49 protein-coding genes and 2 pseudogenes (1 of these 51 only partly in view) are annotated in these 57,377 nt (G+C 62.2%); 21 read left to right on the forward strand and 30 right to left on the reverse strand.

What is annotated here, in order from left to right; genetic code table 11:
* From BMI01S_RS12750 to BMI01S_RS12795, 10 genes are all read left to right on the forward strand, one after another.
* Positions 1-632, forward strand: partial view of a TonB-dependent receptor plug domain-containing protein gene (locus tag BMI01S_RS12750; RefSeq protein WP_028230836.1) — the end only. The gene continues 2,125 nt to the left of window position 1, outside the view; only the last 632 of its 2,757 coding nucleotides appear in the window; its start codon lies off the left edge, out of view; the stop codon is at positions 630-632.
* A 232-nt stretch (positions 633-864) separates the two neighbouring features.
* Positions 865-2,694, forward strand: coding sequence for an extracellular solute-binding protein (locus BMI01S_RS12755; RefSeq protein ID WP_244145328.1), 1,830 nt, complete (start codon positions 865-867; stop codon positions 2,692-2,694).
* An 8-nt stretch (positions 2,695-2,702) separates the two neighbouring features.
* On the forward strand, positions 2,703-3,758 hold the full coding sequence (locus BMI01S_RS12760; protein WP_028214235.1) for a microcin C ABC transporter permease YejB: 1,056 nt from the start codon (positions 2,703-2,705) through the stop codon (positions 3,756-3,758).
* Positions 3,712-4,824: an ABC transporter permease gene (locus tag BMI01S_RS12765; RefSeq protein WP_028230838.1), complete on the forward strand. Its 1,113-nt coding sequence runs from the start codon at positions 3,712-3,714 to the stop codon at positions 4,822-4,824. Before BMI01S_RS12760 ends, BMI01S_RS12765 begins: the two co-directional genes overlap by 47 nt.
* Positions 4,824-6,455, forward strand: a complete 1,632-nt coding sequence (locus tag BMI01S_RS12770; protein WP_028230839.1) for an ABC transporter ATP-binding protein — start codon at positions 4,824-4,826, stop codon at positions 6,453-6,455. Before BMI01S_RS12765 ends, BMI01S_RS12770 begins: the two co-directional genes overlap by 1 nt.
* Entirely contained in the window at positions 6,452-7,888 is a 1,437-nt protein-coding gene (locus BMI01S_RS12775) for a TldD/PmbA family protein (RefSeq protein ID WP_028230840.1), read from the forward strand. Before BMI01S_RS12770 ends, BMI01S_RS12775 begins: the two co-directional genes overlap by 4 nt.
* Entirely contained in the window at positions 7,888-9,249 is a 1,362-nt protein-coding gene (locus BMI01S_RS12780; RefSeq protein ID WP_028230841.1) for a TldD/PmbA family protein, read from the forward strand. Before BMI01S_RS12775 ends, BMI01S_RS12780 begins: the two co-directional genes overlap by 1 nt.
* 44 nt (positions 9,250-9,293) lie before the next feature.
* Complete coding sequence (locus BMI01S_RS12785) at positions 9,294-9,821, forward strand: GNAT family N-acetyltransferase (RefSeq protein ID WP_028230842.1); 528 nt, start codon at positions 9,294-9,296, stop codon at positions 9,819-9,821.
* Between the two features lie 5 nt (positions 9,822-9,826).
* Positions 9,827-10,384, forward strand: coding sequence for a GNAT family N-acetyltransferase (locus BMI01S_RS12790; RefSeq protein WP_042289382.1), 558 nt, complete (start codon positions 9,827-9,829; stop codon positions 10,382-10,384).
* 16 nt (positions 10,385-10,400) lie between these two features.
* Positions 10,401-13,556: a multidrug efflux RND transporter permease subunit gene (locus BMI01S_RS12795; protein WP_028230843.1), complete on the forward strand. Its 3,156-nt coding sequence runs from the start codon at positions 10,401-10,403 to the stop codon at positions 13,554-13,556.
* Between the two features lie 72 nt (positions 13,557-13,628).
* Here BMI01S_RS12795 and BMI01S_RS12800 read toward each other — a convergent pair whose 3' ends face one another.
* The 7 genes from BMI01S_RS12800 to BMI01S_RS12830 all read right to left on the reverse strand — a co-directional run bounded on the left by BMI01S_RS12800 (position 13,629) and on the right by BMI01S_RS12830 (position 20,892).
* Positions 13,629-14,201, reverse strand: coding sequence for a cupin domain-containing protein (locus tag BMI01S_RS12800; protein WP_028230844.1), 573 nt, complete (start codon positions 14,199-14,201; stop codon positions 13,629-13,631).
* Positions 14,202-14,674: 473 nt separating this feature from the next.
* Complete coding sequence (locus tag BMI01S_RS12805; RefSeq protein WP_028230845.1) at positions 14,675-15,316, reverse strand: PqiC family protein; 642 nt, start codon at positions 15,314-15,316, stop codon at positions 14,675-14,677.
* Positions 15,313-16,611: an MlaD family protein gene (locus tag BMI01S_RS12810; RefSeq protein WP_028230846.1), complete on the reverse strand. Its 1,299-nt coding sequence runs from the start codon at positions 16,609-16,611 to the stop codon at positions 15,313-15,315. Before BMI01S_RS12810 ends, BMI01S_RS12805 begins: the two co-directional genes overlap by 4 nt.
* Positions 16,608-17,804, reverse strand: coding sequence for a paraquat-inducible protein A (locus BMI01S_RS12815; protein WP_028230847.1), 1,197 nt, complete (start codon positions 17,802-17,804; stop codon positions 16,608-16,610). Before BMI01S_RS12815 ends, BMI01S_RS12810 begins: the two co-directional genes overlap by 4 nt.
* 224 nt (positions 17,805-18,028) lie before the next feature.
* Positions 18,029-18,670: a response regulator gene (locus tag BMI01S_RS38090; RefSeq protein WP_051381404.1), complete on the reverse strand. Its 642-nt coding sequence runs from the start codon at positions 18,668-18,670 to the stop codon at positions 18,029-18,031.
* Positions 18,671-18,795: 125 nt separating this feature from the next.
* Positions 18,796-20,436 (reverse strand): Na/Pi cotransporter family protein, encoded by a 1,641-nt coding sequence (locus tag BMI01S_RS12825; protein ID WP_028230848.1) that lies wholly within the window; start codon positions 20,434-20,436, stop codon positions 18,796-18,798.
* Positions 20,437-20,493: 57 nt separating this feature from the next.
* Positions 20,494-20,892, reverse strand: a complete 399-nt coding sequence (locus BMI01S_RS12830) for an NUDIX hydrolase (protein ID WP_042289385.1) — start codon at positions 20,890-20,892, stop codon at positions 20,494-20,496.
* Between the two features lie 336 nt (positions 20,893-21,228).
* Here BMI01S_RS12830 and BMI01S_RS12835 point away from each other — a divergent pair, with 336 nt between their 5' ends.
* On the forward strand, positions 21,229-21,492 hold the full coding sequence (locus tag BMI01S_RS12835) for a hypothetical protein (RefSeq protein ID WP_028230849.1): 264 nt from the start codon (positions 21,229-21,231) through the stop codon (positions 21,490-21,492).
* An 87-nt stretch (positions 21,493-21,579) separates the two neighbouring features.
* Here the strand turns inward: BMI01S_RS12835 and BMI01S_RS12840 are convergent, their stop codons facing one another.
* Both BMI01S_RS12840 and BMI01S_RS38925 read right to left on the reverse strand, forming a co-directional pair.
* Positions 21,580-22,359 (reverse strand): phosphoribosyltransferase, encoded by a 780-nt coding sequence (locus tag BMI01S_RS12840; RefSeq protein WP_028230850.1) that lies wholly within the window; start codon positions 22,357-22,359, stop codon positions 21,580-21,582.
* A 262-nt stretch (positions 22,360-22,621) separates the two neighbouring features.
* A pseudogene (locus BMI01S_RS38925) lies at positions 22,622-22,816 on the reverse strand (hypothetical protein); the annotation flags it as partial.
* 540 nt (positions 22,817-23,356) lie between these two features.
* On the opposite strand from BMI01S_RS38925, the gene BMI01S_RS42935 reads away from it, so the two are divergent.
* A complete protein-coding gene (locus BMI01S_RS42935; protein WP_081723400.1) occupies positions 23,357-23,617 on the forward strand; it encodes a hypothetical protein in 261 nt (86 codons plus the stop codon).
* A 16-nt stretch (positions 23,618-23,633) separates the two neighbouring features.
* Here the strand turns inward: BMI01S_RS42935 and BMI01S_RS12855 are convergent, their stop codons facing one another.
* Positions 23,634-25,532, reverse strand: a complete 1,899-nt coding sequence (locus BMI01S_RS12855) for an AAA family ATPase (RefSeq protein ID WP_028230852.1) — start codon at positions 25,530-25,532, stop codon at positions 23,634-23,636.
* A 1,634-nt stretch (positions 25,533-27,166) separates the two neighbouring features.
* Here BMI01S_RS12855 and BMI01S_RS12860 point away from each other — a divergent pair.
* Entirely contained in the window at positions 27,167-28,732 is a 1,566-nt protein-coding gene (locus BMI01S_RS12860) for a methyl-accepting chemotaxis protein (RefSeq protein WP_028230853.1), read from the forward strand.
* Positions 28,733-28,850: 118 nt separating this feature from the next.
* On the opposite strand, the gene BMI01S_RS12865 is transcribed toward BMI01S_RS12860, so the two are convergent.
* The 5 genes from BMI01S_RS12865 to BMI01S_RS38095 all read right to left on the reverse strand — a co-directional run bounded on the left by BMI01S_RS12865 (position 28,851) and on the right by BMI01S_RS38095 (position 33,162).
* Entirely contained in the window at positions 28,851-29,117 is a 267-nt protein-coding gene (locus BMI01S_RS12865) for a hypothetical protein (protein WP_036044865.1), read from the reverse strand.
* Between the two features lie 174 nt (positions 29,118-29,291).
* Positions 29,292-29,840, reverse strand: a complete 549-nt coding sequence (gene phaP, locus BMI01S_RS12870; RefSeq protein WP_028230854.1) for a TIGR01841 family phasin — start codon at positions 29,838-29,840, stop codon at positions 29,292-29,294.
* A gap of 160 nt (positions 29,841-30,000) precedes the next feature.
* Positions 30,001-30,198 carry a hypothetical protein gene (locus BMI01S_RS42940; protein WP_081716238.1) on the reverse strand — a complete coding sequence of 66 codons (198 nt, stop codon included), beginning with the start codon at positions 30,196-30,198 and terminating at the stop codon, positions 30,001-30,003.
* Positions 30,199-30,782: 584 nt separating this feature from the next.
* A complete protein-coding gene (locus tag BMI01S_RS12880; RefSeq protein ID WP_028230856.1) occupies positions 30,783-32,582 on the reverse strand; it encodes a PHA/PHB synthase family protein in 1,800 nt (599 codons plus the stop codon).
* A 13-nt stretch (positions 32,583-32,595) separates the two neighbouring features.
* Positions 32,596-33,162 carry a phasin family protein gene (locus tag BMI01S_RS38095; RefSeq protein WP_051381405.1) on the reverse strand — a complete coding sequence of 189 codons (567 nt, stop codon included), beginning with the start codon at positions 33,160-33,162 and terminating at the stop codon, positions 32,596-32,598.
* A 277-nt stretch (positions 33,163-33,439) separates the two neighbouring features.
* Between BMI01S_RS38095 and BMI01S_RS12890 the strand changes: the two genes are divergently transcribed.
* Together BMI01S_RS12890 and BMI01S_RS12895 are read left to right on the forward strand one after the other, a co-directional pair.
* Positions 33,440-33,703, forward strand: coding sequence for a type II toxin-antitoxin system Phd/YefM family antitoxin (locus tag BMI01S_RS12890; RefSeq protein WP_028214893.1), 264 nt, complete (start codon positions 33,440-33,442; stop codon positions 33,701-33,703).
* The gene (locus BMI01S_RS12895) at positions 33,700-33,969 is read left to right on the forward strand and encodes a Txe/YoeB family addiction module toxin (protein ID WP_028230857.1); all 270 of its coding nucleotides are present in this window, start codon (positions 33,700-33,702) and stop codon (positions 33,967-33,969) included. The genes BMI01S_RS12890 and BMI01S_RS12895 overlap by 4 nt, the downstream gene beginning before the upstream one ends.
* Before the next feature lie 904 nt (positions 33,970-34,873).
* On the opposite strand, the gene BMI01S_RS38940 is transcribed toward BMI01S_RS12895, so the two are convergent.
* Positions 34,874-35,212: a type II toxin-antitoxin system RelE/ParE family toxin gene (locus BMI01S_RS38940; RefSeq protein ID WP_028214895.1), complete on the reverse strand. Its 339-nt coding sequence runs from the start codon at positions 35,210-35,212 to the stop codon at positions 34,874-34,876.
* On the reverse strand, positions 35,212-35,496 hold the full coding sequence (locus tag BMI01S_RS12905) for a type II toxin-antitoxin system Phd/YefM family antitoxin (RefSeq protein WP_028214896.1): 285 nt from the start codon (positions 35,494-35,496) through the stop codon (positions 35,212-35,214). The genes BMI01S_RS38940 and BMI01S_RS12905 overlap by 1 nt, the downstream gene beginning before the upstream one ends.
* A 135-nt stretch (positions 35,497-35,631) precedes the next feature.
* Here BMI01S_RS12905 and BMI01S_RS42945 point away from each other — a divergent pair.
* Positions 35,632-35,967: pseudogene (locus BMI01S_RS42945) on the forward strand (DUF1016 N-terminal domain-containing protein); the annotation flags it as partial.
* Positions 35,877-36,392: a PDDEXK nuclease domain-containing protein gene (locus tag BMI01S_RS42950; protein ID WP_238328123.1), complete on the forward strand. Its 516-nt coding sequence runs from the start codon at positions 35,877-35,879 to the stop codon at positions 36,390-36,392. The pseudogene BMI01S_RS42945 and the gene BMI01S_RS42950, both read left to right, overlap by 91 nt.
* Before the next feature lie 477 nt (positions 36,393-36,869).
* Here BMI01S_RS42950 and BMI01S_RS42955 read toward each other — a convergent pair whose 3' ends face one another.
* The 11 genes from BMI01S_RS42955 to BMI01S_RS12960 form a co-directional block, all read right to left on the reverse strand.
* Positions 36,870-37,574, reverse strand: a complete 705-nt coding sequence (locus tag BMI01S_RS42955; RefSeq protein WP_244145327.1) for an ATP-binding domain-containing protein — start codon at positions 37,572-37,574, stop codon at positions 36,870-36,872.
* On the reverse strand, positions 37,474-38,112 hold the full coding sequence (locus tag BMI01S_RS42960; protein ID WP_244884650.1) for a hypothetical protein: 639 nt from the start codon (positions 38,110-38,112) through the stop codon (positions 37,474-37,476). Before BMI01S_RS42960 ends, BMI01S_RS42955 begins: the two co-directional genes overlap by 101 nt.
* 1,817 nt (positions 38,113-39,929) lie before the next feature.
* Positions 39,930-40,397, reverse strand: coding sequence for a hypothetical protein (locus tag BMI01S_RS12920; protein ID WP_154671230.1), 468 nt, complete (start codon positions 40,395-40,397; stop codon positions 39,930-39,932).
* A 199-nt stretch (positions 40,398-40,596) separates the two neighbouring features.
* Positions 40,597-41,577 (reverse strand): endonuclease NucS domain-containing protein, encoded by a 981-nt coding sequence (locus tag BMI01S_RS42965; RefSeq protein ID WP_081901408.1) that lies wholly within the window; start codon positions 41,575-41,577, stop codon positions 40,597-40,599.
* Positions 41,578-41,849: 272 nt separating this feature from the next.
* On the reverse strand, positions 41,850-42,374 hold the full coding sequence (locus BMI01S_RS12930) for a hypothetical protein (RefSeq protein ID WP_028230859.1): 525 nt from the start codon (positions 42,372-42,374) through the stop codon (positions 41,850-41,852).
* A 56-nt stretch (positions 42,375-42,430) separates the two neighbouring features.
* Positions 42,431-43,282, reverse strand: coding sequence for an SPFH domain-containing protein (locus BMI01S_RS12935; RefSeq protein ID WP_028230860.1), 852 nt, complete (start codon positions 43,280-43,282; stop codon positions 42,431-42,433).
* Between the two features lie 487 nt (positions 43,283-43,769).
* The gene (locus BMI01S_RS12940) at positions 43,770-44,804 is read right to left on the reverse strand and encodes a methyl-accepting chemotaxis protein (RefSeq protein ID WP_028230861.1); all 1,035 of its coding nucleotides are present in this window, start codon (positions 44,802-44,804) and stop codon (positions 43,770-43,772) included.
* Between the two features lie 429 nt (positions 44,805-45,233).
* On the reverse strand, positions 45,234-45,503 hold the full coding sequence (locus BMI01S_RS40760) for a hypothetical protein (RefSeq protein WP_028230862.1): 270 nt from the start codon (positions 45,501-45,503) through the stop codon (positions 45,234-45,236).
* A 249-nt stretch (positions 45,504-45,752) separates the two neighbouring features.
* Positions 45,753-46,811 (reverse strand): LLM class flavin-dependent oxidoreductase, encoded by a 1,059-nt coding sequence (locus BMI01S_RS12950; protein WP_028230863.1) that lies wholly within the window; start codon positions 46,809-46,811, stop codon positions 45,753-45,755.
* Between the two features lie 31 nt (positions 46,812-46,842).
* A complete protein-coding gene (locus tag BMI01S_RS12955; RefSeq protein ID WP_028230864.1) occupies positions 46,843-47,247 on the reverse strand; it encodes a DoxX family protein in 405 nt (134 codons plus the stop codon).
* Between the two features lie 17 nt (positions 47,248-47,264).
* Entirely contained in the window at positions 47,265-47,936 is a 672-nt protein-coding gene (locus tag BMI01S_RS12960; RefSeq protein WP_028230865.1) for an alpha/beta hydrolase, read from the reverse strand.
* 173 nt (positions 47,937-48,109) lie between these two features.
* Here BMI01S_RS12960 and BMI01S_RS12965 point away from each other — a divergent pair, with 173 nt between their 5' ends.
* The gene (locus BMI01S_RS12965) at positions 48,110-49,021 is read left to right on the forward strand and encodes a LysR family transcriptional regulator (RefSeq protein WP_028230866.1); all 912 of its coding nucleotides are present in this window, start codon (positions 48,110-48,112) and stop codon (positions 49,019-49,021) included.
* A gap of 598 nt (positions 49,022-49,619) precedes the next feature.
* Here BMI01S_RS12965 and BMI01S_RS12975 read toward each other — a convergent pair.
* Entirely contained in the window at positions 49,620-50,624 is a 1,005-nt protein-coding gene (locus BMI01S_RS12975; RefSeq protein ID WP_042289391.1) for a LysR substrate-binding domain-containing protein, read from the reverse strand.
* Positions 50,625-50,762: 138 nt separating this feature from the next.
* On the opposite strand from BMI01S_RS12975, the gene BMI01S_RS12980 reads away from it, so the two are divergent.
* Positions 50,763-52,622: a sulfatase-like hydrolase/transferase gene (locus BMI01S_RS12980; protein ID WP_042289394.1), complete on the forward strand. Its 1,860-nt coding sequence runs from the start codon at positions 50,763-50,765 to the stop codon at positions 52,620-52,622.
* A 588-nt stretch (positions 52,623-53,210) separates the two neighbouring features.
* On the opposite strand, the gene BMI01S_RS12985 is transcribed toward BMI01S_RS12980, so the two are convergent.
* The gene (locus BMI01S_RS12985; RefSeq protein WP_028230868.1) at positions 53,211-54,557 is read right to left on the reverse strand and encodes an MFS transporter; all 1,347 of its coding nucleotides are present in this window, start codon (positions 54,555-54,557) and stop codon (positions 53,211-53,213) included.
* A gap of 353 nt (positions 54,558-54,910) precedes the next feature.
* Here BMI01S_RS12985 and BMI01S_RS12990 point away from each other — a divergent pair, with 353 nt between their 5' ends.
* Entirely contained in the window at positions 54,911-56,116 is a 1,206-nt protein-coding gene (locus tag BMI01S_RS12990; RefSeq protein ID WP_154671231.1) for a methyl-accepting chemotaxis protein, read from the forward strand.
* Between the two features lie 286 nt (positions 56,117-56,402).
* Complete coding sequence (locus BMI01S_RS12995) at positions 56,403-57,368, forward strand: GlxA family transcriptional regulator (RefSeq protein WP_244145325.1); 966 nt, start codon at positions 56,403-56,405, stop codon at positions 57,366-57,368.
* Positions 57,369-57,377 lie beyond the last annotated feature (9 nt).

Below are 57,377 nucleotides of genomic sequence, written 5' to 3' on the forward strand. Positions count from 1 at the left end.
GGTACAAGATCCGTGTCGATCACGTCATCGGCGAGGCGGCTTCGCCGTCGCAGGTCGTGACGAATGCGCAAGGTCAGGTGGTTTATGAAGTGTTCCCGTACGAGAACCTCGGCTACCTCGACACGAACGGCTTCGAAGGCACCTTCCGCCAGGCGTTACCGACGAAGGCGGGCACGTTCACGCTGACGGCCGACTGGGCGTACGTGAAGGACTTCACGCTCGGACAGTCGACGGGTCCCATCAACGGTGCGGGCAACAACTTCACGATCACGCAGCCGTTCGGCGGCAGCTTCCCGCGCTGGAAGGGCAATACGACGCTCGACTGGGCATACCACGGCTGGAATGCGGCGCTCACGTGGATGTTCACGGGCCCGTACGCGCAAACGCTTTCGGTGGCGGCGCCCACGCCGGTTGCCGACAAGGTAGGTTCGTATAGCCAGTTCAACCTGATGGTCACCTACACGGGCATCAAGCACTGGACGATCTACGGCGGCATCAACAACATCTTCAACCGCACGCCTCCGTTCGATCCGATCTTTGCCAGCAGCGCGCTCGACCAGACGGGCTACGACACGTCGCTGTACAACTATATCGGCCGTTTCGCGCAGATCGGAGCGACGTACAAGTTCTGAGCGATCGGTGCAACGTAGTGAGTAGTTGATGAGGCAGGCGGCCAAGGCCGCCTGCCTCGAATGTTTCCTGTAGTGGCGAGCGACGGCGGCAAACCCCTGCCACGTCGGACAAACGAACCGTGCATCGGCCATACGCCGGTGTACGTCCTCATGCAGACAGACGATGAGATTGAAGAAGTTGAGCTTGTCACGATTGTCGCCGCATTGGTCGGGTGCGGCTTGCGCACTGGTCATGGCAGTGGGTATGGGTGCGCTTGCTGGGGTGCCGGCACGAGCGGCTACGGCGCTCGCGCAGTACGACCAGCCGAAGTATCCCGCCGGCTTCACCCATTTCGACTACGCGGAGCCCGATGCGCCCTCGAACGGTGTCTTGAGTTTCGAAAACTACAATGAGTTCCAAAGTTACGATTCGCTGAATCCTTTCCTCGTGCGAGGCGCACCCGCGCCGGACATCCAGAATCTGATGTTCGACACGCTGATGCAGCGCAGCTGGGACGAACTGGCGTCCGAATATCCGCTGATCGCCGATAGCGTTGACGTCGCCCCCGACCTGGCTTCCGCGACGTTCCATATCAACCCGGCTGCGCGCTTCTCGAACGGCGATCCGATAACGGCCGCCGACGTCAAATATTCGTTCGACACGCTCACGAGCCCTCAGGCTTCGCCGCTCTTCAATGCGCAGTTTTCGGTGATCAAGAACGCGGTCGTGGTGAACGCCTCGACAATCCGGTTCGAGTTCCGTCGCGCGGAGCGTGACGCGCCGCTCATTGCAGGCGACTTGCCCATCTTCTCGCCGAAGTGGGGGATGAAACCCGACGGCACGCGCGTTCCGTTCGACCAGCTTTCGAACGAGCCGCCCATTGCGAGCGGCGCGTATCTGATCGCCGAACGCAAGAACGACAAGCAGATTGCGTATCGCCGCAATCCCGCGTACTGGGCGGTCAATCTGCCCACGCGCCGCGGCATGTACCACTTCGAGCGCATCACGTTCAAGCTCTACCTCGACCTCTACACGCAACTCGAGGCGTTCAAGGCCGGCGATGCCGACGTGCACGTGGAAGACAGCGCGACCCAATGGGCGCGCAAGTACGTCGGCAAGAACTTCCGTAACGGCATGCTCAAGCAGACCAATTTCCCGGACGGTCCGGCACAGATGCAGGGCATGCTCTTCAATCTGCGCAAGCCGATGTTCCAGGACGTGCGCGTGCGCCACGCGCTTTCTCTCGCGTTCGATTACGACTGGATGAACCGCATGATGTTCTACGGTCAGTACCTGCGCCTGCACAGCTATTTCGAGGCGAGCCCGTTCGGCGCGACCGGCATGCCGGGCGAGAAAGAGTTGAAGCTGCTCGAACCGTGGCGCGCGAGCCTGCCGCCGGAAGTGTTCGGGCCGATGATCAAGCAGCCTACGACGCTGCCGCCCGATTCGCTGCGCGGCAATCTGCGGGAGGCGCGTGATCTGCTTGCGCAGGCCGGCTGGCATTACCGTGACGGCGCGCTGCGCAATGCCGCGGGCGAGCCCATGAACATCGAGATCCTCGACGACCAGCCGGGCATGGACCGCGTGATCCTCCCTTATACGCAGGCCCTCGCGACGCTCGGCATCAGCGCGCATCTGCGTGAAATCGACAGCGCGCTGTACCAGAAGCGCCTGGACAACTTCGATTACGACATGACTACCTGGCTCTACAGCCCCGTGACGATCCCCGGCGCGGAGCTTGCACGCCGCTTTGGCAGCGCGGCCGCCTCGGAGGTCGGCTCGGAAAACTATCCGGGCGTGCGCTCGCCGGCCGTCGACGCGCTTGTGAAAGCGGTGCAGGCCGCGAACACGCTCGACGATCTCGAGGCGGCCACACGCGCTCTGGATCGTGTGCTGATGAACGAGTACTACCTCGTGACGGAGTACTACGCGCCCAACGCACGCATCGCATACAAGACGTCGCTCGGCTATCCGTCCGTCGTGCCCGTATCGTTCGGAGCCCAGGACTGGATCGTCGACTACTGGTATCGCAAGCCGAAAAATGCGCAAGTCGCCCAGACCGCGCAAGCGGCTGCCCACTGAGGATCACCATGTTCGCCTACATTTTTCGACGTTTATTGCTGATGGTGCCGACACTGATCGGCGTCGTCACGCTCACGTTCGTCGTCACGCAGTTCGTGCCCGGCGGCCCGGTCGAACAGATCATGGCGCAACTGCGCCATGGCAATGCGACGCGCGGCGGCGAGACCGGCGCAGGCGGTGGCGGCTATCACGGCAGCCAGGGCGTGGATCCGCAACAGATCGAGCAGATCAAGAAGGAATTCGGCTTCGACAAGCCTCCGCTCACGCGCTATTTCCTCATGCTCAAGAACTACGCAACGTTCGATCTTGGTCAGTCGTATTACCAGCACGACAGCGTCTGGAACGTGATCCGCTCGAAGCTGCCGGTTTCCATCACGCTCGGCTTGTGGACAGTGCTGCTAACTTATGTGATATCCGTGCCGCTCGGCATCGCCAAGGCGGTGCGCAACGGGTCGCGATTCGACACGGTGACGAGCGTGCTCGTGCTCACTGGCTATGCGGTGCCGGGCTTCGTGCTCGGCGTGCTCCTGCTGATGCTGTTCGGTGGCGGCTCGTTCTGGCAGGTGTTCCCCATGCGGGGCCTCACGTCCGATGATTTCGCGGACCTGAGCCTCGCGGGTAAGGTGCTCGACTACCTGTGGCACATCGTCCTGCCGGTGACGGCCTCGGTGGTCGGGAACTTCGCGATCGTCACGATCCTCACGAAGAACACCTTCCTCGAAGAGATCGGCCGCCAGTACGTGCTAACCGCGCGGGCAAAAGGCGCGCCCGAGCGCGACGTGCTGTGGAAACACGTCTTGCGCAACGCGGCCATTCCGCTCGTCACGGGCCTTCCCGCCGCGTTCATTGGCGCTTTCCTGAACGGCAACCTCCTGATCGAAACGCTGTTCTCACTGGACGGCATGGGCCAGCTCTCATACGACTCGGTTATCCGCCGCGATTACCCCGTCGTGCTGGGCTCGCTGTTTCTTTTCACGCTGATTGGCCTCGTAACCAAACTCATTGCTGACGTCTGCTATGTCCTCGTCGACCCCCGCATCCAGTTCCACCGCCTGGACCGCTGAAACCGCCGCCGTTGCGCACGCGCCGTCGGTCTCGCCCTGGCGCCGTACGTGGCAGCGCTTTCGCGCACAGCCGCTCGGCTATTGGAGCCTTGTCATCTTCGTCACGCTGTTTGCGATCAGCATGCTCGGCGAGGTGCTCGCCAATGACCGGCCGCTCGTCGTGCGTTACGACGGTCAATACTACTTCCCGATCGTGAAGGATTATCCGGAGACGATCTTCGGTGGCGACTTTCCGGCGAGGACCAACTACCTCGACCCGTATATCCGGCAGCGCCTCGAATCGAACGGCAATTTCGCGATCTATCCGCCCAATCATTTTCATTACGACACAATCGACTACTTCGCGGCGCGACCGTATCCGTCCGCACCCTCGGCCACGAACTGGCTCGGCACCGATCAGTTCGGCCGCGACGTGCTTTCGCGGTTGCTCTACGGTTTCCGGCTTTCGGTGCTGATGGCCCTGGCGCTGACGGTGTCCGGCGTCGCATTGGGCGTGTTGACGGGCGCGGTGCAGGGTTTCTATGGAGGACGCACCGATCTCATCGGGCAGCGGCTCATCGAGATCTGGAGTTCGATGCCCGACCTCTACCTGCTCATCATCTTCGCCTCGATCTTCGAGCCTACGCTTTGGCTGCTGTTTATCCTGCTTTCGATGTTTGGATGGCTGGTGCTTTCCGATTACGTGCGCGCTGAGTTCCTGCGCAACCGGTCGCTCGACTACGTGAAGGCGGCGCGAACGATGGGTCTCTCGAACTGGCAGATCATGTGGCGCCACGTGTTGCCCAACAGCCTGACGCCGGTCATCACGTTCCTGCCTTTTCGGATGAGTGCGGCCATTCTCTCGCTCACCAGTCTGGACTTCCTCGGGCTCGGTGTGCCGCCGCCTACCCCAAGCCTTGGAGAACTGCTGCAAGAGGGCAAGAACAATCTCGAGGCATGGTGGATCTCGCTCTCGGCTTTCGCGGCGCTCGTCATTACGCTGCTGCTGCTCACGTTCATGGGCGATGCACTGCGTAACGCACTCGATACGCGCAGGCGTGGATCGGCATTCGGCGGAGGTAAATAATGAATCGTCCTTTGCTGGAAATCGAGCGTTTCAGCGTGCGCTTCGGCGAGAAACAGGCAGTGCGCGAGCTGAATCTCTCTATTGCACGCGGTGAACGCGTGGCGCTAGTCGGCGAATCAGGCTCGGGCAAGAGCGTGACGGCGCTGTCGATCCTCGGCCTTGTCGAGCACGCAAGGTTCACTGGGCGGATGCTGTTCGACGGCGAGGATCTGCTGCAGAAAACCGAGCAGGAGATGCGCGGCATTCGCGGAGCCGATATCGCCATGGTCTTTCAGGAGCCGATGACCGCCCTGAATCCGCTGTATACGATCGGCAAGCAAATTGCCGAAAGCCTGCGCCTGCACGAGGGGCTGAGCGCCGACGCGGCGCGTGAGCGTGGTATCGAGTTGCTGCGGCGGACCGGCATTCCCGAACCGGAGCGCCGCATCGACAGCTTTCCCCACCAGTTGTCCGGCGGACAGCGTCAGCGTGCGATGATCGCGATGGCGCTCGCGTGCCGCCCGCGCCTGTTGCTCGCCGACGAGCCCACGACTGCGCTGGACGTGACCGTGCGCCAGCAGATCGTCGATTTGCTGATCGACCTGCAGGAGCAGGAGGCCGCGACGCGTGGCATGGCCATATTGCTCATCACGCATGACCTGAACCTCGTGCGGCGCTTTGCGCAGCGCGTCGCGGTAATGGAAAAGGGCGTCCTCGTCGAGACGAACACGACCGCAGAGCTCTTTTCGAGCCCGCAGCATCCCTACACGCAGCGCCTGCTCGGTAGCGAACCGCGTCGGGAGGTGGCGCCGGTCGCGGTGGATGCACCGCCCATTCTCGAAGTGAAGGGCCTTGCCGTGGACTACCGCACGGCGGCGAAGGGCTGGCGCTCGCTGTTCGGCAGCTCGACGTTCCGTGCCTTGCACGAAGCGGATCTGTGTCTGCGGCGCGGCGAAACGCTCGGCATCGTCGGTGAGTCGGGCTCCGGAAAATCGACGCTTGCGGCCACCGTGCTCGGGCTGAAGGGCGCGGCGGCGGGCGAGATCCGCATCGACGGCATCGCGCTTTCGGAGCAACGCAAGGCGGGCGCGCGCCGCGCGCTGTACTCGCGTATGCAGGTGGTGTTTCAGGATCCGTTCGGCTCGCTTTCTCCGCGCATGACGATCGAGCAGATCGTTGGGGAGGGGCTGGCCGTGCACAGGCCGGAGATCGACGGCGCGGCTCGGCGCATGCGTATTGCATCACTTCTCGAGGAAGTGGGCCTGCCCGCCGATTCGATGCAGCGCTACCCCCACGAGTTTTCGGGCGGCCAGCGCCAGCGTATCGCCATTGCGCGCGCACTGGCGGTCGAGCCGGAGCTGATCGTGCTCGACGAGCCGACCAGCGCGCTCGACGTCTCGATTCAAAAACAGGTGCTTGCGCTGCTGACGAACTTGCAGAAGAAGTACAAGCTGAGTTATTTGTTCATCACGCATGATCTGGCCGTCATGCGCGCAATGGCGCATCGCGTGATCGTGATGAAAGCGGGCCGTATCGTCGAGCAGGGTGACACACACGACGTGCTGCACGCCCCGTTTCATCCTTACACGCAATCGCTGCTGGCTTCGTCGATGCTGGACGAGCCGGCGGCGCTACAGGAGAAGTTCGCATGATCGAAGAGCGTTGGGTGCAGGGCGCGCGCACGCTGAAGAGCAGCGCCGATTTCTGGTCGCTGCGCATGGTGGACGAAGTCATCGAGGACCACGTGGTGCGCAACGACATCGCGCAGCCGCTGCGTGTGGTGCGCGAGCGCGGCGCCATGCTGACGGCCTGGGCCGGTGCGGGCGCCGGCTATGCGGCTACCGCCGACCTCAGTGCCGAGGGGCTCCAGCGTGCGCTCGACATCGCCACGGCGCGGGCGTTCGCCTGTGCGCAAGTTTCGTTGATCGATCATCGCCGCCTTGCGCGCCCCGTGGCGAGCGGCAGCTATGCTTCGCCGAACGTCGACGCGCCGCTTCCCACCCGCCGCGAGTGGCTCGGCCAGCTCGCGCACGAATGCGCGTCGGCGAACCTCGACGCGCGCATCGTCGAGCGCGTGGCGAGCATGCATGTTGCGCACACCGATCAGCTCTATCTCACGAGCGACGGCGTGCGTATCGAGCAGCGCTTTCGCTACCTCATGCCAGGACTGAGCGTGGCCGCGCATGCCAACGGCGACACCCAGGTGCGAACGCTGGCCGGCGACCACGGCGCGCTCGGGCAGGGAGGCATCGAGATACTCGCACGGCACGGCTTCGATGGCGCCGGCGCCCGTGTGGCCGACGAGGCGCTGCAACTGCTCGCGGCGCCGAATTGCCCCTCGGGCAGGCGCGACCTGCTGCTGATGCCGGACCAGATGATGCTGCAGATTCACGAGTCGATCGGTCACCCACTCGAACTGGACCGGATTCTCGGCGATGAGCGCAACTTCGCTGGCTGGAGCTTTGTGAAGCCGGAGATGTTCGGCAGCTATCAGTACGGTTCCCCGTTGCTGAACGTGACGTTCGACCCGGAACTGCAGGAAGAAGCCGCTAGCTATGCCTTCGACGACGAAGGCAGTTCGGCCAGCAAACAATACCTGATCCGTAACGGCGTGCTGGAGCGGCCGCTCGGCGGCGCGCTCTCGCAGCAGCGCGCCGGGCTGCCAGGGGTCGCGAACTCGCGTGCGGCCAACTGGAATCGCCCGCCTATCGACCGCATGGCGAACCTGAACATCGAGCCCGGCACAGAGACATTCGCCGAGATGATCGCAAACATCGAAAACGGCATTCTGATGACTTCGAATACGTCATGGTCCATCGACGACCATCGCAACAAGTTCCAGTTTGGTTGCGAATACGGCCGGCTCATCGAGAACGGCAAGCTCACGCAGGTCGTCAAGCGTCCTAATTATCGCGGCATCTCGGCGAGCTTCTGGCGCAGTCTCGTTGCCGTAGGCGACGCGAGCACCCGCGAGGTTTACGGCACGCCGTATTGCGGCAAGGGGGAACCCGCGCAGGTGATTCGTGTGGGGCACGCGTCACCCGCGTGCGTCTTCAGCAACGTAGACGTATTCGGAGGCGCCTGATGAGCGGCACACTCATTGCAAGCGAGCGTGTGGCGGTGGATTGGCACTCGCATTTCATGATGCTCGCCGATGCGATCGACGGGTTGTTGCTGGCTGGTGAAACGGCGCTCACTTCCTTTGCGGCAGAGCAATCGGACTTCATTCGTTTCAACGGCGGCAAAGTCCGGCAGATGGGTCTCGTCTCGCAGGGCAAGCTCACGCTCCGGCTGATCGACGGCGCGCGCCAGGCGTATTCCACGCTCGACATCTGCGGCAATGCCGATCAGGATCTGCGTGACGTTGGCGCTGCATTGCAGACGCTTCGCTCGGGCCTGCGCGATGCCCCTGATGATCCGCATCTGCTCTACGACACGACAGCGTGGCAGCGTTCGACGCGGCGCACGGGAAGGCTGCGCGATCCGCATGCGCTCATCCATGTGGTGGCCGAATGCGCGCGAGGGCTCGATTTCGTGGGCTTCTACGCGGGCGGCATGCTCGCGCGCGGTTTCGCCTCCAGTTGCGGCAGCCGTGGCTGGCACGAAGTCGAGAACTTCTGCTTCAGCTGGTCGCTCTATCATCCTGGCGGCCGCGCCATCAAGACGACTTATGCGGGCGAGAACTGGGACGACGCGAAGTTCGCCAGCAAGGTGCAGGAAGCGGCGGCACGCCTGCCCGTGCTGGCGCTCGCACCGCGAGCGCTGGGGCCGGGCCGGTACCGTGCCTGGCTCGCGCCGGCGGCGCTCGAAGAGCTGCTGGGCGTTGCTGCGTGGGGCGGCTTTTCGTCGCGCGCGCAGGCGACGTCGCAGAGCCCGCTTTACCGGCTGCATGGCGGCGAGCTTTCACTCGACGCGCGCGTTTCGCTCACTGAAGACCTCGGCCTCGGTATTACCCCTGCCTTCAACGACGACGGCTATTTGCGCGAAAGCGTGCCGCTCGTGCGTGAGGGAAGGAGCGTCGCGCAAATGACGAACGCACGGACGGCGCGAGAGTACGGCCTCGTACCCAACGGTGCGCTGGCGAGCGAGGCGCCGTCGTCGCTTTCGATGCCGGGCGGCGACCTCGCCGATGCGGACGTACTCGCCGCGCTCGGCACGGGGCTCTACGTGGGCAACCTGTGGTATGTGAACTTCTCGGACCGCATGAGCTGCCGCCTGACCGGCATGACGCGTTTTGCGACGTTCTGGGTGGAGGAGGGGCGTGTCGTTGCACCGGTAGACGCCATGCGCTTCGACGACAATCTGTACGGCCTGCTGGGCGAGCGCCTCGAACGTCTCGGCGCGCAGCCCGAGCTGCGCTTGTCCGAAGACACATGGGGCCAACGTGCGACGGGCGGCATGCAACTGCCGGGGGTGCTGGTGAAGTCGTTTGAACTGACACTGTAGCGTGCCTGGCCGTACCTGACGACTCGAACACGAAGGAAACAACAATGCAGTCGAGCTTACCCGAGGGGATCGTCGTGCGCGCGTTACGCCCCGGCGATGCAGAAGCGCTGCATGCGCTGCGGCACTGCCCTTCAATCGTGCGGGGCAATGCGGACGCACCGTATGATTCCGTCGCACAGACGCGCGAGTGGATCGCGAGCGTGGTATCGCCCGCTGTCATCATTGGCGCGTGGGTGGGCGACACCATCGTGGGCGAGGCTGGACTGCATCCGCAGAAGCTGCGCCGCGCGCACGTCGGCGAGATCGGCATCAGCGTCCACGACGAATGGCAGCGCCGTGGCGTCGGGACGTTCCTCATGGGGCAGATCCTGGACTTCGCCGATAACTGGCTCGGCCTGCGGCGGCTCGAACTTCACGCTTACACCAACAATGCGGCCGCGTTAGCGCTCTACCGAAAATGCGGCTTCGAAATCGAGGCACGTTTGCGCGGCGCCGTATTGCGAGACGGAGTGCTCGCCGACTTCTTCTTGATGGCGCGCCTGCACGATCCGCTGCCTCTCGCCCCGGAGTAATGCCCATGCATGTCCCGACGCCATCGCCCGCGTTCACATCACCCGGTACGATTCGCGTGCGTACCTGCGAGCCCGCAGACTTCGACGCGATCGCCGACTTGATGAATCAGCCAGGTGTGCGCCACGGCACGCTATTGAGCGGCTGGCGCACTCCGGAAGCTTTGCGTGCGTGGTATGAGAGCCGGCCAGCCGGCTGCATCACGATTTGCGCCGAAATCGACGGACGCGTGGTCGGGCAATCGCATCTCGAAGTTGCGAAGCCGCGCCGCTCACACTGCGCTTCGGTGGGTTTCGGCGTGCACGATGCCTGGCAGGGCCGCGGCGTAGGCAGCGCGCTGATGGCGGCGATCATCGCCTGCGCCGACCAGTCGCTGGGCCTGCGCAGGCTCGAACTCCAGGTATTCGCCGACAACGAGGCCGCCATCGCGCTCTATCGCAAGTTCGGCTTCGTCGTAGAGGGCCGCTCGCGCGGCGCCGCGATGCGCGACGGCGTGCTTGCCGATACGCTTCACATGGCGCGCTACGCCGAAGCACCATCGTTCGCTTCCCCCTTGACCTCGTAACCGGATCTACGCGCGCGTGCCCTTTTTCTTCATCGACAGGCCGGTCTTCGCATGGGTCATCGCGCTCGCGATCCTGGTGGCGGGCGTGCTCGCGATTCCCATGCTGCCGGTCGCGCAGTATCCGCAGCTCTCGCCGCCGCGCATCGTCATCAGCGCCGAGTATCCGGGCGCATCGGCGGAGGAGGGGGCAAACAACGTCGCGAGCGTGATCGAGGAGAGCCTCGATGGCGCCGAGGGACTGCAGTACTACGAAACAACCAGCGACGCACTGGGCGACCTGGAGATCGACGTGACCTTCACGCCGGACACCAATCCCGACATCGCCCTCGTGGACGTACAGAACCGGCTGAAGCAGGTCGAGGCGCGCCTGCCTCAGCAGGTGGTGCAGCAGGGCATCGACGTGGAGAAGTCGTCGAATACGTTCCTGATGCTCGTCGCGCTCACGTCCACCGACGGCACGCGCGATTCCGCGCAGTTGAGCGACTACCTGAACCGCTTCATCCTGCGCGACCTCAAGCGCGCGCCGGGCGTTGGCGCGGCGGAGCTCTGGGACGCCGACGAGGCCATGCGCATCTGGCTCGATCCAGTCAAGCTGCGCGAATACGGACTCACGGCGGCCGAGGTCAACGCGGCCATTGCCGCTCAGAACTCGCCGGTGACGGCGGGCACGCTCGGCAACGCGCCGTTCGTGAATGGGCAGCAAGTCACCGAGTCGGTGAGCGTGAAGGGACAACTCGCAACGCCCGACGAGTTCGGCCAGATCGTGCTGAAGGCGAAGACGGATGGCTCGCTCGTGCGCCTGCGCGATATCGCGCGCGTGGAACTCGGCCGCGCCGACTACTCGTTCTACTCGCGGCTGAACGGTAAACCCGCGGCGACCGTGGGTATCCATCTCGGGCCCCGCGGCAACGCGCTTGCGACCTCGCATGCGATCCGTGCGCGCCTGGCCGGTTTGTCCACGCGTCTGCCGCCGGGCATGGCGATCCAGATTCCATTCGATACCGCCTACTTCGTGCGCGTGGCGATCCACGAAGTAGTGATGACGCTCATCGAAGCCGTGGTGCTGGTATTTGCGGTGATGTGGCTGTTCCTGCGCGACCTGCGCTCCACGCTCGTGCCCACGGTGGTGATCCCCGTTACGCTCATGGGCGCATTCGTGGCGCTGTATTGGGCCGGGATGTCGATCAACGTGTTCACCCTGTTCGGGCTCGTGCTCGCAATCGGCATACTGGTGGACGATGCCATCGTCGTGGTGGAGAGCGTGCACCGCGTGATGCACGAACGTGGGCTCGCACCGCGCGAGGCCACGTTCGCCGCGATGAGGCACATCGGCGGCGCGATTGTCGGCGTGACGGCGGTACTCACTGCCGTGTTCGTGCCGATGCTGTTCTTTAGCGGCAACGTGGGCGGCATCTACCGGCAGTTCGCAGTGGCAATGATCGCGTCGATGCTGTGTTCGTCGTTCATGGCGCTCACGCTCACGCCGGCGCTTTGCGCGAGTTTGTTAAGGATGCCAAGGCGAGTGCCGCATCCCCAACGCGGTTTGGCGGCGCAAGCGGAACGGGCCTCCCGCGGCTATCGGGCGCTCGTCGCCGCGCTGCTGCGGCGCGGCCCGCGTGTGCTCGCGATTTACGCCGTGCTCTGTGCGCTGGGGGCGCTGCTGTACTGGAAGCTGCCGCAGGGTTTCCTGCCGAGCGAGGACGAAGGGCAGTTGCAGGTGATGATTCAGTTACCCGCGGGCGCCACGCAGGCCCGCACGCTCGACGTGGTAAAGCGCGTGGAATCGATCCTCGGCAAGCAGCCGGCCGTAGGCAACGTAACGAGCGTGGTGGGCTGGAGCTTCGCAGGCAGCGGGCAGAACGTGGCGATGGCGTTCGTCGAACTCAAGCCGTGGGGTCGGCGCGGCAAGGACGAGATGGACGCGCAGGCTGTGCGCGACGCGCTCAACGCGCAATTCGGCACCCTCCTCGAAGGCGACGTGCAGGTCATGCTGCCTTCGGCGGTGCCGGGCATCGGCCACTCCGAGGGCTTTACGTACCGGCTGGAGGATCGCGGCGGCATCGGCATGGGCGGGTTGAAGGCCGCGCGCGACCAACTGATCGAGGCGGCCGGCAACAGCCGTGTGGTGGCGCAGATCCACTCGGAGGACCTGCCCGATGCGCCGCGCGTGGAACTCGACGTCGACCGCGACAAGGCCTACGCGTATGGCGTATCGTTCGACCGCATCTCCGACGTGCTGGGCAGCACGTTCGGCTCCAGCTACGTCGACGACTTTCCGGCGGGCGGGCGCATGCGCCGCGTGATCGTCGCAGCCGACGCACCCACGCGCATGAACGACAGCCAGTTGCTCGACCTCCCTGTGCAGAACACGTTCGGCACAACCGTGGCAATGTCGTCGATTGCGGCGACGCACTGGACGCTCGGCCCCGTGATGCTGAGCCGCTACAACGGTTATCCGTCACTCGACGTGACGGGGCGCGCGGCGCCGGGCCATAGCTCGGGCGAAGCGATGGCCGAAATGGCGCGGCTCGCGCTCGCTCTGCCCGAAGGCGTGTATGGCGAATGGACCGACGCCGCGTTCGAAGAAGTAGAGGCCACGCGCCAGACGCCGCTCCTCATCGGCCTCTCGCTGCTGGCGGTGTTCATGGTGCTGGCGGCGCTCTACGAGAGCTGGATCACGCCGCTTTCCGTGCTGCTGGTCGTTCCGCTCGGCGCGCTCGGCGCAGTGAGCGCGATGCTCCTGCGCGGGCTGCCCAACGACATCTATTTCAAGGTGGGAATGGTGACCGTGATCGGCCTTGCGGCGAAGAACGCCATCCTGATCGTGCAGGCCGCGAGCGTGCGCCGCACGGGCGGGTTGCCGCTGCGCGCCGCGGTTTTGGGCGCGAGCGTCGAACGGCTGCGGCCTATCGTGATGACTTCTGCGGCGTTCGTGCTCGGCGTGCTGCCGCTCGCGTTCTCGCAGGGCGGCGGCGCGCAAAGCCGGCACGCCATCGGGACGGGAGTGCTCGGCGGCGTGATCGCGGCGACGCTGCTTGGACTCGTGTTCACGCCAGTGCTCTACTACGCGGTGGTATCGCGCGTGGCGGCGCGACCTGTGGATCGCGTACCGCCGCGCCGAAGCGAGCACACAGCGCAACAGACGAAAGAGGCCGAAACGGAGGCGCCCTGACTTCCCCATGCGCCTATGGCTGATTGGTCGCCGCGCAGCAGGCGGATAACTCAATGCGCGGGTAGGCGGAAATCAGAACAGACGCGGCGTGCCCACCCAGAGCAGTACGGTTTCCTGATCGGAAGTATTGCTCCAGGCGTGTGGCACTGTCGATTCGTAGTGCGCGCTGTCGCCCGCGCGGACCACGAACGTCTGTCCTTCCAGCGTGAGGGTCACTTCACCGGAGAGCACATGCAGGAACTCTTCACCTGCGTGCGTGGTGACTTCGCTGGAGCGCTCGCCGGGTGGCATGCGCACGAGAATGGCTTCGAGCTGGCGGCCGCCGGACGGATTGGTCAGGCGTGCGTAAAGGTCGGCAGAATTGGCAAAGCCGAAAAATTTCAGATCCTGGCCACGGCACACGCAGCCCGCTTCGGTGGGCGCATCGACGAAATAGCTTACCGGCACGCCCAGCGCCTTCGCGATGCTCACGAGCGAGGTGATCGAGGGGGTGGCGCGATCGCGTTCAACCTGCGAGAGAAACGGCTTTGAGAGCTGCGCCGCGCTGGCGATGTCATCGAGCGTACGGCCTTGTCTCTGGCGCAGTCCGCGAATCTTGCTCCCTACGGAAACGACGTTCAGTGATTCAACGGGTTTCGAAACCATGACGGAATATTGTTGTCTGTTGAATATGTTTTAATCCGAAACCCGGATTGGGCGAAAGCCCGATCTTGTCGTGCACTTTGGGTCTCCATTCATTTCCATTGCTCCGGCACGGTCTATATCTGGCGATTTCAGAGACAAACCGGCCGACAAGTAATGGAATATGCCGATCACCGCCGGGATTGCAATTCGAATTCCCCCTGCGTACGTCGGCGATCATGCCTTGACGCCAGTTGACGGAAGCGCCGTTGCCCCGGCGTGCCGTCTGCGGCCCATAAACGATAGCATGAAAGCCGCAGCGTACCACCGTTTTGCGGCGTGCTAAAAACAATCCGTCATTTCAAGCATCCTTTCGAGTTTCGGATTACGGAGAAATGCTGAGAGAGTAGCGCTCGGAAAAAAAGCTTGGTTCGCTTGCGGTTAATCGCAAGCCATGAGCTGGCGGATCACGAGCACCGGATCGGCGATGCGCAGGCTCAGCGTCCGTTGATCGACGCCGCGATGCGGTCGGAGAGCTCCCCCAGTACGCGGCTGAGCGCTGCGGCCTGCGCCGCCGCGTCCTGCCCCGTGACTTCTGCATTGAGCGTCGCCTGTTGCGTGAGGCTGGTCTGGACGGGCTGCCCCGAGAGCAGCGCCCAGCTCGCTTGCAGCGTCAACGTCGCACTCGCGGTGGTTTCGCAGTCCAGCACCGTGACGACCAGCGTACGCGTGCCAGCGGGCGCCGGCGCATCGGGGAAGACGAAGGCGCCCGCGGGCAGGCGCTTCTCGAGGTTTTGCGCAAGCGCGGAGCGCATCATCTGCGCGAGGGGGGCGCCCCAGCGGGCGGTATCGTCGATTTTCAGGCGGTTCGGCCCGGTCTGCGTGACGACTTCGGGGCGGTCGAGCACGGCGGGAATGTGCACGGCGCTCAGTTGCACCGGTGCCATTGGCCTGGTCGAAAGTGGCATGCCGGCGCCGGCGCCGGTGGCGTCGAGCGTGAGGTAGTGCGTGGGCGCGCTGTGGCCGCAGCCCGCGAAGCTCATCGGGGCCGCCAGCAATGCAGCGCCGAGGGTGCGCGCCAGGCTTCGCCACGCAATCGGCAAGGCGCGATGGGGAGGCTTGGCGAGCTGGTGCGTCATGGGTTCGTTTCCGGTGCTTTGCCGCGCAGCAGCGCTTCTGGGTGGCGGTCGAGATAATCGGCCAGGGCGCGAACCGAGCGGGCCGTATCGGTCAGCTCGCGCAGCGCGGCGGGTAGATCGTTCTGGCTGGTGGCATCAGCGCCCAGCGTGCGATTGGCGGCGGCAACGGTGCGGTCGGCCGCGTTCGCGGTTTCGCGCAGCTGCGCGACGAGCGGCCCGATCTGCGGCGTCACCTGCCCGAGTGTCTGATCGATCTGCGCCACGGAACGGTCGATATGGCTCAGGCTGTCGCGGATCTGCGGCGAACTGCTGAGCGCGTTGACGTGCGCCGCGATACTGCGGACCTGATCGCCCGTTTCCTTGATCGGCAGGGCATCGAATTTCTTGATGACGTCGTTTGCGCGAGACGCCATGGTGTCGAAATCGGCGGGCGCTACGCTGGGTATCACGGGCAGGCCGTTATCGGATGTCAGCGTCGCGCTCGCCGCGAGCGGCACGAAGTCGAGGTTGACCTTGCGCGCCCCGACGAGCGGCGGGTCTTGCGACAGGCGCGCACGCAGGCCTTGCGCGATGAGGCGCTTCATCATGCCGTCGACGGGCGGCCGCCAGTCGCCGTTCGAGGGCGGCGGCGCGCCCACGATGCCAAGCATCGCAGGGTCGATTGCGATCTGCACAGGCGTGCTGAGTGCGCCGGTGCGCGCGTCGTAGCTCAGGCGCACGTTCGTGACGGTCCCGACATGAAAGCCGCGCAATTGCACATCGGCGCCCGCGTCGAGGTCACCCGCCGCGCCGTCGAACCGCACGATATAGCGCACCATGGGGCCGTGCTGCGGGGCGAGCGCGGGCCGGCGGTCGGCGCCGTCGAATCGGGTCGCCGGCTGACCGGGGCCCGGCTCCATGACGATTTCGGGCCCCGCAAGCAGCGCCTTCAATGATGAAGGATCGCTCAAATCAAGCTTCGCGCCGCGCAGAAAGAAGCGTGTGCCGGTGCGCAGATATCGATCTTCGGGGCGTTCGATCCTGAGTTTTACCTCGACATGCTGCCCGTCGGGTGCGAGCGAAAGGTCCGACACCGCGCCCACTTTCACGCCGCGAAGGGTGACGATGGTGTCGTCGGGCTTCATGCCGAAGGCGTTATCGAACGTCACCGTGACGGTTTGGCCGTCTTGCACCAGCGCACGAATGCCGAGCCAGCCGGTCACGGCGATTGCCGCGATTGGCACGGCCCAGATCCAGCCCGGCCACGCGCTGTGCCGCACCTGCGCCTGTGTGCGATGAGAACGCCCGCCGCTCATGATCGTTTCCGCGCGTCCCATAGCAGACGCGGATCGAATGCGCGTGAAGCCGCCATCGTGAAGAAAACGACGAGGGCGAACGCCGTTGCACCTATGGCGGGCCGCGTTGTCGCAATACCCTCGAAATGGATGAGCGGCACGAACGCGGCGATCGTGAACACATCGACATTGGACCAGCGTCCAAGCTCGTCGATCCAGCGATAAAGATGCGCCTTCGCACGCAGATGCCTGCGCGAGCCGCGAACCACGGAGGCTATGAACCATGCCATGCCGGCGACCTTGACAATGGGTATCACGACGCTCGTGCAGATGATGAGGATACCGAATGGCCAAAGGCCGGCGTGAAAGAGCTGATAGACACCATCGACGATACGGTGCGAATCATGCTTGCCGAGATGCTGCGACTCGGTCATCGGGTAAAAATTGGCCGGCGCCGTTAGCACCAGCGCCGCCAGCGACAGCGCCGCTGCGCGCACCACGGCGTCGCGTTTGCGTGCCCGTAGTTTCAGGCCGCAGCGGGGGCAGGGCTGCCCTTCCTGCGAAATGGGGACGACGAGATCGCACACAGGGCACGATAGCGCGGGTTCGCCTGCATTCTGTTGCTCCGGAGCGATCGCGCGCCAGACGGTCCGGCGATCGAGCGAGGCGCGCGTGAGCATCGACATGAGCGCGGCGACAATGAAGCAATAGCCGCCCGGTCCTATCGTGGCGGTGAGATCTTGCGTGATGCGCGCATAGCCGACGAAGCAGCCCACGAGATACACGTCGGGCATCGTCCAGACGTCGAGTTGGGTGGTCCAGCGAAAGAGCCTGCCGATACCGGCGAAAGGCCGGTCGATGCTCACGGCGGCGAGCACGACCATGAGCGCGCCAAAGCGCACGAACGGCAGCACGATGCCGCAGATGCCGAGCAAGAGCGCGAGAATGATCCAGTCGTCTCGCCAGATCGCTAGTATTCCTGATGAAAGAACGGACGAGCGCTCCACGCCCAACAGGTGAACCGTCATGAGCGGGGCGAGATTGGCGGGGAGTAGCAGCGCGAATGTCGTCGTCGCGCAGGCGAGCGCCGCGCTGACGCTGCGGCCGCTGCGCCGCTCCAGCGGATAGTGGCAGACCCGGCAGCGCGCGAACGAGCGCGGTTCGAGCGGCGGAATCTGCTCGAGTGTGCCGCATTCCGGACAGCCGATCGTCATGCGAATCCGTCCGCTGGCTGTTGGCCCGCGCGCGGCGGCTGTGATGCGAACAGGTTGCTGCTGCTCATGTGCGCCGCTCCATTGACGCCTCGTGATCGCTACCTCGCGCGTTCGCGAGGCGAGTTCCAGCGCGCGCGCATGGGCCGTTCCTGGTGCCGCGAGAGAGTTCTTGGGGCAGGGCGCGGGGCGTGCTTCGCGCCTGGCGGGGCCTGCAAGGTGAACAACTAATCGGGGATCGGTGCGGTCGACGTGGTACGCGACGACGGACACATGGTTGAAGTTCGCCGGTAGCCCTCGAGCAAGCACGCGCTGTCCTTCAGCGCGTCGTACAGTTCGGACGCCAAAGCTGCGTTCTCGCCGCGGCACTGCAAGAGGGCAACGCGGCTTTCCTGCTCCGCCACCAGCGTCATAGCCCTGGCGATACGCCCGTCCTGCAGCTCGGCTTCGCTTGGCTGCCGCGCGGATGCGGCCGAGCTCGCAGGAGGCCCGCGACTATTGCGCTGCTCGAGGGCATCCAGCAGGAGATGGGGATCGAACGGCTTGCGCAGAAACGTTTCAGTGGATATTCGTGAATCCGGCTCGTCGCCTGAGATCAAAATTACCAAAATGCTGGAAAAACGCGGTATCGCCCTGAGCATGGAGACAGCGTCCGGGCCGTCCAGGATCGGCATTTCAACGTCGGAGACGATCACGTCTGGTGTATCGGACAACGCCGCCTGAACCGCTTCGAGTCCATTGCGCGCCGTGGTTACGACATGCCCCGCCTCGTGAAGGAAGATCCGAAGCGTTTCGCATACCGCTGTGTCATCGTCCGCCAGAAGCACCCGACTCATACGTGGGTTCACCTCCCTGTTGCTTTGCAGCATCGCGCGTTCCCGGGTCCGCCATTCCGCTCGCCCACGACGCCGCTCGACGAAACGCACACGAGGCGCGCATTGCCGGGAATGAAAATGTAATTATCGAAAGTCGATTGACGGCTCATGGGGAGCCGTCAAACACGCGCCGTCGTACCCGCCGCCTTTTCGCGCTCCAGCAGCGGGTAGGCGAGCGCGCAAATGTGCGACTGAATGCGCACGAGATCGCGCAGTACGTCGAGGTGCAGCGAACTCGAGGCCAGGCTGTCCGGCTGTCCTTCGCGGAGCCGTTCGAGGTGGCGTTCGCGCGCCGAACGTTCGAGGCGTCGCAGCGCCTGCTTGTCGGCGATGAGCTGCGCCGCGGTCTGCTGCCGTCCCGACACGAGCAGCGCCTGCGCGCGGTGAAAACTCCCGGTCACCGAGCGGTGCAACATGAGCAGTTCCTCGGTCCCTTCTGCCGAAAAACTCAGTTGCATCTTGATCTTCTTTTGCGCGATTTCCAGCAGATTTTTTTCGATGATATCGCCAATATGCTCGAGATTGATGACGGCCGTCATGATCTCCGATGCCCAGCGACGGTCCTCTTCGGTCAGCGGCTCGCGCGTCACCTGGGTGACGTAGCGCTTGATCGCATCGTGGAGCACGTCAACGGCGTCGTCGCGGCTCGCGACATGAGTCACCGCGCGCCGGTCATTGGCAAGCAGGACAGGCACGCTCTCGCATAGCATCGTCTCGACGATCTCGCTCATTCTGATCACTTCGCGCGCCGCACACGCAAGTGCCAGCGTCGGCGTCGGCAGTGCGCTTTCATCGAGGTAGCGCGGCGAGCCCGTGTCGCCGGGTGCAGCAGGCGCGGGCATCATCCGCTCCAGCAGACGGGCGACCGGGTCGAGCAGTCCGATGAACACGACTGCAATGGCGATGTTCAGTCCAGTGTGGAAATCGGCAATTGCGCGGCTTGCGTCGCCGGGCAGGCCGTCGAGCAGGCGCGCGAGCGGCGAGCAGAGGGTGACCAACACCACGCACACGCCGCCGCGCAGCAGCAGGTTGCCGGCGGGCAATCTGCGGCGACTGCGGTCGTCGCCCTTCGCCGCCTCGAAATACGGGTTGAGCGCACTGCCGACGTTCGCACCCAGCACCAGCGCGATCGCAATATCCAGCGGGACTGTATGCAGTTTCGCGAGCGACATCACGAACAACACGACCGGAATGCTCGAATGTGCGGCCCACGTTAGCATGCAAGCGAGCACCGCGTTGAGCGCCGGCTCGCCAGACAGCGCTCCGAGTACCGTACGCACTGCGGGCGCGGTCTCGGCAGGCTGCACAGTCGAAATAAGGAGGGAAAGGGCAAGCAGCATCAGGCCGAGCCCGATCGATGCACGGCCGACGTCCCGGAGGCGCGAAGCCTTGCCCCTTTCGAAGAGCACCACGCCCGTCAGCAGGCAAGCAGGCGACATCCAGCTGAGATCGAGCGAAAACGCCTGCACGATGAGCGTCGAGCCCACATTCGCGCCAAGCATCACGGCGAGCCCCGTTACCGATCCCATCAGCCCGCGCGCCGCGAAGGAGGACGCGATCATGCCGGTTGCGGTACTGCTCTGCAGTGCGCCGGTGATAGCAAGGCCCGCGCAAAACGCGTTGAAGCGGTTGCCGAGACTTCTCGCCATGACGCGCCTGAGCGAGGCGCCGAACGCGCGCATGAGCCCGGACTCGACCATGTGCAGGCCCCAGGTGAGCAGTGCAATGCCGCCTGCGAGATGAAGCACGACAGCGACCACCTGCGCCTCCTTGTTGCGCCTGCAACCGGCTCTGTTTTCTCCGGCAGCGGCGGGCAATCAGACCGTTGTAACGCGGCGTTTGCGAAGCTGGGTATAGAAGAGATTGACGATCTCTCGCGTCGGGACGCTTGTCGTGACAGCGGCAATTCTCGACGGCTGAATCCAGCAGCAGCGCACGATCTCGTTTGCAGGTCGCGGAACAGCACACGCGGGCAGGTCGAAAACAAACACATGGTGCAGCTTGTTTAGTCCTCCGAACGCAAGCAGATAGCTCATCGAGCCGGCGGACCCGGACGTGAATATCGTCGTTTCCTCGTACATCTCCCGTTGGGCGGCTTGCAACGCAAGCTCGTTGCGCTTGATCGTGCCGCCGGGGAGCGTCCAGCGCCCGCGCCCGCGCGTGACCAGAAGGATCCGGCCGTCTTTGCTGCACAAAATGGTTGCGCGGTTTTTCATACACCGAACTCGTGATTCTCACTGAGCTACTTGACGAGCGAGCGAATCCCTCGCATTTTCGGAACATCAGCCGTTGTTGATCCCCGATACCCCGGCTTCGTGCTTAGCTCAGCATTTTATGGGCCTGAGGTCGGATGCACGCCAACAAGGTAGGCTGTCCGCCCCCCGGCCGGCCGCTGGCCTGCCTGTTCATAAGGAATGGTTTACGTACAGGCGTCAGACATTGTTTCTGGTGGTGGAGCGGATATGCTGATATGTGCCATGTACAAGTCCTTTCCAGCCAGAATGGCGGGGTCATGGCAACCCGAAGATCTCAAGAAAGAGAACGAGTGAAACATGTATCGAAGCTACGAATACGGCGGATTTACGCTGGAAGTTTCAGTCGATGTGGACGCTGTCAGGATCGGGCCCGTCAGGGAAGCGCAGGCTGTTCCTGTCTATGTCGCCGTTGTCCGCATTTCCAGAGATGGGCATGCAATGGCGATCTTCTCCCCGTTGAGCTTTGGAGTTCCCCGTGGCAGTCCGTTCTCAAGCGAGATCGACGCGCTCATGGGCGGCTATAGTGCAGGGCGCAAGATCGTCGACGACTTCTTTCACTGAATTCGCCCGGGTTGGGGAAGTGTTGCGCTGGCCTGCCCACTGACGACTACATCCAGTGTCGCCCCGCGACGGCACCGTTGCAGAATCCTATTCGAGTGCGCTTATCCTGTATCTATTGCCGTTAATGATTTTATAGACAATGGCGAATGGAAATTTCCTGCTTATGAGATCTATCAGAGAATCGTTGTTGCAATAGATCTCTTCCGGCCCGAGGATTTCAATGGCCTTCAAACTCAAATGATAGTCGCCCTCCAGTACAAGGTAATAGTCCACCGTCCACTCATCTTTCAGTTTCAAGGGGAAGACGGGATCGTTGATAGCCAATACCTTCTTATAACGTTGATCCTCCAGCAGCGCCTCGCCCGATCTCAGGAAATCATCCAGGCACCGGCGACCCGTGACGTACCTCTCCCAGGGCAAAATCGCACGCACAGTGGAGCAATCCTTGCTGTAGTCGGGTTTCGCCCGGCTATTTCCGTGGCGTACCAAGGCCAATACCTTGATTAAAGACGCATCTTTTACAAGAGACAGCAAGTAGTCGCGACAATTGTTCAGTGTGTATCCGACTCCTGCAATATCCTCCACCAACAAGATTTTCCTTCCGTTACCGACGCAGGACTCGATCAGGTCGAAAACTTCGAAATTCCTGATTTCAGCCCTTGCTTGTGGGCGGTTATAATAAAGAAAATCCGCGGGAATACCCAGCATCTGGGATAGCATCAGGGCAGGTATCGCGCCTCCGCGCAAGACGCCTAAGATCAACCCTACGTCGTCCTGAACAAGTTGCTCCCTCTGTGACAGACAAAATGTTTCTATTTCATTGTAGTCATAGAAATAAACGGGATACCCGGCGAATTCGGTGTCCATCTGTCTCCCCTTTATTTGCGGGACGCAAATTAGTCGACTAGATCACCGGCCAAAGGCGCCACATCCCGTTCAGCGCCATGGTGGTGTACCGCAAAGAAGTGCTGCTATCGCCGGACCTCTTCCGCGAGCTGTGAAATTGGCAAGTTCGCAGATCTGGCGCCCCAAATGCAGCTTTCATTTCACTCCTTCGACGTTCCCGCGTCACTTGGAAATTATTCCACGGTTGACAGGCGGAGTGGGCGGCGGACTCAGGCCATCTGACGAGGGTCTTGCGAAAGCGCATGAGCGAGAACACGAATAGCGCACTGCCGATCACGGCGAACCACAGGAACGGCCGCCAGACCACGGCAATGCCCGCGCCGCGAAAGAGCATGGCTTGGCCCAACTCGACGAAGCGCGTGGTGGGTGCGACGAGCATGATGTTCTGCACGAACTGGGGCATGGACTCGCGCGGCGTGCTTCGCGCATGCGTTGACGGGATATGGCATAGCGAGTGCCCGTGCTGCGAGCGGATGACATCTATAGCGAGTCAAAGTCATCTGCATGAAGCTTGAGCTGCGTCGCGGCAGGCTGCGCGGTGTTGCGGCCGGGGTGCGCAGCGCGTCTCCGCATGGCGCAACGCTGACGCCGTGCGCGGGCATCCAGTACTTTCGCAGGGACGGCCTGCGCGTCAGAAGTACGAGTGCAGCTCGCCGCTTCAAGGCCCACATATGCTCGGTATTGTCGCGTCGTTTGCGATCTCCCTTTGCATTGGAGGCCGATCGAGGCGCTGATCTTGCGGTCGGGCGGATCACGCTATCAATCGGCCTCAGCATCGGCCTGCCCGTCACTTGACGCGCTCGGCGGGACCGAACCGGCCAAACGATGGAAGAACAGGATACGCGCGGAGCTTTCTAGATATGCGCTCTGACGCGGACAACGCTTCAGACGACCGCCACGGGACTGTGGCACGCGCATTGCTCCCCCGTGGCTACCGTTCCCGCAAGTGGAGGGTATTGTGTCAAACACGGCGAATTCCCCGCACGAGCCTGATCGCCCGGAGGACGAGGATCCCGGCGGCCCACCCGCCGAGGTCTCGAAGCCCATCGGCGATGCCATCCCTACTCCGGTCGAACCGGGCCTCGACCAGCCTCTGCCGAAAAAAGGCGAAACTCCCGCACCAGAGCCAGACAAACCCGGCGAGGGAAGCAGCGACACGTTGGGCGATACGGACGCGCCGCCCGGCGTACCCGATCCTGGACCGTCCGGCTTCGCGTAACACGCGCAAACGTCCGTCAAGCGGCGGCGGGCTCGTGCACGATGTTCAGCGTGCTCTTGTGCTCGGCGATGCGCCGATAGACCGTGTCCCCGGGTACGGTCTCATGCTCGAGCAACTGGTCTGAAATGTCGCGCAGTACCGGCTCGTACGCGCGCAGCAAGCCGTAGCAAAGTTCGTTGAGTTCCCTGAGCAGCACGTTCGCATGCTCGATTGCGCTCTTCATTTGCAGGCCCGCGTACTGCGACGGCAGCGCCGCAAGACTGAACAGATCGCCGTCGTTATTGAAGCCGAACTTCGACACCATGTCGAGGCTGATACGCGAGGCCTCCTGCAAGTCCGACGCGGCACCGCTCGACGCTTCGGAGAACATCAGGATCTCCGCGTTGCGTCCGCCGAGCAGCACCTGGATTTCGTTGCGGATTTCCGTCTCGCGGTACAGGTGCTTGTCCTGCGCCTTCGTGATCAGCGCGACGCCAAGCGCGCCGCCACGCGGCAGGATCGTCACTTCCTCGAGCACGCCGGTGCCAAGCAGCGCGGCGACCAGACCGTGACCCGCCTCATGCACCGCGACGCGCTGGCGCTCGTCTTCGGTTAGCGCACGCTCGGCGCCGCTCACGTCGCCGATGCGCGCGATCTTGATCGCTTCCATAAAGTGCTTCGCGGCGATTTCGTTGTCGCCCGCCCTGCGCGCGATCAAACCCGCCTGATTGACGACCATCGCGACCGTCGCGGGCGACAGTCCAGTCGTCAAGCGCGAGAGTTGGTCGTAGTCAATATCCGCCGCTTTCGATTTGAGGCGCTGCGCGTAGAAACGGAAGATCTTCGCGCGGTCTTCGCGATCCGGCAGACGCACCTGCACCGTGCGATCGAAACGGCCGGGGCGGCGCAATGCTTCGTCGAGATTGTCGGGATGGTTGGTCGCAGCCACGACAATCACGCCCTCGTTCGATTCGAAGCCGTCCATCTCCGCGAGCAGCTGGTTGATGATGCGGTTGCTCTCGGCCTCGACCGGGCCAGCGCCGGTGTCCGTCCGTTTCGCGAGACCGTCCGCTTCGTCGATGAAGATGACAGTCGGCGCGTTCTTGCGTGCGAGCTCGAACAGGTGCCGCACCTTCTGGATACCGACGCCGTAGTATTTCGCGCTGAAATAGCTGCCCGTGATCGAAATGAAGTTCGCGCCGCATTCTCCGGCCAGCGCCTGAGCGAGCCGCGTCTTGCCGACGCCGGGCGCGCCGACCATCAAGATGCCGCACGGCGCGCGCACGCCCAGCGAAGAGAACTGCTTCGGATCGGACAGGTAAGCGCGAATGTCGGCGAGCGCGGCCTTGGCTTCGTTTGCGCCGATCACGTCATCGAAGCGCAGCGTCGGTGTTTCGCTGAGCAGCGTCGCGCTGCCTTTCATCTCGCGCCGCATGAACCACGCCATCCCGCCGATCAGCGCGAGCGGCAGCAGCACGCTCAGCGCGTCGTGGAACTGGTCGAACAGTCGGGTCCAGCGCGCGCCGTCGCTGTGGATGTCGACATTGGGCAGCCACACGAGCTGATATGCGGCGGCGTCGGAGCGCTCGCCCAACAGCAGCGCGTGCGAGAAGGTCGCGTTGTGGTCGGTCACGAAGTACTTCGAGCCGTCGCGCAGCGACACAAGAATGGCATTGGGACTCACGCCGATCGCCACGACCTTGGTGTCGTGAATGTCGCGCAGCATCATCGACGCGTCTTTCTCCGCATGCGTCCAGGGGGATGCGTCTTCACGCATCTCGCTCGCAATGCCGCTCAGCGCCGGCGCCTGCTGGACGGCGCGATGCTGAAAACACCAGACGCCCCAACCGACTAGCACCGCGATCAGCCCCGCGACAGCCGCCATAGCAAGTTTGCGGACGCGCTTCTTCTCAAGCGAATTATTCCCCGGTTTCATGAATCATTTCCAGATGTGGACTTAACAAGCCCTTGCTTAATCAACCTGTCTTTCAAAATCACCTTCGTACCCTGAAGGCTGAGTCTGCCGAAAATGGGCGGAGGCGAACGTCGCACGGGACATCGCTTAAGGGACAGTCCAGAAGGACGACGATGTGCGTCCCGGTGAGCCGCGTTCGCCAAAGGCAGTATGCCCGGCATAAGCGTCTGTCAATTCGCGGACAGGCCTGTTTGTACCGTCTATCGGGCGGTCGACACGCTGGAAGGGGGACGCAGGCGAATGCGCGAAAAGGCGTCGCCGCCTTAGCTCCGGGGCACAGTTTATCAGCGTAAAAAGCCGCGCGGGTTTTTTGAACGCGATATCTACCGCACCCTAATTAAATCAGTCAGAATTACTGAAAAATCGGGATTTAGACAGACATAAATGTTTCAGGCAGGAGGGCGGCTGGCATTGGGGCATCAACACGAATGATCGAGCCACAGAGGGCGCCACAGCCAGATAGGCACAGTAATCATCGACGCGGCACCGATCGACGGCGGATTCGCTCCACTCGCGCAAGCGGGTTACAACCCCGAACGAATCCGTGGTGTGCCCTTTCATCTCATGGCGGGCCGGGTGGGCCGACTTGATGGCTGAAACGCGACTAACAGTCTTCTGCCACTTCATCCCCCGACAAGGGCGCGGGAGCGCGGGACCCGTCTTCAGGCAGGCGGCTAGCATGCCTGCCTCGGGTTCCGGAGTCGTCCTGTCTGAGCGGCTTCGACCTCCTGCGACGATTCACGCAGCAGTTTTGCCCGTCCTTTCTGCGCGCGAAGCCACGCTGCCGTCTTGCAGTGCATGGGGGACATTGTGCAGGACTACGAAGATAAAAAGGCAGCGACGCATGAAGTAACGGGGCAGGAAGTTCCGTGCGAAAGCACAGCCCTAATGCCAGTGCTGATTGGCGACGACGGGGCAGCACCTTACATCGAGTTCAGCAAGCGCTGGCGTTGGCCAGCGAGGAGCGAAGCCAGAAGCGCTTCACGACCCCCAAACAGCCGTTGCTACCTGGAAGAGCGGACCTTCGTGCAACGGAGCGCGCGTCCGGCTTGTACCCTTCAAATCGCACATCACCACACAGCTTTTCTTGGGGGCGCCCCGGAGGCTGCAACTTTCCCTGAAATGAAAACCGTCGCTTTAACTCAACTATGCGGGCTTGAGCGAGAAGTCATGCCACACGTAAATGATAGACCGACCTTTGCGTTTGTGAGCGAGCGGGTTCCATGGGCGGGTGATCGTCTCGTACGCGGGCAACCGCGCCTGGCTACCCAGCGACGTCAAGTCTCACAAGCGCAAGCACCGGCTTCAGACCATCGTGGCTGACTGCAGCAGTCACCATTTCATTCTGCGATGCAGCGGAAGAACCTCTACATCAGTCGAGAGAATCGCCCAATAAGGGCTTGACAGGCTTTGTATAGGGCGTCGCAATTTGTCGCTTCGATGTCGCGTTAGCGAAAAACTTCCTCTTTATCGCGCCGTTATTCCGTCCATCGCTCCCACGTTTGCTGCGTTCATCGACGAGGCAATCGTATTTCGTGACCTGAAAGACACATCCGCCGCCGATCGCGTGCCGGTCGTCGGTTCGAGGCAGCCTCATGCTCAAACAGCTTTCAATCCGCGGCGGCCTCGCCGCGACGATCGCCGGCTACACCGTGCTGCTCGTCATGGTCGTCGGGTCGTGCATCGCGGGCCTCTACGTGGGCGATGCGGCGCTTGAATCGATGTACCGCGACGACACCGCATCGCTGCTGCATCTCAAGACGAGCTCGGAGCGCATGCTCGTCGCGCGCGAGCGCTTTGGCGACGTTGCGCAAATCATCGCCGCCGGTCAGCCCGCCAAGCTTGAGATCGCGCAGCTCCACACGTTTCTCAAGCAAAGCAACGACGAACTGGACGCCTACGTGCATCTGCATGATCGCGATGCGCGGGAGCAGGCGCTCTTCGATGCGCTCCAAAATAGCCGCCAGGCCGTGCTTGATCAGGTCTTCTTGAAGGCGCTGTCTCAGCTTGACCACGAAGACGCATTCAATTTCCTCGACACGCAGCGCTCCGCGCGGCCCGCGCTCTTCACCGCGTACCAGGAGGCGATCGAGGCGCTCGAAGGCTTTCAGGTCGACCGCGAGCGGGCCCGCTACGAAGCTGCCGCCACGCGATTCCACAAGATTGTCTGGGCGTTGGGCGCGGTCGCCGCGCTCGCTCTCTTCGTCGGCTTCTTTGCGCAGCGCGCGCTCGCGAAGTCGATTGTCGAACCGATCGACCTCGCCGTCGATCACTTCGAGAAGATCGCCAAGGGCGACCTGACGGGCACCGTCGTGGTTGCTCGCAAGAACGAGATGGCCTATCTGCTGACCGCGTTGAAGCAAATGCAGGCGGGCCTCACCGCAACGGTGCAGCAGGTTCGCGCGAGCGCGGGGACGATCGTCAGCGACGTCAGCGCGATCGCTAGCGGCAACGTCGATCTGTCATCGCGCACCGAGCAGCAGGCCGTGTCGCTGCAGCAGGCCGCGGCGAGCGTCGAGCAGCTGACGGCGGCCGTGCGGCAAAACGCGGACAACGCGCGCGACGCGCGCCGCCATGTGGAGGGCGCCGCCGACATCGCGGCGCGCAGCGGGCAGGCGATGGAGCGCGTCGTCGCGACGATGTCGGCGATTTCCGAGAGCTCCTCACGGATCACGGGCATTGTCGGCGTGATCGAAAGCATCGCGTTCCAGACCAACATCCTCGCGCTGAACGCGGCCGTCGAGGCCGCGCGCGCGGGGGAGCAGGGGCGTGGCTTCGCGGTCGTCGCGACCGAGGTCCGCGGGCTCGCCCAGCGCAGCGCATCGGCGGCGAAGGAGATCAAGGAGCTGATTGGCGCTTCGACGCGCCGCGTCGAGGAGGGCGGCGGCCTCGTCGCGCAGGCGGGCTCGACGATGTCCGAGCTCGTCGACGCCGTCGAGCGCGTCAACGCGATCATGGGCGAGATCAGCATCGCCTCCGACGAGCAGTCGGTCGGCATCGAGCAGGTCAACGTGACCGTGACGAAAATGGAGCAGACGATGCAACAAAACGCGGCGCTCGTGGAGGAGGCGTCGGCCATCGCGCTCTCACTCGAAGAGCAGAGCGTGCGGCTCAACGATGCGGTTGCGCAGTTCCGTCTGCGGGACGAGGGGAGTCTCTGACCGAAAGCGGCGAGCCGCCTGCCAAAGCCGCGCCCGTGGTGAACGGAGGCGCCGAGACGAAGCAGTTTGCGGTGGGCTTCGGGAAGAGCCGCCGCGAGATGGTCTGCGGTCTGGAGCTTCAGGTGCTTGCCGCCGGTATAGATGTCATATGGATTTGCTGAGGGCGACGTATCAGTAAATCTCGACGGTGGATCACATTTCTATGAGCGAGAGCGCCCTCCGCTGAAGATCCAGCAGATAGGACCTCGTTGCGACGCACATGGTCCAGCCGCCGCATCAACTGCGCACGCCGATGCTCCCGGCGATAGTGGTCGACCACGAAGCCGGCTGCGAACAGCAGCACCGCCGACCCCATCACCATGGTTACCCAGTTTTCGTCCATCATCGCCTCGTTCGATCAGAAAAAGAGCGGCGCGTACCGGATCCCAACTGCGTCACCGAACCGCCCGGTCGGTCTGGCAGTCCTGGGTGAGCAGGTTGAAGTTCCAACGGGTCACCGGTATGCGCAGGATTCCTGTCAATGGCAACCCGGCATGGCGTGTCGATGCCGGGTGCCCGGTTACCGCTTCGCGGCTTGCGACTCGCTGGCGCGCCTGGCGGATTTCGTGGCTGCCGCGGAGGCCACTTCGAGGTTGCTTCGCGTCGCCTCGAACGCCTGCTCGCCGGTCTTCTGCAGCGTCTCATATAGCGCATTGGTCGTGGTAATCACCTCATCCAGCGCGGCGACGGCTGCCTCGGAGCCGGCCGGCGCGCTTTTCGCGAGGTCCTGCACCTGCGTCCTTGCCTGCCTGACCGACGCATCCCACTGCGCGTGCGCGGACCGCAACAGATCAGCCTGGGTGGCGGCGATGATTTCGAACATCTGCCACGTCCAGGTCTGCACCTTTTCTGTCGTGGGCGCGGCCAGGCTGTCTTGCTGCGCCAGCCATTCCTGCGGCTCCTTCACGGACAGAGCCTGGCAGGCCTGCCTGAAGGTATGGTCGAGCGTCGCCCGAAGCGCCTGCATGTTCAACTGGGCGAGCCTCTCGACACCTTCGACCATCCGGATGGCCACACCGAAGAACAGATCAACGTTGGCCTTCTGAAGTGCAGCAAACTGTTCCTGCATGATGAAACTCCTGTAGAGGCAACCGGGCGTGAGCGCCGCGCCGTCGACGGCGTGCAGCACCCATCGTGATCACGAAACGGACCGTCGGTGTGCGCTGCACGAGGCAGTCGCAATACTGGCGGGTTGCAGGGGGTAGGTAATGGAGATTGGGAGATTGCGCTCAGCGTCTTTTCGCGACGCTTTGAAGCACGGCATCGCCGTCGCGTGTCAGGCGGGGCAGTGGGCGCCCGGGCGTGAGCTGTTCCATGGCAACCAGATGGCGTTCGAGCAAGGTGTCGAGTTCTTCGCGGTCAAGATCGATCTGGTCAGGCGCGGCCTGGACCAGCATGAGGGTGGCAAATTCATGGGGGCTCAGCATGTCTCTCTCCGGTTTGTCTGGATTATCGCCGCGTTAAAGCAGAAATTACCGCTGCTCGGCGGATGCTATGCCAGCATTCAGTAATTGATTCCAGTCGTTTCAATTCCGGTTTTGCATATTCGGTCTTTTCCAGGACCGAGGTCGAAATGTTAATCGGGATCACTGCGGCCCCGTATGAATATGATGTATGAATCATACGTCTTTGATAGAAGGCCTTAAATCAGCCGCAATTATCCTCCCGTTGCACGAGCGCACCTTGATGCGGCCGTTTTCTGTTCAACGGTGACACCACAACGAAAAGTGACTCTGAAAAACACTGACCATTCGGGACCGAATTGCGCTCCTTTAATCACGCTCCTTTGAGCGGCGTTAAAGCCCCGCCGGCCTCACGAGAGACTGCTTTAGATTAAATCTGGAAGTGCGATTTCCATATCGTCAGTCTTTTGCCGAATTTACCGATCTAAGCCTGTAAAACATTGTGCAATCGCGGTCAAGTTGACCGACAAGCCGCCGGGGTCATAGTTTTACTCTGGGTCGGGAAATCACTTAACCGGTCAGGGCGCGGTGCCTTGTCGAGCGTGCTTTCAGCATTCGAGCACGTAGGTTCCGGGCGCATCGGCCAGGATGGTTCCCGCACCGATCGGCGGCGGCGCAATCTGCCCGCTCGAACGATCGGCAAGCCATCTTTGCCAGCATGGCCACCATGAGTCCTGTTGCGCCGGTGTCGCCTCTAACCACTCGTGGGGGCTCATGTAATGTTCGCCTTTATGCCTCATTCGAAAGCGAAACCGGCGCGCATGGCCGGGCTCCGAAACGATACCTGCGTTGTGGCCGCCCGACGCCAGCACGAAACCGATCTCCGTATCGGTCAACAAGTGGAGCTTGTACACGGAGTGCCAGGGGGAGACGTGATCGCGTTCCGCACCCACGGCAAAAACCGGCATCTTCAGGGCCCCAAGGTGTACTGGTTTTCCATGCACAAAATACCTGCCCTCGGCGAGGTCGTTATGCAGATACAAGTGTGTCAGCGTCTCGAGATGTAGCCGGTATGGCAATCGGGTCGTGTCCGCGCTCCACGCCATCAGGTCCGTGGGTTGAGTACGCGTGCCGAGCAGGTATTCCCGCACGAGGCGCGACCAGATCAGATCGTGTGATCGCAGCATCTGGAACGCCGCGGCCATCTGTTCGCCGTCCAGATAGCCTTGTTCCCACATGAGCGCATCGAGATAGGCCAACCTGCTGGCATCGACGAACAGGCCCAGTTCTCCCGGCTCGCTGAAGTCGGTCTGCGCTGCGAGCAGGGTGATCGTCTTCAGCTCGGCCGCCTCTTTCCGGTGTGCCCGCGCGTGCGCCGCGGCCCCAAGTGCGAGCAGCGTACCGCCCAGGCAGTAGCCCACGCCATGCACAGGGGCGTCCGTGATGCGGCGCACCTGAGCGAGCGCATCGAACAAGCCCATATTGAGGTAGTCATCCAGTCCGAGGTCCCGCGCCTCTCCACGGGGATTGCGCCAGGAAATCATGAAAACCGTATGTCCGTGGTCGACGAGATAGCGCACCAGGGAGTCATGCGGCGAAAGATCGAGAATGTAGTATTTGAGTATCCACGATGGCACGATCAGGACGGGCTCATGCCACACGGTCGGCGTCAGTGGTTCGTACTGGATCAGTTCGATCAGCGCGGAACGATAGACGACCTTGCCGGGCGTGGTTGCAACGTCGCGCCCGAGTTGATGGGGGGCGAACCTGCGGATCGAACTGCCTGGTATGCGGCCCGCGAGCAGATCTTCCTGATCTTCGAGCCAATTGCGCGCGCCCTCGACGAAGTTGCGTCCTCCGGTATTGACGATCGCCCGCAGTACCTGCGGATTGAGCCACCAGCAATTGGCGGGGGACAGCATGTCAGTGCATTGCCGCGCAACGAAGTGCATGACCTGTTCGTTGCGTGGGGAAACGCCGCGAACGCCGGTGGTCGCTTGCCCCCAGAACGACTCTACATGTGCAAACGTATCGCGCAGCGCATTGAAGGGCCAGTGGCTCCAGCCCGCGTCGTCGAAGCGCGGATCGCCGTTGCCAACGTGCTCGAGTGGCTTGCCCATCATGAGCGATTGCCAGTATGCAAGCACGCGAGCCGCGAGCGCGTAATGCTTGCCCGGCGAGCAGGCGAACTGGAGTGCCCAGTCGAGCCACGCCAACCCGAGCGCGGTAGGCGAACCACCAGCCGAGGCGCGTGCGAACGCCGCATAGACCGCTCTGTCGACGCGCGTCAACGCGACATCGAATGACGTTTGCGACCCGTCTTCCCCGGAACCCGGCCCAACGGCCGATGCGGCGGGGAGTGTCGTCGGCACGGGGAGGGCAGGCGATGTTGTCTTGATGGCTTCCATAGTTGCGCGCGCCTCACGTCCCGCAGCATCGTTGCCTGGCGGCTGGCGACGCTTGACCGGTCGCATGCCGCGTTGTCTTTTCAGTCGAGGAAACAGCAGCCAGATCGCTCCTGGCGACCTCCACCGCCTGCTCGTAGCTCTTCTGCATGGTCTCGTTCAACGAGTGCGTCGTCTCAACCGCCGACTTTCGTGCGCTGAAGGTCGCTTCCGGGCCGGCAGGTACATTTTTCGTGATTTGATCGATAAACGTCTGGACCTGCTCCTTGCAGACGTCCACCTGAGTTTGCGCGTAACGATTGAATTCGGCCTGGGTGGAAGTCGCGATATCGAACAGTTGGAGCATATTCGATGCCGCCGTATCTTGAGTCGGCTCGGTCGCCCTGGCTTGGGCCGGGATGGATCGGCCCGGTTCGCTGGAGCGAAGAACACCGAGTGCAGTGTTTTCGGCCTGGGCCAGCATCGAGCGGGCAACTACGAAAGCCAGCTGGGTGAGCCTTTCAGCGGCATTGACCATTGTGACCGCCAGGTTAAAGAGGGCGTCGACACTGGCCATTTGAACTTCGACAATCGGCTGGATCATGACTTGTCCTGTCAGGAAACGATGCCGCTGGTGATGGCGGCACCCAGCGGTTGCCGTTTGCGAACGCGGGCCGGCCGCTCCCTTCGCCCCTCGATGGGATTTTGACAGCAGAATTGTCGATTGGTGTCCGGTTGACCAGGTCAATGATCGCGCACAGTTTGCGAATGACGCAAGAGAACTGTCCCAGGAGGGATAAATCAGACTTGTACATTAACCTGTACGTAGCGGTGCGATTGCCGATATACTTGAGCAACTTACAGTACAAGTTGAGGCGGTCATGCGAACGATACATTTTTCTGATGCTCGCGGGAATCTAAAAACCGTGATCGACCAGGTGGTCGACGACGCGGACGTGACGCTGATCACGCGACGTGACGCGCCGAACGCAGTCATCATGTCGCAAGACTATTACGACAGCCTCATGGAGACAGTTCACCTGCTCCGGTCGCCAGCGAACGCCGCCCACCTTGAACGCTCAATCAGTCAGCTACGGCGGGGTCAGGCAGCGGAACAAACGCTGAATGAGGGCGAGGGTGAATGACGACACGCCGTGTGCTTTTTACGCCCGATGCGTGGGAGGACTACGTCTACTGGCAAGGCCAGGACCGCAAGACCCTCAGGCGAATCAATCAGCTGATCCGCGAGGCACAACGCACATCATTTGAAGGTATCGGAAAGCCTGAGCCGCTGAAGGCGAATCTTTCCGGATTCTGGTCACGTCGTATCGACGACACGAACCGCCTGGTCTACGAGGCGGATGGCTGGCAAATCAGCATCATTTCCTGCCGGTATCATTACCAGGCCTGAGTGCACCTCGCCGCGAGCCCGCTGGCCGGAGATGCGGTCGCCGCCCGTATTTCGATGGGTGCGTCGCATTCGCGAGAATGTCGCTGTTCAAGGAATCTTCAGATTCTGATTTTGCCGATCAGGGGTGACCGCTCAAGCCGGGAAGGCGGGTTACAGCCCGAGCGACGACATCAACGATCCGCCCAACCTCCAGCGTGCTGAAATCGCCTTGACAAAGGACGGTAAGAATCGACGATCTGGACGTCCCCGCTGAGCAGTTGGTCTCTGTAACTGCCTTCACGGATGCGGGGATCGAGGCGCTCAAGGAACTGGTTGCCGAAGAGAGGCAGTCTGGCGGGACTGGGCAGCGCAGGTAGATAGGCGCTGATCAGGATGGGCGCCTCTTGCACCGTGGCACGAATTGGAGCCCTTTGGGCGAATGGGCAAGCCTTTCCCAATTTGTTATGCACCGGCCCATCCACTTTTTCTGTGCGTAACCACCTTCGCAGTAACGTCATGCGATAGGCCCGAAAGGCAATGGAAACAGGGCGCCAGGCTGCACCGCCGAAAAGAGGATAACCAAGGATAACGACGGCCATTGGGAATCCCGCGTCCGCTCGAGCACTACTGCGCTACAACCCCGGCTCGCTGGCCGGGCTCCCGCATTCCGACACGGTCACAATAATCGACAGGAAGGCAGGAGGACGAGGGTGGCGTCATTGCCAATCCCGAATACCAGTCCAACGCCCCCGGCCGTACAGATGTGTGTCAACAATGGAAAGGTGTGCCCGCAACATGCGGACTTGTCATCCTTCGAACTAAAGTCCGCGAGCTTCGTGTCAGTCACTGCAATGCGTTTCTTGATGAGGGTCATGCCCAGCTCTGGGGTGGTCACCGGCGGATAATTGCTGCGTCACCCTGACGCTTACATGAGTCGAAGGACGATCCTCTGGAGCATGGCCGGCAGGTCGCGTCGTGTATCGACCACGAGGTGAATGAAAACGGTGTCGTCCCGCACCTGGTAGATGATTCGGTTCTTGCCGCACAGGGCCTGCCGGAAACGCTCATCGACGAAGCCTTCGAGTTCGGCAGGCATATGGCCACTGTCGGGATACCGGCGAATCTGCGTGATGGTTTCCTGAATCTGCGCCGATGTCTGACGCCAGGTCTCCCATCCGAAGGTGCGGACAAGGTAACTTCTCAGTTCGTCGATGCCGATCCGCGCGGTCGGCAGGACGCGGTACTTCAGCAGCGGGGCCGGCATCAGCGAAGTTTTTCCTGGCGGTCGAGTTCGTTGAGCTCCGCGAAGAAGTCGTCGCCGTCGACGTGGTCATCGCGCTCGATCTGTTTCTGGCCGATGGCCAGGATCTTCAGCAGCGCAATGGTCTGCTGGGTCGCTTCGTAGGTTCGCACGTCCTGGACCACGAGTTTCGCCTCGCCGTTCTGCGTGATGATGAGCGGCTCTCCCGAGTCGGTTAGGTCCTTGACGATCTGGGCGGCTTCGCTTTTGAGGTAGCTGATTGGCTTGACGTAATTGGCGAGGTGCATGGGGCGCTCCGTTGGGGTCAGACAGGACTGAATATAGACCGTTAACGGTCAGATCGCAACACTCAAGTTCGCGTTCCCCGACATGCGCGGTTTCTCGCCACGCAACCTGAAATACATGCGCGCGCTTGCGCAAGCATGGCCGGATCCGGAATTTGTGCAGCAGCCTGCTGCACAATTCCGTGGTTCCACCTTTGCACCTTGCTCGACAAGGTCAAAGGTACCGCGCATCGCAACCGGTATGCTGCCAAGGTGCTCGAACACGGCTGGTCGCGCAGCGTGCTGGCCATGCAGATCGAGACGGCCGCGCACGCGCGCGCTGGCAATGCGGTCACCAATTTGCGGAGCGGTTGCCGCCACCGCAATCCGATCTCGCGCGCGACGTGCTCAAGGATCCGTATATCTTCGACTTCCTCGGGCTTGACCGAGAACGCCCAGGAGCGCGACATCGAGCGTGCGCTCACCCAGCACATCACGCGCTTCCTCCTGGAACTGGGCGCCGGCTTCGCGTTCGTGGGCGCCAGTACCGGCTGGAGGTGGGCGGCGACGAGTTTTTTGTCGATCTGCTTTTCTACCATCTCAAGCTGCGTTGCTATATCGTCGTCGAACTGAAAACGACGCCGTTCAAGCCCGAATATGCGGGCCAGCTGAACTTCTACCTGTCCGCAATCGATGCGCAGGTCAAGGCGCCTGAGGACCAGCCGACCATCGGCCTGCTGCTGTGCAAGGAAAAGAACCGGCTCGTGGCGGAATATGCGCTGCGCGGCGTGGCCAAGCCAATGGGCGTCGCTGAGTATCAACTGATGCGCGAGGTGCCGCCCTCGCTGGAGACTGGGCTGCCGACCATCGATCAGATCGAGGCCGAACTGCGTCCTGACCTGCCGGACGGCACCGTGTAAACATCGCCGGGCGACGCGCGCGCCGCTTTCACCGGCAGGTACTAGCGTCGGTGACCGCCACATAGACCTGGCGACGCTCATCCTCGTCCGGTATCGGGCTGCCGTCGGCACCGCGCAGGCGGAAATCATTGCCCACCTTGACCCGCTTCCATCCTGGACGCGAGAGATAAAGCTTTTGTGTGCGAGTCCGACTCTGTATTTTCAGCCAGCTTGGATCTTCCGCCGCGCGTCCTATACTAGAGATGAGCCGCGCGGAAGCCGGCCCTGAAGCAGTAACGGACGGGAAACCGTTCAGTGGGGCGCGGTAGCGGGGCCACGGAAACGCCTGCGTGAACAACGTGGGCGTTTTCTTTGGCGGTTCCCGGCAGCGTGGCGCAGCGGGCGAGCGACAAACGCGGCGTCCGTTCGACCGTGCCAACCCGATCAGCCCGATGCAGGGCCCCCGCAACAATTTTCACCGTGACGGGCCGGCGCGTTCTAGGGCCGAAGATTGAAAAGCCGCAGCAGCTCGTCGCGCAACGCCGAGATATCGAGGACATGCTGTGCCCGGGTCACGGCCACATAAAGGAGCCGGAGTTCATCGTCGTCCGGCATCGGGCCGCCATCGGCACCGCGCAGGCGGAAATCGCTGGCCACCCTGACCCGCTTCCATTCGAGTCCCTTGGCACGGTGGACGGTTGAGATCACATAGACAGCCGCGTCTTCCGTCGCCGAGCGCTGCGCCAGCGCCCGCAGATAGCCGGTACCCAGCTCGTCGACGATCCGCACGACCGGCAGCAGGTCCTGACCAAATGCGCTGCGCGCGAACGCCTGTGCGTCGCTCCAGGTCTCGAACAGCGAAAACGCCGCCGGGCGGAACGCGCGCTGGCCGGCCAGCAGCCGGTCTGCGCCGTCAGCGTAGGCGAGGATCTCGGCCGGACTCATCCGGATCGCCGGTCGATGTCCCGCCTCGCGTCCTGCAGCGAACTGCCAGATCGCCGTGACGTTCTTCCGGCACAGGATCGCGTCGACCGGCGGTGCCAGCGCGGAATCTTCCACCATGATCGAGCCGATGGCTTCCTGTCCCCGGATGGACGTGCGCTCACCGAGCAGTGCAAGCAGGCGGCTGGCGAGCGCCGCGAACGTGGCGCCACAGCGGAACGATTCCGTAAGCGCGCACTCGGGCGCGTCGATCTGCGCCATCGCATTGACCGCGCCCCGCCGTTCGTAGATCTGCTTGGTAAGGGTCGCCCACGTAGATGATCTGCGCGTGGCGCTGCTGGCCAAGGACCGAAAGCATCACCCCGTCACTGTCCTGCACCTCGTCGAAAAGTAGGTAGTCGGCTTCGATGCGTGGCTCCGAGAGCGCCCAGAGTTTCAGGAGCACATCCGGCGAAATGGCGCCCACGGCGCGCGCTGCCGCACCCTCTTCCCACAGGTGTCCGATGTAAGGCAGCAGATACGTGCGCAGTTGCGCGGCCACCGCTTCGTCGATCTTTTCATCGACAACAATATGCCGGGTTGCCGGCTGGATATCCGCGGACCGGCAGAACCTGTCCCGCCCGTCGGCAATCATCCGCCCGATCTCGAAAGGCGCAAGCTCGACGGCCTTGCCCGTCACCGTGCGCACTTCCAGCGGGCCAAGCCCGTAACGCGCCGCCAGTTCATGCGGCGGCTCGCCCTGAAGGCTCACCCGGCTTCTCAGCGAAGGACTCACGCTGGCCCACGCCAGCGAATGCATCGTCCGCGAGTCGACGTGAGGCGAGAAACGCCGGGCTGCATTTGCCGCGATTTCCCGGTTGAACGCGAGGTACATGCGTGACGCAACCAGACCCATCGAAATGGCGCGCCGGCCACACAACTGTTGACAAGGAACGAGGTATCGCGACGGCACTCCGAATTGCGCGTCTTGAGATCCAAGTCGTGGCACATGCGCCATTATCGATAGCACAATTCCCGAGAAGGCTTGCCCCGCCAAGATTTGCCGGCGACAGCACCGGCCGCTGTCCTCCTCTCTTCTGCCTTGGCCGCGGCACATTCGCCCATTCGCCGTTAACGATGGCACATTCAGGGCCCAGGCCGCCTTCGAAGACGGCCCCTGGCGATGGCACAATTCAACTGGAGTCCTGCTCGGCAAGGGTTTGCGGACAGAGCCGGCCATATTCCTCCTCTTTCCTACTCTTGGCCGCGGCACATTCGCCATTGACGATGGCACATTCAGGGTCCCGGACCGGCGGCGAAGGCGGCCTCGCGATGGCGCAATTCAACCGGAGCCCTGCCCGGCAAGGGTTTGCAGGCGACAGAGCCGGCCATTTTCTTCCTCTTCCTACCGGCATATTCGCCATTGACGATGGCACATTCAGGGTCCCGGACCGGCGGCGAAGGCGGCCCCTGGCGATGGCACAATTCAACCGGAGCCTTGCCCGGCAAGGGTTTGCGGGCGACAGAGCCGGCCGTTTTCCTCCTCTTTTCTACACCTGGCCGCAGCACAATCGCCATTAAAGATGGCACATTCAGGGTCCCGGACCGCCTTCAAAGGCGGCCCCTGGCGATGGCACAATTCAACCGGAGCCTTGCCCCGCAAGGTTTTGCGGGCGACAGAGCCGGCCGTTTTTCTCCTCTTTTCTACCCCTGGCCGCGGCACATTCGCCATTAACGATGGCACATTCAGCGTTCTGGGCTGACTTCGAAGGGACCCCTTACGATGCCGCAACCCCAAAGACCCTAGAGGGTTTTGGGCGATCGGCTTGCAGGGGAACTGCGCCGATGCGGGGTGCATGGTGAGCGTCGCCCCGACCCGTTGGCTCGCGAGTTGAAGAAGTGCGACTCGTCATAAGCGAAGCGGTGATATATGCAATCAACGCATTACAAGAGGAATACTAATGAAATGGTGACCGCGTAATGTGAGCGTCCGCCAGCGACATGCCAACTGCCGGGCACCCGTCACCGGGTGCGATTTTTAACATTACCGGGCCAACTGTCAAACCTCCGTCCGCCATCTTCGGAGGTGTTCGTCCGACCGAGAAACGCGACTAACGGTCTGCCGTGGTTTCGCCCCCAAACACAGCGGTGGGCGCCAAACCCCGTCTTCAGGCATCCGCGCCCGCGGCACGGCCGGCGCAGCCGACGTCGTATCCCTCCGGCGCCTTGACGCCCCGCGGCGGGGCGAGCGTCGCGAGTGTCTACCACTGGCGCCTGTACCCTCCGCCGGCTCCAGTCCCACAATCCCACCGGGGACTTGCCACCGGCGGGGACCGCATCGGAAACGTTGGCAAGCCGGGGCGCCGACGTACGACGTCAGCCTCGCTGATCTGGTGGAGGGGAGCCACATATTGCAGATATAGATCGTCATCCTTAGTAATCCGGGCGTGGGATCGGCCACATTTTTTTGTCTTTACCCGTGTTGCCCACAAGGCAAGACGGCGTTATCGATCGGGCTTCACTCTTTTTGCCGCCGTCCGCAGAGACGGGAGCCGGCAGATGACTGATGACAATTCAAGCCAAAGACGATTGACGACCCCCAGCAGGATTTGCAAGGGCGGACCTTCGCCGGCCGGCTCAGCCGTGAGCCCGTGAAGTGAGGGTGTCAGATGGAGGATCTCGTCGGGCTTTACGGCGCGTCAAAAGCCAGAAGATATACGCGGTCGAAGCTCCGGCAATCCACACGGGGAGAACGGAAATTGTCCATTCCGTCTGCCAGAAGGGAAGAGTCAGCGCTGGCAGTGAACTCGCAACCAATAGATAGATGATTCGGTACCGGTTCACCCGCTGAAGAATGACTGCCAGCGGCAGCCCGTAAAGCCACGTGAAGAAATAACCAACGGCCGTGCTGTTGATCGAGACGCCGATGAGTGACTGAAGCGGCGGCAGGCCCCACACCGAAGGATAAAACCACTCATGCAGCAGGAAGAACAGCCATCCGCTCGTGAACGGAATAATCAGTGGGGCGACAGCTGCAGCAACAAGATGGGCTAGAACATTCCTCACGATCTTCGCCCGGTGATGTCCGATAATCTGTCTGCTCATGCCCGCTACCCCCCTTTGGCCAGTGCGCCCTACGTGCGGCTTGGCAATCATGCAGAGCCGCCGCCCGTGAGTCGGGCCACGACAAGGACCACTTCCGAAGGACAGCCGCCGCTCGCACCGTCGGCCGGCGTCGCGAAGGCGAGATCGTTGCGCTCTCAAGCGAATTCGGTGGCGTGGTCGAGAGGCGCTCGCTGAATAATCAATGCCCGCGCGTGTTGTCTGGTCCCGGCAAAAGCGAATCGGCGACGGCAGCCGGCACGGCATTGAGGTCGAATCGGAGGCGATACTCGAAGAGCGAGACGTTCGGCACCGCGATGATCGCCTCGCGCAATCTCGCGTTGATCGAGCGCGCAACGATCACGCCGGTGACGGACTTTTGGCGTGCGAGGTTGAGCGACACCCAGCCCATGTAATTTGTAAGCTGCCCAATCGCCTTGTCGGGCGCTTCGCCACGTTTCAGCTCGAAGACGACAAAATTACCGTCCTCGTCAACCGCGAGAATGTCGATGCGGCGGCCGCTTCCCGTCGGATATTCCAGACCCGACGACGTATCGTCGGTATAGAGGCGCAGCCGCTTTCCGTTGACCCGGATGGCACTCAGGTTGCTCGCGATGAACTCCTGGAGCTGGCGTTCAAGGTGGAAGACCGTCTCAGCCATTAACTCCAAGTCCTCGTCGGTCGCGGTGGCCGCGTCGGCGTCCGTTGTCGTTTCGCCGACCAGCTCAGTCGGCTGGCCCGCTTCGCAATTCACTCCGGCGAGCGCTCCGCTCGAAGATGGCCGCACGCGCACCTTGGACTTCGTTGTGGCATCAGGATCAATATAGATTTCCCAGACCCCGTGAAGGTCGGGAATATACCGCTCATACGTCACCTGATCGCTTCCGTGCACTTTGCGCTTGTAAAGAAGATCGTAGCGGTGGCCGCTGTCAGTTCGCCTTGGCACAACGTTAGGCTGGTAATGGCCCCGCGCAAGGTGGTTGACGGTGATCGCCCCCAAGTCCGGCGCGACGTTGGAAACCTTGTAGTCCGGGAATTCCTGCAGGATGAGTTCTGTGACTTCTCTGGCCGTCGCGGGTCTGCCAAGCTTGCAGACCGCATCGTAGGCCAGTTGCCATCCTGTCTTACGCTCCGACTGACCCGGGTCTTCGCCCGTTACAACCTCATCGTTACCGGTTGCCATCGCCGTTCTCCTTTGCTATGCCAGCGAATCCGTGTTGCGACAATGGCGGCCAGCAACGGTACGCGAGAGACTGGTAACTGGGCCGATGCCGACAACGGAATGTCTGTCGTGGACCCAGGGTGGACCACGCGACGTGGCCGTACTGCGTTCCACGGCCGATCTGCGACGCCGTCCACGGCCATGGAAATCTCACGGTGTGCATTGCCATCGGTCCAGATGAAATCGAACGCGATATGCGGATGCCCGAATTTCTGTAGCGTTCGACGCGAGGCTTACAAGATCTCGCGACGGGCCTCGATTGCGGCGCGTAGGTTTCCCAGTCGTTCGGTGATCGAAGCCACGTCCATGCCATTGCGAGCAAGCTCACGCACCTGCAATGCCCCACTGGCCATAGCCTCGTCGGCGGCGATCAGCCGGGGAAGGAAGTCGCTTTCGGACCGGTGACGCAGCCACGTCATGTCGTTCTCGGGGACGGGGAGGTGCCGGATCAGCGTTTCAACTACTTCCATGTTGCGGCCGGCCTGGTCGATGATCGCGATCTGCTCGCGTTGCTCCGAGCCGGGAAACGGTTCCTGACGGCTCGGCGCCGGGATCGTGCGACGGATAACAGAGATGCGTTCGGTGAGTGCCGCGCGGGCCTCGCCAAGCAGTCCGCACACGCCGTTGCGGATGATCTGGTCGTCAGCGCGGTCCCTGTTTTCCTGCCGATAGGCGTTGTAGCCCCAGCCGGTGTAGAGATTGACGACCAGCGCCTTGAGCGCGCCGGCGTTATCAATGGGGTTTGGTGTTGTGGACATGGTTTAACCGATTACGGATGCGGCGAGCGGGGTAATGACCCGCCGCAGTGGCAAACTTACTTCGGCAGACCGGCGGTCGCGCCGACGTCGAACGTCCCGAGCGTGCTGCTGCCGATCTGGAACGGCGTGCCCGCAGCGGCGTTCGGCGCCGACACAAGACCCATGTCGGCCATCTTCAGCGCCAAATACATGCGCACCGCCTCGAGTTCGCTCATCCCAAACGCGCGCAGCGAGATGAGCTCACGCATGCGTGCGTCCTGCGGCATGATCAGCACCTTCACGTCGTTCAGATGAACGCCGTAGATGTCGAGGAATTCGCTCAGATGCCCCTTCGCGAGTTCGATGATGTCGTGGATGCGCTCGTTGATCTGCTCCATCGGCGTGACCTGGACAATCTGGTTGATCGCCTGCTCGATCACCGGGCCGGCATAGGCCGTCAGTTCTGCCATCGGGATACGCTCACCGGCGAAGGGCATGTGCGTGATGAGCTTCACGGCGTCGTCCTTCGTGTCGACATGAACGTAGTAGTCGACCGTGTACTCCATGATCGCCATTTCCTTCGACGTCGCGATGCCCTTGTTCTGAGCGAGCAACTTGCTGCGCTGGACATAGATCGCTTCGTACTGCCATGGCGAGTTGCCGCCGAAGAAACCTTGCACGATGTTGCCCAGGATTGGCTTGTCGGGCGTGATGATCTGATGCTGCCCGGTCTCGTAGACGTCGAGCACTGCCCCGCGGCTCTTGAGCACGCAGAAGTGGTTCGACTCCACCGTCAGGAGCGAGCCCGACACGATGCTGCTGTCCGGATATTTCCATGCGAGCGTATCGAGCCCCATGACGTCGCGCCCCTGGTTGTCCAGGGTGCTGATGACCTGCCGCTGCAGGCCGTTGCCTTGCCCAAATGCCATACTTTTTGCTCCCGGGTTATCTCTTGCCCACGCATTGGCCGGCGGCCATTGCTGCCTCGCCTCACAGAGGATCGGCAAGCCGCCAGGCAATGTTCTCTCGAACGTCGGTGCAGCCTGGTGTGCTACCGCACGTACGCAAACACGATGTTGGCCTGTCTTGTGACCAATCTCACCCCCCGTGTCGACCTCCCGTTCCTGGCCGGGAGTTGCCGCAGGCTTACGGGCGAGGGCAGTCGCGCTGACTCAGTCATACAGTCGCTAAACTGAGATTCCGGTGCCAATGCTCGGACAACCCAAGATATACGTCGTACTCCAGAATAATTTGGCCGCAAGAAAGATTCATTTCTTGAACGTATGCACGCGTCGCCCATTACGATAAGAAGGATTATCTTGACAGCTGCTTTGTACGCCGGTCCTCGTGGAAAACTTGAGCTCAGCTCAGGTGGTTGACTGTTCGCGAACAGACCCAACCCCTGCGCGCGTGACCTTATGCTGATTTCTGGCAGATGACGCCATACCAGCCCAACCCACGATATGTCTCGTAGCCGGGCGTCGCCGCGAATGACACGATCGTACCGTCTGAAGCCCGATAGTAGCCTGCCTGCCTGCCGTCGACCTGCAGGTGCAAGCGTTCGGTCAGGATACCCTTACCGTCTGAGGCGGCTATCACTCGAAAGTTCGAATCGACGATCATGCAGCGCGAGCGGGTCCATTCCTCTTCGCTCAGACGGACGCCTTTTACAACAGCGCCGGCTTGCGGCGCCCAGTCGAAGAAAATCACGATTGCGCCCAGCGCGCGACCGTTCGCCAGGCCACCCTCGCGAACAGCGGTCGAATAGGTTGCCACCTGGGCGTTGTGCATCAAGACGAGGGCCTCGACGTCGCATGCGACGTAGTCCGCACCTGACCGCGTTTTCATCGCGTTCCTGAACCAATCCGCACCTGCCACGTTCTCGCCGCGCGCGGCATACAATGCTGGCCGCCCGTTCGCGACGACGACACCGTGTTCATCGACTATCCATATGTCACGGTAGACCGTATAGCTATCAAGGATTACCGAAAGCCGCTCGCTGGCATGCTTCGCAGAAGACGTATCATGATTGGCCAGACAATCCACGACGGCCGAATCTGTGGCCCACCAGCGCACATCGCACGAGCGCTCATAGAGGTTGCGGTCGATGACATCAATCATGTTAAGCGCGAGATCTGCGCAACGTTGACCGTCGTGCGAACGCAGGCGCTCGATCATGCTATCGCCGAGTTGCGTAAGCGTGGACAGCGAACCGGCGAGATCCTTGTTCAGATCTGTGGTGATTTCCGAGATGCGCCTGGAAACTTGCTTGACCTGGTTTGCGACAACCGCGAAGCCTTTGCCCGCGTTGCCCGCGCGCGCCGCCTCGATGAGCGCGTTCAGAGCGAGGAATGTGGTCTCGCGGTTGATGTCGTTGATATCGCTGATCTTGCTCGTGGCGAGGCGTTTGACTTCATGAGTGAGGTCGACGATTGCTTGCGGATTCGACATGTGATGGTTCCAGGGGAGCGTGGTTCTTGCTCCATGTTATGCAAGCTTTGGGCCTGTCGCCTTCAATGGCAGACGTCACGTGGGCAAACGTTGTCTTCGCGGCTACGGGGCGATCACCGACGTCTGGCATTCGTTTGAGTGCATTTACGCACTAGCACGGGGCGCAGGAGCTAGCGACGCAAAGCATTCTCCGGTGCGTCAGCCGAGATACTCGGCGTAACGCGCGCCGTGTACGACACATCCGCCCGAAACCCGATCGCCGGTACCTGAAACACTTGGTGGTTCAGTTTTCTCCCAAAGCAACATGCGCAAATTCTCGGTTGCGGAGAGTCAGCGGGAGATAGCGCTAGACAGCAAGCACATATTGCCCTTCGATATATGTGGAGAACTGGAACCGGTAAGGTCCACATGCATGGTCGCTGGGCAAAACTACTCTGAGGCAAAGTGATCACGGTTGGGTAACGGCGGCGCTTCGATGCCGATTTTCTGGGTACCGGGGAGGTCGACGAATAGGCGTGGCTCCCCGCGTGGCTGCTGGTGGTCAAGCCAGCCCTCGCGGCCCGGCTTCGCGAGGCTCGCGTGTAGCGCGATCAGCCGCCATCGCGTGCGACGGCCCTGCTGGGCGAGATGTTGCGCCAGGAGCACAAAGGTGACCAGCACGAACTGGTCGGGTTGCGCCAGCAACTCAGTCGGCTGCATTCAGGCCGTTCGACGCGTACATGGCCACACGGAAAGTACAACACCGGTGAGGCGGTGACCCGCCGGCGCATCGTGACACTTCCCGCGCCATTGCAGCGGGTGCACTTTGCCCGCGCGAGAACCCAGCCGATTGCCCCGAATGGCAGCGAGGCCTCATAAAGAGCGGGCGAGGCCCACAAGGGCCTCCCCCGAAACACGTCTGCGCAGTTCGCAGCGCGTGGAGAAAATTCCTTCAGCGAGAGCGCAACGCTAGAGCGACGAGGATGATGATTCCCGAACCGGACCTCGCGTGATCGCGCGGCGCACCGCAGGTATGACCTCGGTGGCGAACAGCTCGATCGATAGCCGGACCTTTTCGAATGGCAGGCCGCCGATATCCATCTGGGCCATGTAGCGCTGGTGCCCGAATAGCTCGTGTTCGAAAAGAATCTTGTCGACGATCTCATTGACGCTGCCGACGAACAGCGCACCACGAGGCGAAGCCAGCGATTCGAATTCGCGACGCGGCATTTCAAGGTGGCCGCGCGGCAGGTTGTTCGCGATGTAGCGGCGATAGTGAGGAAAGAAGTCGTCGCGCGCCCGGGCGCCATCGCGCTGCACGTGGAAATGACCGGAAATGGCCACGTGCAGCTGCCCGGCCGGATGCCCCGCGGCGAGGCCAGTCTGGCGATACAGATCGATGAAGGGCACGAACTGCTCTGGCGACCCGCTGATGTTGGCGAGGTTTAGCGGCAGACCGGCGCGGCCGGCGCGAATGGCGCTCGACGGCGTGCCGCCCGCGGCCAGCCAGACTGGAAGACGCCCGCGCACCGGCCTCGGCATGATGGCGGCGTCGGCGATGGCCGCGCGATGACGTCCCGACCACGTGACGCGCGCTTGTTCGTTGATTGCCGTCAGCAAAGCAAGCTTTTCCTCGAACAGCGATTCGTAATCCGCGAGCGCATAGCCGAACAACGGAAACGATTCGACGTACGCGCCTCGCCCGACAAGCAGCTCCGCGCGTCCGCCCGAGATCAGATCGAGCGTCGAGAACTGCTGATAGAGGCGAACGGGATCCTCGGAGCTGAGGATGCTGACCGCGCTCGTCAACCGAATGCGACGCGTCACGGCGGCAATCGCACCCAATACGACGGACGGCGACGAAACGGCAAAGTCCGCGCGGTGGTGCTCACCGACGCCGAACACGTCGATGCCGGCTTCATCGGCGACTCTCGCGGCCGCGATGATGGCCTCGATGCGCCGTTGCGCGCCAGCGGCGCAGGATGTCCCGGTCGCGAGATCGCCGAACGTGTAAACACCGAATTCCATGGCATCAGTCCCGGGCAAGGCGCGTCACGCCTCAGGCGTTGCGCAGCGTCGGCTTGAGCGCGAAGGCGCCGTCGCCGAGCAACGCCAGGACAGCCGCGGCGACCGCGAGGAAAACCGGGTACTCCCAGCCGCCGTTCGCGCTGGTGAACATCCACCCGTTGCCGAAGTGGACCGTCGAGGCCATGAACAGCTCGATTGCGGCAAGCGCGGCAATGGCACGCGCGTACACGCCCGTCAGTAACAGCACACCGCCAACAATTTCGAAGGCGATGATGGGCCAGGCGAACCAGCCGGCAAAGCCCACGGACTCGAAAAATTTCGCGGTGCCGGCCGGCGTGAAGATGAGCAGCTTGGTCAGGCCGTGCGCGACGAACATGAGGCCGAGCGCGAGGCGCAGCAGGAGAGCGGCATACGGGGCGGTGCGGGTATCGGTCATGGTGTGCTCCGGTTGGGTTAGTCGAGATTGATCTGTTGCTTAATCCAGCGCGAGAAGTCGCTTGCGATGTCGGCGCTGAGTGTATGGCCGACCGGGTACAGGCGGGTGTCGTGCACGACGCCGAGGCGGGTGAGCCAGTTATCGGCATGAGAGGCGAAGCTCACGGGCAGTTTGTCGTCGTGCTGGCCGTGCGCGATGAACGCAGAAACCTGCGCGAGCCTGTCCGGGGACGCGAGATGTGGCTCGATCTCGGGCAGAATGCGCCCGCTCAGGATTGCGAAGCGCGACACGTCCTCGGGCGCGGACAACGCGACGCTCGCGCTGAGGATGCCGCCCTGGCTGAAGCCGGCCATCACGGCAGGCAGGGCCATGGGAGCGTCGTCGCACGCCAGCGAGCGCACCAGTTCGCGCAGACGCGTGCGGCTCTCATTCGCCTGCTCGGCGTTGATTACGGGGCCCTGCGCGGTGAAGCGGACATGGAACCAGGCGTGCTGTGCCGGGCCGAGCGCGAGCGGTCCGCGCACGAAGACGAGTTCGAAGCGAGGGTCGAGCGCTTGCCCGAGCGGCATCAGGTTCGTTTCGTTCCCGCCCACGCCGTGAAGCAGGAAGAGGCGGGCCGCCGCCTGGCCCGTCGCAGGCCGCAGACGGAACGAGAGGCCTGAGGGGAGGTCGTTGTGCAGGATGTCCATGAGTAGAAGGGTTCCGATGGCGTGACTTCGCAATCAGGCCGGCGCGATCACAGTGAGCCGCATGACTTGCACCGAGATGAGATGGGCCGATTCTATTGATCGTCGCAATGGAGATAAACTTGGGTTGTGTGGATTTATAATCCCGGCAAGCGAGACAATAGGCAGGACCCTGAATGGATCGAAGTCAGGAAATGGCGGTATTCGTCGCAGTCGTCGACGCGGGCAGCTTCATTGGCGCAGTCGATACGTTGCGCATGTCGAAGGCGGCCGTGTCGCGCTATGTCGATGCGCTCGAGCAGCGCATCGGCGTACGGCTCCTGCACCGGACGACGCGCCGTCTATCCTTAACGGAAGAGGGGCGCCTTTTCTACCAGCGGGCGCGCGAAATCCTCGAAGCGATGGACAACGCGGAAGCCGAGGTGAGTTCACGCACGCAGGTACCCAGCGGGCTGGTGCGGGTCAATGTCCCGCTCAGCTTTGGCGTGTCGCATCTTGCCCCGTTGTGGGGCGACTTCATGGCCGCCTGGCCACAGATCGACCTCGACATCACGCTGAACGACCGCGTCGTCGATCTCGTCGACGAAGGCTACGATCTGGCCGTGAGGATCAGTACGCTGCCGGATTCGTCAATGGTGTGCCGCAAGCTGGCTTCGACCGCGATGGTCGTGTGCGCCTCGCCCGGCTACCTCTCGCGCCATGAAGTGCCTCGCCATCCGCGCGACCTGGCCGCGCACCGTGTGCTTGCCTACACGCATCTGTCCGGCCGCGACGAGTGGCACTTTCATGGGCCGGACGGCAAGGTGCTGGTGCACACGGAAGCACGCGTGTATTCGAACAATGGCGACACTTGCCGCGCCATCGCGCTGCGCGATGGCGGCGTCATCCTGCAGCCGGACTTCATGATCGGCGAGGACGTGAAGGCAGGACGTCTGATCCGGTTGATGCCGGAATATCGTTCGATTGAACTCGGAATCTACGCGGTTTATCCAAGCCGGAAGCAGTTGCCGCTAAAAGTGCGTTGCCTCATCGATTTCCTGTTGGACGCGTTTCGCGTACCGCCGTGGGACTTCCGTCCCGAAGCGTGAGATGTATATGACACGACTCAGTGCTGCGTGGCTCACCAAACTGGAGATCGGCAAGCAGGAGGCAGGCTCTTCGACAAGCCTGACTGGGCTGGCGCGCGTCATCCGCTCTCGGGTATTGCCGGCGTCCTGTGCTGCGGAAATGCACCAGGTGCGCGCCCGCAGCAGTGATTTGCATGGAGCGGACGCGACGAGCCGCCTGAGGCGCAGAAGGCCGAAGACAGATCGAATGGCCGATCTAAAAAAGCGTAACTAGCAGCGCCAGATTTTCCGAGCTGATCCTACGCCCCGGCGCCGACCTTCACGGTCTATTGTGGACAGCCACGCGACAATAATCCATACGTGCTGCTCGACCTGTGAGGTGAGCCCGACACGGAACTCCGCTCGGCACTAAAGGCCCGGCGACGTTCACCGACGGTCCAGCAAAACAATATCCATATGTGCACAAGGAAGTGACCTCGCCCGCAGCGCGACTCGATCGGTTCCTCAAACTTTGCATCCCAGGACGGCTCCTGTTTCGCCGCCAGGAAGGCGATGCCCTGTTTCTCACTGGCTTCCCGGGTTTTTTAGTCGCATCCCTCAACAGCAGACCAGCTCGTCCCTACGGCAGCGGCAGCGACTCCGTGCTCGCCGCTCTCAGCGCGGCAAGCACCAACGAAACCGCCGTGCTTTGAGGTTCAGCCGTCAACGCGCCGACGCGCTGCACCGCCGTCGACACCTTCAACGGCAATTGCCGCAGTTCGCCATTCAAATCCGTTTCGCCGCGCCGCAACCGGGTCGATACGAACAGGCATGGCACGCGCCGCGCCACGGCGCAATTGGTCAGGTGTGACGTCGATTCCATCAACACATGCGGCGCAGCAACACCCGCTGTCGCGAACTCGACTTCGAGCGCGGTTCGCATTGGCGAGCCCATCGATGGCATGATCCACGGCCAGGCGGCTGCGTCGCGCCACGTGATGCGACTTCGCCGATGCAAAGGATGACTCCTGGGCGCGACCACCAGTATTTCGTCACTATAAAGCTCGGTGACAGTGAAGCCCGAGGTCAGCGCGGGCGATTCAAGGCGGCACACGATCATGTCGAGTTCGCGACGCTGCATCAGCGGCAGCAGATAGTCGAGGGTGTTCTCTGAGAAGTTGATCTGCTGTGTGGGTGCGTGTCTCGCGAGATGTTCGATCACGCCTGGCAGCAGGCGCATGGAGATGTACGGCAGCATGCCGATCTTCAGGGGCAGGCTCGTGCCGCGCTTCAATGCGTCGAACGCTGGCTGGACGGTGCGCAGATCGGTGAGGATGCGCGCGACGCACTCGAGCATCGCCTCGCCATACGCGGTCGGCGCAACCCGCCGCGACGTGCGCTCGAAGAGCGGCAGGTCCAGCGTGTCCTCCAGTTCACGCAGCCATTTCGATAGCGCTGGCTGCGTGATGGACGCTTCCTCGGCCGTCCGCGCGAAGCTGCGGTAACGCCCGAGCCAGTCGAGCGTCTCCAGATCGCGTATGCGCAGCTTGCGCAACACCTGCGGCAAATGTTCGATGCGGCTGTGGTCCGCGCCCGGCGGCACCACGGCAGGGAGCAATACGGAGGGTCTTTTCGTGGCAGCCATGGGGAGGTTCGATCCATTACCGTGAGGTTATTGATCGGTATCTATCTTTCATCGAATCGTACCGCATATTGCTTCACAATGAATCAGCTATCCGGATGAGCGGCTGCAGATAGCGGACAAAAAATGTGGAGAAATGGTATGAACGATCGAACGAAAGCGGATGGCAAGCACCCAGAGCTGCCCGCGAACGACGGCCGGCGGCACTTCCTCAAAGTGGCGGGCGCGAGCGCCATCGCGGCGACAGGCATCGCGCGGGCCGCGGAGACCGCAACGCAGCAGCCGGAAAGCGCGGGCCGAACCCCGAACGCTCGAGATGCGACGCACGCAGCTCGTGTCGCACCGGAAAGCGCGCCGTCCGGCTACAACATCCTGTTCATCCTGACCGATCAGGAACGCTACTTCGACACATGGCCGTTCCCGGTGCCTGGCCGCGAAGGGCTGCGTCGCGACGGCATTACATTCACGCGACATCAGATCGCGTCCTGCGTGTGTTCGCCGTCGCGCTCGACGATCTATACGGGCCAGCATACCCAGCACACCGGTGTGCTCGATAACGCAGGGGTGCCGTGGCAGACCGACATGTCGACGGACATCCGCACGATTGGCCATATGATGCACGACGCCGGCTACTACGCCGCGTACCTCGGAAAATGGCATCTGAGCGGTAGCCTGCACGAAACGAACAGTCCGTACAGCGCTCCGGTTTCGGAGTATCACCAGAAGATCAAGGAATACGGTTTCGACGACTATTTCGGTGTAGGCGACCTGATCGGGGAAGTGCGCGGTGGGTACAACTACGACGGCATCACGACCGAATCGGCGGTGAGCTGGATGCGCACGCGCGCACCGCAACTCGCGAAGGATGGCAAGCCGTGGTTTCTTGCGGTCAACCTCGTCAATCCTCATGATGTGATGTTCGTCAATACCGATCCCCCTGGGTCGGAATTGCAGCGCGCCAACACGATGATCATCGGCAACGCAGCGCCGCCCGAAGACCATCTGTATCAGCAGGGCTGGAATAACGTGCCCCTGGCCGCTTCGCGCCGTCAGCCCTATGACGAGCCCGGCCGGCCGCCCGCGCATGGCATGTACAACAATGCGCATGTGCATCTGGTCGGGCGCTTTCCGTTTACGGACGAGCGGGTCCGCGTCTATCAAAACAATTATTTCAACTGCATCCGCGATTGCGATACGCACGTTGTGCGGCTCATGCAGACGCTGCAGTCGCTCGGCCTCGACGAAAAGACGATCGTCGTCATGACGGCCGACCACGGCGATCATGCCGGTGCGCACCAGCTTGTCGACAAGGGCGCGACTACCTATGCGCAGCAGAATCACGTACCGCTTGTGATCCGGCATCCCGCCTACCCGGGCGGCAAGCGCTGCAATGCGTTGACTTCGCACGTCGATATGGCGCCGACGCTGCTCGGTCTCACTGGTCTCGATGCAGCACGTCTACAGACGATTGGCGGCAACGCGCTGAAGGGGCACAATCTCACGCAACTGCTCGCCAGGCCTGAGCGAGCGCGAGTCGACACAGTCCGGCCGACGGCGCTTTTCAACTATGCGATGCTGCTCTACTACGACAGCGAGTGGATGATCAAGGAGTTCAAGACGTTGCACGAAAAAGGCGTGCCGGAGGAGGAAATCCGCCGCCGCGCGCTTGCGCAGCAGCCAGACTTCCGCCTGCGCGGCACAATCCGCAGCGTGTTCGATGGCCGTTATCGTTTCAGCCGCTATTTCTCGCCTCTCGAGTTCAATCGACCTACCTCGCTCGAAGCGCTGTTCGCGAAGAACGACGTCGAGGTCTACGACCTTGCTAACGATCCAGGCGAAATGTACAACCTTGCGGTCGATCGCAAGCGAAACGGCGAATTGCTTCTCTCGTTGAATGACAAGCTCAATGAGACGATGGATCGCGAAGTGGGCGAAGACAGTCCTGACGTGATGCCGATTCGCGATGGCAAGGTACAGTTGCAACTGCGGGAGTCGATCTAGGGCGGCCGGGAGATTCGCGGATCTAATCGTGGTGCGCAGAGTCCATGCATCTATCACCGCTTCAACCACGGCGCGGCGAAAGTGGCGTCGCTGTGACCGTATTGCACAGTCCTAGAGGATTGACTGTCAACTCGCCTCATTTCGTGGAGCAGCCCTTCGGATCGTCGTGCAGGCGCGTGCTGTCACCAGCACGCGCGTGGCCATTCACAATTGCAACGACCACGGTACTGCCGTTGGAACGATTTCGCCTTTTTTGTTTCGCCTCACTGGCAACATGCGCATTGCCCCGAATTAGAAGGGCGGTGGGCATTTACGTAAATCCCGATTTCGACGCGGATCGTGCAGTTGCTGTACTCGCCCGGTCACGCGTCACAAATTGAATGCTGCTTGACCGGTCATGCCTTCATAGAGCGTGTTCGACGGCGGCACGACGGTCAATCATGTGGGAAGTCGCCATGGACCACGTGTGACCGTGGCCCCTTGCGCCAGCGTTGCAAGCGTCGGTGCGTGCGGGAGGACGCTCAACATGGGGATGTTCAAAAACATCGGCATGTCACACTTGGCGCTCGAATCGAGCCTCAGTGAAAGTCAGTGGTTGGCCGACAGGGCGATATCCGCCTTTGCCGTATCCAGACGCAGGCTGAACACAGCAAGCGCAGCCCCCGCGAGCGGAACCGCCAGTGCGAGAAAAAAGCCGGAAGGCCCTCCCCACGACAGAAACGTGCCGCCGATCGCAGATCCCGCGATCGCACCCGCACGTCCCATACCGATTGCCCACCCCGTTGCCGTGGCACGCAAAGCCGTCGGGTACGCGCCCGCGATCAGGTAGTTCAGCGCAATCTGCTGCCCGCCGATGCCAAAACCCGCTGCCCCCGCGAGAGCGAAGAAAAGTGCCCAGTTCGCGCCGGCATGACTCAGGCCGAGCGCAATGACGATGCCAGAAGCGAACATCGCGCCAAGCAGAGTGCGTGTGTTCATGCGAGGCAAGAGAAACGAGAGCGGAATCGCACAAATGATGAACACGGCATTGACGATCACAGTGCCGAGCGGTGCCTGTGCCGCCGGCAGACCGGCAGACTTGAGTACGGTGGGCAACCATGAGAGAAGCATGAACCACGCGACCCAGTTGAGCAGATAAACGGTCCAGATTGCGAGCGTTTTGCCTCCATAGCCGTCCCGGAACAGCGCACCGACGCTTGCCTTCTCAACGGCTTCTTCTGGCACGGTGAAGCGCACATCGGGTGGCAACGGCTGTGTCACGATCTTCGAGAGCGTCTTGTGCACGTATTGCTGCCCGCGCGCATCGCCCTGCGACGCCCGATAGTAGAGCGACTCGGGCAGCAGAAGCGCCGCGAGTACGAGCACGGCCAGCGGCACACCACCGCCTACGACAAAGATGCCCTGCCACCCAATGACAGGCAGCATCCGTGCGGCGAGCAAGCCTCCGAGCATGGCTCCCGCGGGCAGGCCGAGCAACACGCCGGTCATGATCGCGCCGCGCAGTCGTACCGGACCGTACTCGGCGGCGAGAGCGAGCAGCACCGGTGTGCAGCCGCCCATGCCCAATCCGGCAATGAAGCGCAACACCAGGATCTGTTGGGGATGACTCGCCCAGGAAGTGGCCAGCGTCGCGCAGCCAAAAAGCGCAAGGCCGATCATGATCGCGGGCCGGCGGCCTATGCGGTCGCCGACGAGACCCAGCGTCATCGCGCCAACGGTCATGCCGATGATCCCGGCGGTCAGGATGGGTGCCAGCGCGCCGGCGGGGAGTTTGAACGCAGCGAGAATCGCTGGCCCGGTAAAGGCGATGGCCTGTGTATCGAAACCATCGAGCAGCGCAATCAGCACGCAGATTGCGAGCACACGGCATTGGAACGCACCGAGCCGTTCTCTGTCGATCAACACCGGAATGGACCGAATAGAAGGGGGAATCATGACGATGTCTCCAAAGCCCACGTTTCCTGCAGAAGCGTGGCAATTGTTTTTTTAAAATTCGGCTATCTACAACGCGGCGATCCATTCTTCATTGAGAAAAAAGCGCCAAACATATTGACTATTAGCTTGCTACGAATCCATCCAAGCATAGATCGCCGCAATTCGCCTTGTCCAACACCTAAAAGGTATCGATCCATACCTTTACGGCATGATTTTTGGAGGGGTGGTCGATTGCCAAAAGTACGCGGCGTGTAAACCCTGGTATCAAGTTGTGTTGTCAACGAGACGATGTACGTGCAAGCTAATACGCCGAATCATCGCGTCCTATCGGGTAACGGCATCATTTTATATCGATGATCGAAAAGAAGAAGCACATGAAGATCTCTCACGAAGGCATGCTCAATCACCAGCCGAACCGGCTACAGCAACGTGCGAATGCGTTCACGGTTCGCCATCGCATTCTGCTTTACTTCGGCGGATGCATGACAACCACACTGGCTGTTTTGAGCGTTGCCATCACCGCTCTCATCGAGCGCACGACCGAAGCTCGGACAATTGCGCTGATAGTTGCAGCCGTTGCTGCTTTCCTGCTATTTCTCGCGTCGCTCCTCGGAATGCTCACCTTTACGAGGGTGGTCCACGGCGGCCTGCTTCGCATGCGAGCGAAGTTCGCTGAACTGGCGGACACGCTGGATATATCGCGGCGGGCGGCGAGTCCACGCATGGATGAATTCGGACTCGCGGCAGTCGAGTTTGACCGCATGCTCTCGCGCATCGAGTCGGCGATCATCGCTGTTTCCGCATCGGCGCAGGGCGTCGCGACCGCAACCGGCGAGATCGCCTCCGGGAATCTCGACCTCTCCTCGCGCACCGAGCAGCAAGCCGCGTCACTGGAGGAAACCGCCTCCAGCATGCTGCAACTCTCGGATACGGTCAGGGGCAATGCCAGCAGCGCGCAACAAGCCAATCACGCAGCCAGATCGGCGGTTCAGTTTGCACAGCGAAGCAGCGTAGCGGTGTCTGAAATGGTCAGCACCATCGGCGACGTGAGTGAGAATTCCAAAAGGATCGCGGAGATAAACGGGCTCATCGAAGGCGTGGCGTTCCAGACGAATATTCTGGCGTTGAATGCCGCTGTCGAAGCAGCGCGCGCCGGTGAGCAAGGTCGAGGGTTTGCTGTGGTGGCCGGCGAAGTGCGAAGCCTCGCACAGCGCACCTCTGCCGCTGCCCGGGAAATCAAATTGTTGATCGCAACGTCTTCCTCGACAGTGGAAATGAGCCTGAGCCGCGCGGCAGATGTCAAAGACTCGATGGACGAAGTCCATCGAGCGATTGCAAAAGTGTCCAGTCTCGTGGATGAAATTGCCTGCGCCACGGAAGAACAAAGTCGGAGTCTGGGCGAAATCAGCCAGGCGGTTTCGCAAATGGAGGGCGTCACGCAGCAGAATGCGGCGCTCGTGGAGCAAATTGCTGCCGCATCCGAGGCGCTGCGAGAGCAGGCAAAGGGCTTGCGGGCAACGGTAGATCAATTTACGCTGCGAACGGCCATATCGACGTAACCTTGGCTCAGTGCATCACGGCGCTGCGAGCCGTTTAGCCAATGCAGATTCCGATTCGCCTTGCTGCACCGCTGTCGGGCGATTCCGGCCTGGTAGCCCCATTGCGGACTATTGGCCCCAACCCGTTCTCAGTTGTGATGTGCTGCCGTCACTCGTGATAGGAGCGCGAGATGAATTTCCCCTATACTCGCCGAAGCACTACCGTGGTCATGCTTGCGGTTAAACCGATCTTCCGATGTCAACGACACTATCCAGACTGTCTGCGCCCACCAAGGTACGTGACGGCATGCACGATCTGCGGGTCATGCGCTATGGCTTCCTCTTGGTCGAAAACTTTTCCCTGATTGCACTGGGTTCAGCCATCGACCCTCTTCGCATTGCCAATATGATCGTCGGGCGGCGTGTGTACGACTATCGCCTGATCGGTCCGGGCTGCGACTTCGTTTCATCGAGTGACGGAATCCGGGTGGTGCCTGACGTCTCGATGGCGGACAGCGAGGCTTTCGATGTGGTGTTCGTCGTTGGGCCCAACCCCATTCCGAAAAAGGGGATTGGCGCAGTTCTCGACTGGTTGCGTCGGCAGGCGGGGAAGGGCGCCGCACTGGGCGGCCTCGACACCGGGAGCTACTTCCTGGCGCGTGCCGGATTGCTGAACGGATATCGCTGCACGATTCACTGGGAAGATCAGGATGTGCTCACGGAGCAGTTCCCTAAGCTGACTGTTTCCACTCGGCTGTTCGAGATCGACCGGAATCGCTATACCTGCAGCGGCGGTGTTGCGCCGCTCGATCTGATGGTGCATCTGCTTGCGAACCCGCCCGGTAGCCAGGCACTGGCGGCGCGTGTTCTCGAATTGCTGGTTGCCGAGCCGCGCAGCCGCGAATATCGTCAGCAGACGTCTTTGCGCCAATATATCGGCGCGGAGCATGCCAAGCTGGACGAGGCATTGCAACTCATGGAAAGCAACGTCGAAGAGCCGCTTGCCGTACCGGAGATTGCGTCTCACCTCGGGGTCTCGCAAAGGCAGCTGCAGCGATGGTTCGACGAACGGCTTGGTAAATCGCCGGCGGAGGCATACCTCGAGATTCGGCTCTTGCGGGCCCGGCAGCTCCTGTATCGCACGGCAACCTCGCTCGAAGAAGTCGCCGTGCGCACCGGTTTCACATCCACAACCCACTTCTCCACGCGCTACAAGGCGCAATTCCAGATCTCGCCAATCGCCGACAGGCGTCGCTATCAGAACGCGCTGTAGTTCCTCCTG

This window comes from Paraburkholderia mimosarum LMG 23256 = NBRC 106338 (genome assembly GCF_000739815.1).
GTDB lineage: Bacteria > Pseudomonadota > Gammaproteobacteria > Burkholderiales > Burkholderiaceae > Paraburkholderia > Paraburkholderia mimosarum.

What these genes read in the sequence shown, in the direction of transcription:
- BMI01S_RS12960 (WP_028230865.1), bottom strand. Translation starts at nt 47,936, where the DNA reads ATGGACATCCTGCACAACGACCTCCCCTCAGGCCTCTCGTTCCGTCTG.
- BMI01S_RS12985 (WP_028230868.1), bottom strand. Translation starts at nt 54,557, where the DNA reads ATGATTCCCCCTTCTATTCGGTCCATTCCGGTGTTGATCGACAGAGAA.
- BMI01S_RS12805 (WP_028230845.1), bottom strand. Translation starts at nt 15,316, where the DNA reads ATGACGCACCAGCTCGCCAAGCCTCCCCATCGCGCCTTGCCGATTGCG.
- BMI01S_RS12940 (WP_028230861.1), bottom strand. Translation starts at nt 44,804, where the DNA reads ATGTCGAATCCGCAAGCAATCGTCGACCTCACTCATGAAGTCAAACGC.
- BMI01S_RS42960 (WP_244884650.1), bottom strand. Translation starts at nt 38,112, where the DNA reads ATGCATTCGCTGGCGTGGGCCAGCGTGAGTCCTTCGCTGAGAAGCCGG.
- BMI01S_RS12965 (WP_028230866.1), top strand. Translation starts at nt 48,110, where the DNA reads ATGGATCGAAGTCAGGAAATGGCGGTATTCGTCGCAGTCGTCGACGCG.
- BMI01S_RS12780 (WP_028230841.1), top strand. Translation starts at nt 7,888, where the DNA reads ATGAGCGGCACACTCATTGCAAGCGAGCGTGTGGCGGTGGATTGGCAC.
- BMI01S_RS12830 (WP_042289385.1), bottom strand. Translation starts at nt 20,892, where the DNA reads ATGAAAAACCGCGCAACCATTTTGTGCAGCAAAGACGGCCGGATCCTT.
- BMI01S_RS12785 (WP_028230842.1), top strand. Translation starts at nt 9,294, where the DNA reads ATGCAGTCGAGCTTACCCGAGGGGATCGTCGTGCGCGCGTTACGCCCC.
- BMI01S_RS12950 (WP_028230863.1), bottom strand. Translation starts at nt 46,811, where the DNA reads ATGGAATTCGGTGTTTACACGTTCGGCGATCTCGCGACCGGGACATCC.
- BMI01S_RS12905 (WP_028214896.1), bottom strand. Translation starts at nt 35,496, where the DNA reads ATGCACCTCGCCAATTACGTCAAGCCAATCAGCTACCTCAAAAGCGAA.
- BMI01S_RS12810 (WP_028230846.1), bottom strand. Translation starts at nt 16,611, where the DNA reads ATGAGCGGCGGGCGTTCTCATCGCACACAGGCGCAGGTGCGGCACAGC.
- BMI01S_RS12975 (WP_042289391.1), bottom strand. Translation starts at nt 50,624, where the DNA reads ATGGCTGCCACGAAAAGACCCTCCGTATTGCTCCCTGCCGTGGTGCCG.
- BMI01S_RS12775 (WP_028230840.1), top strand. Translation starts at nt 6,452, where the DNA reads ATGATCGAAGAGCGTTGGGTGCAGGGCGCGCGCACGCTGAAGAGCAGC.
- BMI01S_RS12835 (WP_028230849.1), top strand. Translation starts at nt 21,229, where the DNA reads ATGTATCGAAGCTACGAATACGGCGGATTTACGCTGGAAGTTTCAGTC.
- BMI01S_RS12930 (WP_028230859.1), bottom strand. Translation starts at nt 42,374, where the DNA reads ATGTCCACAACACCAAACCCCATTGATAACGCCGGCGCGCTCAAGGCG.
- BMI01S_RS12920 (WP_154671230.1), bottom strand. Translation starts at nt 40,397, where the DNA reads ATGAGCAGACAGATTATCGGACATCACCGGGCGAAGATCGTGAGGAAT.
- BMI01S_RS12980 (WP_042289394.1), top strand. Translation starts at nt 50,763, where the DNA reads ATGAACGATCGAACGAAAGCGGATGGCAAGCACCCAGAGCTGCCCGCG.
- phaP (WP_028230854.1), bottom strand. Translation starts at nt 29,840, where the DNA reads ATGCAGGAACAGTTTGCTGCACTTCAGAAGGCCAACGTTGATCTGTTC.
- BMI01S_RS12840 (WP_028230850.1), bottom strand. Translation starts at nt 22,359, where the DNA reads ATGGACACCGAATTCGCCGGGTATCCCGTTTATTTCTATGACTACAAT.
- BMI01S_RS12860 (WP_028230853.1), top strand. Translation starts at nt 27,167, where the DNA reads ATGCTCAAACAGCTTTCAATCCGCGGCGGCCTCGCCGCGACGATCGCC.
- BMI01S_RS12995 (WP_244145325.1), top strand. Translation starts at nt 56,403, where the DNA reads ATGCACGATCTGCGGGTCATGCGCTATGGCTTCCTCTTGGTCGAAAAC.
- BMI01S_RS12890 (WP_028214893.1), top strand. Translation starts at nt 33,440, where the DNA reads ATGCGAACGATACATTTTTCTGATGCTCGCGGGAATCTAAAAACCGTG.
- BMI01S_RS42955 (WP_244145327.1), bottom strand. Translation starts at nt 37,574, where the DNA reads ATGGCGCAGATCGACGCGCCCGAGTGCGCGCTTACGGAATCGTTCCGC.
- BMI01S_RS12765 (WP_028230838.1), top strand. Translation starts at nt 3,712, where the DNA reads ATGTCCTCGTCGACCCCCGCATCCAGTTCCACCGCCTGGACCGCTGAA.
- BMI01S_RS12895 (WP_028230857.1), top strand. Translation starts at nt 33,700, where the DNA reads ATGACGACACGCCGTGTGCTTTTTACGCCCGATGCGTGGGAGGACTAC.
- BMI01S_RS12990 (WP_154671231.1), top strand. Translation starts at nt 54,911, where the DNA reads ATGATCGAAAAGAAGAAGCACATGAAGATCTCTCACGAAGGCATGCTC.
- BMI01S_RS12790 (WP_042289382.1), top strand. Translation starts at nt 9,827, where the DNA reads ATGCATGTCCCGACGCCATCGCCCGCGTTCACATCACCCGGTACGATT.
- BMI01S_RS12855 (WP_028230852.1), bottom strand. Translation starts at nt 25,532, where the DNA reads ATGAAACCGGGGAATAATTCGCTTGAGAAGAAGCGCGTCCGCAAACTT.
- BMI01S_RS12770 (WP_028230839.1), top strand. Translation starts at nt 4,824, where the DNA reads ATGAATCGTCCTTTGCTGGAAATCGAGCGTTTCAGCGTGCGCTTCGGC.
- BMI01S_RS40760 (WP_028230862.1), bottom strand. Translation starts at nt 45,503, where the DNA reads ATGCAGCCGACTGAGTTGCTGGCGCAACCCGACCAGTTCGTGCTGGTC.
- BMI01S_RS12935 (WP_028230860.1), bottom strand. Translation starts at nt 43,282, where the DNA reads ATGGCATTTGGGCAAGGCAACGGCCTGCAGCGGCAGGTCATCAGCACC.
- BMI01S_RS12800 (WP_028230844.1), bottom strand. Translation starts at nt 14,201, where the DNA reads ATGGTTTCGAAACCCGTTGAATCACTGAACGTCGTTTCCGTAGGGAGC.
- BMI01S_RS12760 (WP_028214235.1), top strand. Translation starts at nt 2,703, where the DNA reads ATGTTCGCCTACATTTTTCGACGTTTATTGCTGATGGTGCCGACACTG.
- BMI01S_RS12880 (WP_028230856.1), bottom strand. Translation starts at nt 32,582, where the DNA reads ATGGAAGCCATCAAGACAACATCGCCTGCCCTCCCCGTGCCGACGACA.
- BMI01S_RS12755 (WP_244145328.1), top strand. Translation starts at nt 865, where the DNA reads ATGGCAGTGGGTATGGGTGCGCTTGCTGGGGTGCCGGCACGAGCGGCT.
- BMI01S_RS12865 (WP_036044865.1), bottom strand. Translation starts at nt 29,117, where the DNA reads ATGATGGACGAAAACTGGGTAACCATGGTGATGGGGTCGGCGGTGCTG.
- BMI01S_RS42965 (WP_081901408.1), bottom strand. Translation starts at nt 41,577, where the DNA reads ATGGCAACCGGTAACGATGAGGTTGTAACGGGCGAAGACCCGGGTCAG.
- BMI01S_RS38095 (WP_051381405.1), bottom strand. Translation starts at nt 33,162, where the DNA reads ATGATCCAGCCGATTGTCGAAGTTCAAATGGCCAGTGTCGACGCCCTC.
- BMI01S_RS42940 (WP_081716238.1), bottom strand. Translation starts at nt 30,198, where the DNA reads ATGCTGAGCCCCCATGAATTTGCCACCCTCATGCTGGTCCAGGCCGCG.
- BMI01S_RS12815 (WP_028230847.1), bottom strand. Translation starts at nt 17,804, where the DNA reads ATGACGATCGGCTGTCCGGAATGCGGCACACTCGAGCAGATTCCGCCG.
- BMI01S_RS12955 (WP_028230864.1), bottom strand. Translation starts at nt 47,247, where the DNA reads ATGACCGATACCCGCACCGCCCCGTATGCCGCTCTCCTGCTGCGCCTC.
- BMI01S_RS38940 (WP_028214895.1), bottom strand. Translation starts at nt 35,212, where the DNA reads ATGCCGGCCCCGCTGCTGAAGTACCGCGTCCTGCCGACCGCGCGGATC.
- BMI01S_RS38090 (WP_051381404.1), bottom strand. Translation starts at nt 18,670, where the DNA reads ATGCTGCAAAGCAACAGGGAGGTGAACCCACGTATGAGTCGGGTGCTT.